The 42726-nt window shown below is 46.8% G+C and carries 50 protein-coding genes; 48 read left to right on the top strand and 2 right to left on the bottom strand.

All coding sequences use genetic code 11. The features are described from left to right. Window positions 1-228: 228 nt before the first annotated feature. Complete coding sequence (locus V8Q34_RS25975) at window positions 229-975, bottom strand: GNAT family N-acetyltransferase (protein ID WP_033143900.1); 747 nt, start codon at window positions 973-975, stop codon at window positions 229-231. 221 nt (window positions 976-1196) lie between these two features. On the opposite strand from V8Q34_RS25975, the gene V8Q34_RS25970 reads away from it, so the two are divergent. The 37 genes from V8Q34_RS25970 (at window position 1197) to infA (ending at window position 30295) form a co-directional block, all read left to right on the top strand. Further along, the gene (locus V8Q34_RS25970; protein ID WP_118593782.1) at window positions 1197-3002 is read left to right on the top strand and encodes a cache domain-containing sensor histidine kinase; all 1806 of its coding nucleotides are present in this window, start codon (window positions 1197-1199) and stop codon (window positions 3000-3002) included. Window positions 3003-3012: 10 nt separating this feature from the next. Further along, on the top strand, window positions 3013-4530 hold the full coding sequence (locus V8Q34_RS25965) for a response regulator transcription factor (protein WP_033143892.1): 1518 nt from the start codon (window positions 3013-3015) through the stop codon (window positions 4528-4530). After that, the gene (locus tag V8Q34_RS25960) at window positions 4527-5783 is read left to right on the top strand and encodes an ABC transporter substrate-binding protein (RefSeq protein WP_054351894.1); all 1257 of its coding nucleotides are present in this window, start codon (window positions 4527-4529) and stop codon (window positions 5781-5783) included. Before V8Q34_RS25965 ends, V8Q34_RS25960 begins: the two co-directional genes overlap by 4 nt. A gap of 106 nt (window positions 5784-5889) precedes the next feature. After that, window positions 5890-7287, top strand: coding sequence for an extracellular solute-binding protein (locus V8Q34_RS25955; RefSeq protein ID WP_335836578.1), 1398 nt, complete (start codon window positions 5890-5892; stop codon window positions 7285-7287). Window positions 7288-7391: 104 nt separating this feature from the next. Beyond that, window positions 7392-8276 (top strand): carbohydrate ABC transporter permease, encoded by an 885-nt coding sequence (locus V8Q34_RS25950; protein ID WP_148392893.1) that lies wholly within the window; start codon window positions 7392-7394, stop codon window positions 8274-8276. Between the two features lie 13 nt (window positions 8277-8289). Further along, window positions 8290-9111, top strand: a complete 822-nt coding sequence (locus V8Q34_RS25945) for a carbohydrate ABC transporter permease (RefSeq protein ID WP_052099733.1) — start codon at window positions 8290-8292, stop codon at window positions 9109-9111. A gap of 24 nt (window positions 9112-9135) precedes the next feature. After that, window positions 9136-12279, top strand: coding sequence for an alpha-mannosidase (locus V8Q34_RS25940; RefSeq protein ID WP_103731986.1), 3144 nt, complete (start codon window positions 9136-9138; stop codon window positions 12277-12279). Between the two features lie 187 nt (window positions 12280-12466). After that, window positions 12467-13837 carry an aminopeptidase gene (locus V8Q34_RS25935; protein ID WP_033143888.1) on the top strand — a complete coding sequence of 457 codons (1371 nt, stop codon included), beginning with the start codon at window positions 12467-12469 and terminating at the stop codon, window positions 13835-13837. Window positions 13838-13947: 110 nt separating this feature from the next. Further along, window positions 13948-15126: a hypothetical protein gene (locus tag V8Q34_RS25930; protein WP_033143887.1), complete on the top strand. Its 1179-nt coding sequence runs from the start codon at window positions 13948-13950 to the stop codon at window positions 15124-15126. Window positions 15127-15546: 420 nt separating this feature from the next. Then, on the top strand, window positions 15547-15924 hold the full coding sequence (locus tag V8Q34_RS25925) for a hypothetical protein (RefSeq protein ID WP_335836577.1): 378 nt from the start codon (window positions 15547-15549) through the stop codon (window positions 15922-15924). Between the two features lie 59 nt (window positions 15925-15983). Continuing rightward, window positions 15984-16931, top strand: coding sequence for an L-lactate dehydrogenase (locus V8Q34_RS25920; RefSeq protein ID WP_033143885.1), 948 nt, complete (start codon window positions 15984-15986; stop codon window positions 16929-16931). Between the two features lie 467 nt (window positions 16932-17398). After that, the gene (rpsJ, locus tag V8Q34_RS25915) at window positions 17399-17716 is read left to right on the top strand and encodes a 30S ribosomal protein S10 (RefSeq protein ID WP_018597892.1); all 318 of its coding nucleotides are present in this window, start codon (window positions 17399-17401) and stop codon (window positions 17714-17716) included. Between the two features lie 138 nt (window positions 17717-17854). After that, window positions 17855-18490: a 50S ribosomal protein L3 gene (rplC, locus tag V8Q34_RS25910; RefSeq protein ID WP_033143884.1), complete on the top strand. Its 636-nt coding sequence runs from the start codon at window positions 17855-17857 to the stop codon at window positions 18488-18490. A 29-nt stretch (window positions 18491-18519) separates the two neighbouring features. Then, the gene (gene rplD, locus V8Q34_RS25905; RefSeq protein ID WP_033143883.1) at window positions 18520-19140 is read left to right on the top strand and encodes a 50S ribosomal protein L4; all 621 of its coding nucleotides are present in this window, start codon (window positions 18520-18522) and stop codon (window positions 19138-19140) included. Beyond that, window positions 19140-19439, top strand: a complete 300-nt coding sequence (gene rplW, locus V8Q34_RS25900) for a 50S ribosomal protein L23 (RefSeq protein WP_033143882.1) — start codon at window positions 19140-19142, stop codon at window positions 19437-19439. The genes rplD and rplW overlap by 1 nt, the downstream gene beginning before the upstream one ends. A gap of 132 nt (window positions 19440-19571) precedes the next feature. After that, window positions 19572-20417 carry a 50S ribosomal protein L2 gene (gene rplB / locus V8Q34_RS25895; protein WP_033143881.1) on the top strand — a complete coding sequence of 282 codons (846 nt, stop codon included), beginning with the start codon at window positions 19572-19574 and terminating at the stop codon, window positions 20415-20417. Between the two features lie 14 nt (window positions 20418-20431). Then, window positions 20432-20713, top strand: coding sequence for a 30S ribosomal protein S19 (rpsS, locus tag V8Q34_RS25890; protein WP_018597897.1), 282 nt, complete (start codon window positions 20432-20434; stop codon window positions 20711-20713). A gap of 23 nt (window positions 20714-20736) precedes the next feature. Beyond that, window positions 20737-21123, top strand: a complete 387-nt coding sequence (rplV, locus tag V8Q34_RS25885) for a 50S ribosomal protein L22 (RefSeq protein WP_018597898.1) — start codon at window positions 20737-20739, stop codon at window positions 21121-21123. 11 nt (window positions 21124-21134) lie between these two features. After that, window positions 21135-21791, top strand: a complete 657-nt coding sequence (gene rpsC / locus V8Q34_RS25880; RefSeq protein ID WP_033143880.1) for a 30S ribosomal protein S3 — start codon at window positions 21135-21137, stop codon at window positions 21789-21791. Window positions 21792-21793: 2 nt separating this feature from the next. Next, a complete protein-coding gene (gene rplP, locus V8Q34_RS25875; protein ID WP_103731980.1) occupies window positions 21794-22231 on the top strand; it encodes a 50S ribosomal protein L16 in 438 nt (145 codons plus the stop codon). After that, window positions 22221-22433, top strand: coding sequence for a 50S ribosomal protein L29 (rpmC, locus tag V8Q34_RS25870; protein ID WP_033143878.1), 213 nt, complete (start codon window positions 22221-22223; stop codon window positions 22431-22433). The genes rplP and rpmC overlap by 11 nt, the downstream gene beginning before the upstream one ends. Before the next feature lie 16 nt (window positions 22434-22449). Beyond that, window positions 22450-22704, top strand: a complete 255-nt coding sequence (gene rpsQ, locus V8Q34_RS25865) for a 30S ribosomal protein S17 (protein ID WP_033143877.1) — start codon at window positions 22450-22452, stop codon at window positions 22702-22704. A 21-nt stretch (window positions 22705-22725) separates the two neighbouring features. Continuing rightward, window positions 22726-23094, top strand: coding sequence for a 50S ribosomal protein L14 (gene rplN / locus V8Q34_RS25860; RefSeq protein ID WP_033143876.1), 369 nt, complete (start codon window positions 22726-22728; stop codon window positions 23092-23094). Window positions 23095-23105: 11 nt separating this feature from the next. Next, the gene (gene rplX / locus V8Q34_RS25855) at window positions 23106-23417 is read left to right on the top strand and encodes a 50S ribosomal protein L24 (RefSeq protein WP_018597904.1); all 312 of its coding nucleotides are present in this window, start codon (window positions 23106-23108) and stop codon (window positions 23415-23417) included. 22 nt (window positions 23418-23439) lie between these two features. Further along, window positions 23440-23979 (top strand): 50S ribosomal protein L5, encoded by a 540-nt coding sequence (gene rplE, locus V8Q34_RS25850; protein ID WP_033143875.1) that lies wholly within the window; start codon window positions 23440-23442, stop codon window positions 23977-23979. Between the two features lie 18 nt (window positions 23980-23997). Continuing rightward, window positions 23998-24183 carry a type Z 30S ribosomal protein S14 gene (locus tag V8Q34_RS25845; protein WP_018597906.1) on the top strand — a complete coding sequence of 62 codons (186 nt, stop codon included), beginning with the start codon at window positions 23998-24000 and terminating at the stop codon, window positions 24181-24183. Between the two features lie 100 nt (window positions 24184-24283). Next, complete coding sequence (gene rpsH, locus V8Q34_RS25840) at window positions 24284-24685, top strand: 30S ribosomal protein S8 (RefSeq protein WP_033143874.1); 402 nt, start codon at window positions 24284-24286, stop codon at window positions 24683-24685. Between the two features lie 111 nt (window positions 24686-24796). Next, on the top strand, window positions 24797-25336 hold the full coding sequence (rplF, locus tag V8Q34_RS25835) for a 50S ribosomal protein L6 (RefSeq protein ID WP_033143873.1): 540 nt from the start codon (window positions 24797-24799) through the stop codon (window positions 25334-25336). Between the two features lie 17 nt (window positions 25337-25353). Then, the gene (rplR, locus tag V8Q34_RS25830; protein WP_033143872.1) at window positions 25354-25722 is read left to right on the top strand and encodes a 50S ribosomal protein L18; all 369 of its coding nucleotides are present in this window, start codon (window positions 25354-25356) and stop codon (window positions 25720-25722) included. A gap of 19 nt (window positions 25723-25741) precedes the next feature. Further along, a complete protein-coding gene (gene rpsE / locus V8Q34_RS25825) occupies window positions 25742-26251 on the top strand; it encodes a 30S ribosomal protein S5 (protein WP_033143871.1) in 510 nt (169 codons plus the stop codon). A gap of 12 nt (window positions 26252-26263) precedes the next feature. Then, on the top strand, window positions 26264-26446 hold the full coding sequence (rpmD, locus tag V8Q34_RS25820) for a 50S ribosomal protein L30 (RefSeq protein WP_033143870.1): 183 nt from the start codon (window positions 26264-26266) through the stop codon (window positions 26444-26446). 23 nt (window positions 26447-26469) lie between these two features. Further along, the gene (gene rplO, locus V8Q34_RS25815) at window positions 26470-26910 is read left to right on the top strand and encodes a 50S ribosomal protein L15 (RefSeq protein WP_033143869.1); all 441 of its coding nucleotides are present in this window, start codon (window positions 26470-26472) and stop codon (window positions 26908-26910) included. Then, on the top strand, window positions 26910-28226 hold the full coding sequence (gene secY / locus V8Q34_RS25810) for a preprotein translocase subunit SecY (RefSeq protein WP_033143868.1): 1317 nt from the start codon (window positions 26910-26912) through the stop codon (window positions 28224-28226). Before rplO ends, secY begins: the two co-directional genes overlap by 1 nt. Window positions 28227-28385: 159 nt before the next feature. Continuing rightward, the gene (locus V8Q34_RS25805; RefSeq protein WP_033143867.1) at window positions 28386-29030 is read left to right on the top strand and encodes an adenylate kinase; all 645 of its coding nucleotides are present in this window, start codon (window positions 28386-28388) and stop codon (window positions 29028-29030) included. Window positions 29031-29033: 3 nt separating this feature from the next. Then, window positions 29034-29789: a type I methionyl aminopeptidase gene (gene map, locus V8Q34_RS25800; RefSeq protein ID WP_033143866.1), complete on the top strand. Its 756-nt coding sequence runs from the start codon at window positions 29034-29036 to the stop codon at window positions 29787-29789. Between the two features lie 8 nt (window positions 29790-29797). Next, window positions 29798-30073: a KOW domain-containing RNA-binding protein gene (locus tag V8Q34_RS25795; protein ID WP_033143865.1), complete on the top strand. Its 276-nt coding sequence runs from the start codon at window positions 29798-29800 to the stop codon at window positions 30071-30073. Between the two features lie 3 nt (window positions 30074-30076). Continuing rightward, window positions 30077-30295 (top strand): translation initiation factor IF-1, encoded by a 219-nt coding sequence (gene infA, locus V8Q34_RS25790; RefSeq protein ID WP_003022750.1) that lies wholly within the window; start codon window positions 30077-30079, stop codon window positions 30293-30295. An 82-nt stretch (window positions 30296-30377) separates the two neighbouring features. Here the strand turns inward: infA and V8Q34_RS25785 are convergent, their stop codons facing one another. Continuing rightward, on the bottom strand, window positions 30378-30611 hold the full coding sequence (locus V8Q34_RS25785) for a hypothetical protein (protein WP_335836576.1): 234 nt from the start codon (window positions 30609-30611) through the stop codon (window positions 30378-30380). 1248 nt (window positions 30612-31859) lie between these two features. Between V8Q34_RS25785 and rpmJ the strand changes: the two genes are divergently transcribed. From rpmJ to V8Q34_RS25730, 11 genes are all read left to right on the top strand, one after another. Then, a complete protein-coding gene (gene rpmJ, locus V8Q34_RS25780) occupies window positions 31860-31973 on the top strand; it encodes a 50S ribosomal protein L36 (RefSeq protein ID WP_003022746.1) in 114 nt (37 codons plus the stop codon). 321 nt (window positions 31974-32294) lie between these two features. Further along, window positions 32295-32666: a 30S ribosomal protein S13 gene (rpsM, locus tag V8Q34_RS25775; protein WP_018595060.1), complete on the top strand. Its 372-nt coding sequence runs from the start codon at window positions 32295-32297 to the stop codon at window positions 32664-32666. A 96-nt stretch (window positions 32667-32762) separates the two neighbouring features. Beyond that, on the top strand, window positions 32763-33155 hold the full coding sequence (gene rpsK / locus V8Q34_RS25770; RefSeq protein ID WP_018595061.1) for a 30S ribosomal protein S11: 393 nt from the start codon (window positions 32763-32765) through the stop codon (window positions 33153-33155). A gap of 18 nt (window positions 33156-33173) precedes the next feature. Next, window positions 33174-33767, top strand: a complete 594-nt coding sequence (rpsD, locus tag V8Q34_RS25765; RefSeq protein ID WP_335836575.1) for a 30S ribosomal protein S4 — start codon at window positions 33174-33176, stop codon at window positions 33765-33767. Between the two features lie 26 nt (window positions 33768-33793). Beyond that, the gene (locus V8Q34_RS25760; RefSeq protein WP_335836574.1) at window positions 33794-34753 is read left to right on the top strand and encodes a DNA-directed RNA polymerase subunit alpha; all 960 of its coding nucleotides are present in this window, start codon (window positions 33794-33796) and stop codon (window positions 34751-34753) included. A gap of 91 nt (window positions 34754-34844) precedes the next feature. After that, window positions 34845-35381: a bL17 family ribosomal protein gene (locus V8Q34_RS25755; RefSeq protein ID WP_033143863.1), complete on the top strand. Its 537-nt coding sequence runs from the start codon at window positions 34845-34847 to the stop codon at window positions 35379-35381. A 371-nt stretch (window positions 35382-35752) separates the two neighbouring features. Continuing rightward, the gene (locus tag V8Q34_RS25750) at window positions 35753-36673 is read left to right on the top strand and encodes a diacylglycerol/lipid kinase family protein (protein WP_033143862.1); all 921 of its coding nucleotides are present in this window, start codon (window positions 35753-35755) and stop codon (window positions 36671-36673) included. A 61-nt stretch (window positions 36674-36734) separates the two neighbouring features. Further along, entirely contained in the window at window positions 36735-37289 is a 555-nt protein-coding gene (locus V8Q34_RS25745) for a manganese efflux pump (RefSeq protein ID WP_227212154.1), read from the top strand. Window positions 37290-37461: 172 nt separating this feature from the next. Further along, entirely contained in the window at window positions 37462-39576 is a 2115-nt protein-coding gene (locus tag V8Q34_RS25740; protein WP_033143860.1) for a glutamine synthetase III family protein, read from the top strand. Window positions 39577-39804: 228 nt separating this feature from the next. Continuing rightward, window positions 39805-40725 carry an AAA family ATPase gene (locus V8Q34_RS25735; RefSeq protein ID WP_033143859.1) on the top strand — a complete coding sequence of 307 codons (921 nt, stop codon included), beginning with the start codon at window positions 39805-39807 and terminating at the stop codon, window positions 40723-40725. Further along, on the top strand, window positions 40722-42503 hold the full coding sequence (locus tag V8Q34_RS25730) for a cobaltochelatase CobT-related protein (RefSeq protein WP_227242401.1): 1782 nt from the start codon (window positions 40722-40724) through the stop codon (window positions 42501-42503). Before V8Q34_RS25735 ends, V8Q34_RS25730 begins: the two co-directional genes overlap by 4 nt. Window positions 42504-42726 lie beyond the last annotated feature (223 nt).

Below are 42726 nucleotides of genomic sequence, written 5' to 3'. Positions count from 1 at the left end.
TGCCGTGGGAGCGAGGGCGGGTGTGGGTATGGGACAGACGATGTCTCAGTGGAGCGCGCAGAAGATCCACCTGCCTCAGTCACTTAGCGAGGAGGCCATTGCCGACGAGCTTAGTGAATGAGAGCAGGTTAGCTTCTGTGCAGCGGAACGCTTCGTCTGTCCCATACCCACACCCGCCCTCGCTCCCACGGCACGCTTCTCCGTCCCCTTTGAATCCCCCTGTCCGCCCTAATACTCCTGCCGAAACCAATACGTATAAAAATACCCAAACCCCAACCCCTCATACAACTTCCGTGCCCCCTCATTCCCTTCCACCACCTGAAGATACCCCTCCGTAGCCCCTTCATCAATCGCCGAATTCAATATAGACCTGCAAATAGACTCCCCCAAATGCTGCCTCCGATACCTTTCATCCACATGAATTGCATAAATCCCCACATAATCCCTGTCCAAAATCCCCAGCCCGGTCCCGATGATCCTCCCCCCATCATAAATAGACGCAAAGATAGTATCCTTAGGAATCGCCCGGTACATAGACGGCACAATCCTTCTGTGCACCTCATTCACAGTCCCCTTCAGTGAAAAAAGCCCATTCAGCCAATCCGGAGAAATCTCCCGGCTGAGAAACACCGGTCTTGCCGGCTTCTGCACCTTATACTTTTCCAGATCCATTGTCATCACTTCTGTGGTATGGGCAGTATGGTACCCCCGTTCCATAAGCTTCTGGTCAAAAGAGCTGTCCATCAGAGGATTGATCTTAAAGATGGTGGGAGTCCCCCATTTGGCATAAACCTCCTCACAGTACGCAATCTTATCCCTTAGTGGAATGGAAGAGAGACCAATCTGCTCCACACAGTTCGTCCTGTGGGTATAAAAATAAGAAAATCTGAGAATCCATCCGTCATAAATCTGCATCTGATGTGAGGGCCATGCATTCAGGGAAAGGTCCTCAATAATTTTAATCTTACTGTTCATCTGCGTTTCCGCCTTATCATAAAAGTTTTCTGTAGACAGCAGCCTGTATATCGCTTCATTTATTATATATAGAATACACCCCAAAAGTCAAATATCTCCACCTTGGCACGGAAGAAAACATACTGTAAAATGAAGAAGTATCTCATAATGGGAAAATATCCCTAAAATCCGTACGGACATAAAACCACACATAAAAGCCAAAGGAGGAGAAGAGACCTATTTTGAATAAAAGACTGCAGAGACTGGGGATTGGGAGGCGTATGCTTGTGCTTCTTTTAGGTGTTTCCCTGGTCCCTATCATATTCGTCCTGCTGATTTCCTACAGACAGAGCGCCTCAACCATAACCAGGCAGACCGGGGAACTGATCGAAGCCAATCTGGAACAGTCATCCGGAAATGTGCAGAACTTTCTGGATACCTTTGAGAATCTCATACAGGACATCTACACAGACCAGACCTATGTGGACAATTTAAAGCCCATCAACATTTGGGACAGCAGCGGATTTTACCTGGCAAAACATAAGATAGAGGAAAATCTGCAGAACATTGTATACATAAACAAAAATATACTGGGCATTGCAGTCACCGGCATTTACGGTGATGTATGCTTCTACGACAGCATGACCCTGTCCGGCGCGGAGAGCTTCTGCTTTGACCTGGACAACATCAGAAACAATGAGATGGTAAAACAGGCCTATGCGGAGAAGCAGACCGTCTATTCCAGAACCTACCACAAGCTGGACACCAGATACGGGGAGAAAGACTATTTCTATGTGGCGCATCAGCTCACAGACTTCAACGATTATAAGGAGGGGCCTGTTGGGTGCATTTTATTGTGTGTGGATGAAAAAGCACTGTGTGATGTATATAAACAGGGCAGCACAAAATCCAATATTACATTTGTGGTGAACCGGTATGGTGATATTATCTCTTATCCGGAAGGCAATTACGGGGAAAGAAACATATTTGCCGGGGAGGAGAAAAAAGAGAGAAGCAAAGAAGAGATAGAGCAGGCAGCCCAGAAATTTGTGGAGAACAACCGGTACCCTCAGGGCGCAAGCCTGTCCGCCCGCAGCAAAGGGGTCCAGAACCAGACCTTTTATGTGGTAAATGTGCGGGACTTGAATTACGTGCTGAAGGACCTGCATAACCTGACCTTCCTGATTGTGCTGGTGGGGCTTTTGGCAGGGGTTATCTGCGTGCTTATTGCCGTCTCCTTCTCGAAAGACATGGACCGCTCTGTAAAGCCCATCTTAAATGCCATGGACAAGGCCAATGAGGGGAACATGGAGGTGCGCGTCCCGGAGGAGGGTATGGACGAGTTTGCCAGGATCGGCAGACACTTTAACAGTATGCTCAGCCAGATACGCACATCCAATGAGCAGGAAAAGGAGGCCCTGGTACGGGAAAAATACGCGGAGATAAAATCCCTGGAAGCCCAGATAAACCCACATTTTCTGTACAATACCCTGGATGCCATCAACTGGGTCGCCATCGACAGAAAAGAGTACAGCATCAGCAAAATGCTCACCAGCCTGGCACTGATCTTAAGATACAGCATTCACAAAAGCAATGAGATCGTGGAGATTCGGGATGAACTGGAATATCTGAAGCGGTATGTATACCTCCAGCAGCAGAGATTTGAATATTCCTTTATCTGTACTGTGGAGGCCGATGAGAATCTGATGAAGTGCAGAATCCACAAGCTGCTCATACAGCCTCTTCTGGAAAATACGCTGGTCCATGGTTTTCCGGGAAATACAGGTATGGATGAGATCAATATCCGCCTGACAAAGGCAGGAGAGCATAAAATATCCATAGTGGTGAAAGACAACGGAAAAGGCATGGAGGAGGGGCAGGCAGAATATTTCAATCATTTTGATTATAAGAAAGAGCGCATAGAATCCAGCATCGGTGTGCGCAATGTGATAACAAGGATCAAGCTTTATTACGGGGAGCAGGGGAGCTTTCACGTGGAGTCGAGCCAGGAAGGGACTGTTATAACCATTCTGATTCCCTATGAGTAGGAGGAACAATATGAAGATAATCGTAGTAGAGGATGAACCGAAGTCAAGAGAAGGGATCTTAAACATACTCGCCCGGGATACAGAGTATGAGGTGGCAGCAGTCTGCGGAAACGGAAAAGAAGGGCTGGAGGCAGTGAGAAAATACAGGCCGGACCTGGTCATCTCAGACATAAAGATGCCGGTCATGGGCGGTCTTGAGATGCTGGAAAAGATTCTGGAGGAAGGGATCGCGGTACAGGCTGTCCTTTTGACCGGATATTCGGAGTTTGAATACGCCAGGAGAGCACTGAAGCTGCAGGTGGTGGAGTATGTGCTGAAACCTCTGGAGGTGGATGATTTTCTGGAAGTGCTGCACAAGGCGGAGGGAAACATTGAGAAAAACCGGGTGGAAAAGGTCTCTGCGGAACAGCTTCTGTGGACCTATTTTACCGGAACGGATATAGACAGGCAGCAGGCAGAACCGATTCTCAGGGAAACCCTGCAGGTGGATGACCGAACACAGATTTCACTTTTTCTGATCTATCCGTGCAGTCTGGCAAATGAGACGGGGAGTGAACTCCAGAAACACACCACAGAGCTTTTGGATTCCTTCTGCATGGAAAACTATTATGTAATGCCTCTGCCGAGACAGCAGGGGTTTTTAGTGATGCTGACAGATACGGAGAGAAATAAAAACCTGTTCAAGATCTTTAAGACCAGAATCTATCATTCTCTCTGCCAGATCACGGAATGCCACTGCAGCTACGGGACCCTTTACGGGCTTACCGGACTGAATGAGAAGCTTGAGGAGCTGAAAGACATGATGCAGTACGCATTTTCCCTGCCGGATGAAACCATACTGAGCAGGGAACTGGTGGAGTCCGCTGTGTACAGGGAACTGGAATATCCGGATTATCTGGAGCAGAGCATTTACCGGGAGATCCGCAGCGGGCGGTATGACAAGGTGCGCATGATCGGGGAGCAGTTCGCCAGGTATGTAATTGACAGCGAGGGAAGGCCTGCCTGCATCCGGGAGTATGTCCTCAGGTTTGCAGCCGGAATCCTCAGGGTGGCAGGGGAGACCAGAGGCAGCCTGGAAGCAGTGGATGATACCTCCTATATCATGGAGAATATAGCCAGGAGCACTTCAAAAAGAGAGGTGAGATATCAGTTTGAGAAGATCATGAACGCGGTTGCCAGCAGCAGGGACACCCTTGATATTACAGAGAATGGCATGATACTCAATGTGATTGACTTTATCCGCAGCAATTACCAGAGGGATATTACACTGTCCGAGGCAGCGGAGGGATGCTGTGTCACACCGGAATATTTAAGCCGCATTTTCTGCAGGGAGACCGGGGTGAATTTCACCTCCTTTCTGCAGAATTTCAGGGTCAGCACAGCCAAGCGCCTGCTTCTGTCCGGCAACTATAAGGTTTATGAGGTGGCTGAGATGGTGGGATTCCATGACCAGAAATATTTCGTGAAAGTCTTTAAAAAGCTCTGCGGTGTCACGCCCTCGGAATACAAAAGGGAGAATGCAAAATGAAGAAAAAAGGGTATTTTGCTGCCTTCCTTCTGTGTGTGTTGGCTGTGTCCGCCTTTCTCTTTTGGCCGGAGAAGGGAGAAAAAGAGGAATCGGAGGCGGAAGAGGTGCAGAAAAAGCAGATTTACGTGCTCTGCGCCTATGAGACAAAACTGCACCAGCAGATTTTGAAGGAAGTGGCAGAAAATTATTCTAGCCGCTCCGGCTGTGCCAAGGTGAACATGGAGTTCATCCCAAAGGAGAACTTTAAGAAAGAAATCTGTCTCCGCATGGATAACGGCAGAACGGCGGACCTGATCATATGTGATAACGGGATGATGCCTGCTCTCATTGATATGGGAGTGTTTGCCGATATTTCCGCGTATGTGGAAACATGCTGCCAGGACAGTATGAACTTCCAGAAGCTGTGGAACACCACCATGGATGACGGAAAATATTATGGCATTCCCTTTACCTGTGATCCTTATGTACTTTTTTACAACAGCGATGTGTTCAGGGAGAACGGGCTGTCAGCCCCGGAAGACTGGGACGGGCTTCTGGATACCTGCAGTGCACTGCAGGACAGCGTTGGGGACAAGTTCGGATTCGCGGCAAAGCGTCCTGAGGAGATCTACGCTTTCTACAGAGCACTGCTTTATGCCTGCGGAGGCAGTTTAAACACCATAGACCAGGAAGGCGGAATCAGGGCGGCCGGTATTCTGGAGGAGCTGAAGAGGAGCCGGTATGTAGGAAAGCAGACCATTAATCTCACGGAGGCGGATGTAGCCCGCTCTTTCGCTGAGGGGAAGGTGCTGATGATGGCAAACAGGCTCAGCGCCTCCACGATTCTCAGAAGCTCCAGAATGGAATTTTCAGCGGGTATCATACCGCTGCCGGGAGACGTGAGGGAATCTTTGATGCTCTCAGGGGAAAATATAGGGGTGACGGGTTATGCGGACCGGGAGGCTTACCGTTTTCTCACCTATCTCTATCGAGATGAGATTCAGGAGAGAATCTGCAATGTCATGGATACTCTGCCCGTAAAGGCTGCGGTGCCGTACCAGGCAAAGCGCGTGGGGCCGGATGAGGGGACAGAGTTTCTGGACCGTTACATTAACGAAGGATGGTGTGCAGAGACCAACAATTCCTGGTTTGAGATCGCGCAGCAGGTGTCAGAGAGTCTCTATGAACTGATGGAGGTCAGAGGCACCCCGCCGGAGGACACAGCACGGGAACTGCAGAACGCTGTGAAACTCATTATTATTAAAAAACGTTAAGGGTGGTCAAAAATGACCCCCTTTTTTAAATAAGTGGAATATACTGTACCGGAAAAAAATGGTATTCTTGTTTCATCAAAAAAACACGGAAAAGGAGAGAACGAGTATGAAGATGAAAAAAGTGATGGGCCTGTCTTTGGCAGTCGTGATGGCAGCAGGGCTTGCCGCCTGCGGCGGAGGAAGTGACAAGGAAGCCTCCACCGGAGGAAATGAGAAGAAAGAGGCAGACAGCGGTAAGAAGACCATTACCTTCTGCTTCAGGGATGACGGCCAGGGTGAGGACGGCGCTCTCTGGAAATGGATACAGAACGGGTATGACACCTGGGATAAAAAAGATACGGTGGAGTTAAATATAGCCCCTATCGTGGCACAGGAGGGAGATTACTTTACAAAAGTAGCTCTTCAGCTTGCAGATAAGAAAACATGTCCGGACCTGGTTTGTGAGGACACCTTCCAGCTTCCCAATGACGTGAGCGCAGGCTATCTGACAAAATTAGATGATTACGTGAAAGATTACGAGGATTGGAACACCGCCTACTATGAATCCATGAAAAAGGGCGTGACCGGAGCGGACGGTTCTGTATACGGTGTTCCGTACTGTACAGATACAAGAGGGCTGTGGTACAACAGGGACATTCTGGCACAGGCCGGTGTGATCAGCGAAGGACAGGACTGGGAGCCAAAGAACTGGAACGATATCCTGGATGCCTGCAAAGCGGTGAAGGAAAAATGCCCTGATGTAGTGCCCTTCTGGTGCAACTCCGGCGTGGCAACCGGTGAGGCGACTTCCATGCAGACCTATGAGATGCTGCTCTACGGAACCGGAGAGAGACTGCTCTCCGATGATGATAAATGGATCGTGAAGAGCCAGGGTATTCTGGATTCCCTGAACTTCCTGCAGGATATCTATACCAACGGATACGGACCGGACCTCTCCCTTGTACTAAACGGACAGGCTTCCAATACATCTGCAAGAGAGTACCTGCCGGAGGGCAAGCTGGCAATCTCCCTTGACGGAAGCTGGATCACAGGAAACTGGACTGACACAGGGGCAGCACCGTGGCCGGAGGCTAAGGATGTACTGGGATTCGCATCCATGCCCACATCTGAGGGACAGGACCCGAAAACCATTACACTGGCAGGCGGCTGGGCATTATCTATTCCGGAAAATGCAGATGCCAAGGATGAGACCTTTGAATTCATCAAACATCTTATGGACCCGGAGGTTTACACCGATGCTGTTATTGCACAGGGAAATATTGCCACCAGACAGGATGTAGCCGGTGACGAGACCTATTCCGCACAGCCCTTCAAACAGATTGCTACAGAGTTTCTGGAGAGCGCTGATTTCAGGCCGCAGAATGACAAATACTCCACTGTCACCACCAGCATCCAGACCATGGTGGAATCTGTGGTATCCGGTACCTCTCCGGAAGATGCCATGACACAGTACGCTACGGATGTGGCACGTGCCGTGGGCGATGACAATGTAACCGAGAAATAAAAGGCTGTCCGGAAAGATATTCCGGCAGGTTCAGCAACTGGGCGGCTTCGGCACCGTAAAGTGCCGCCGCCCATATTTTTTCACGATTGAAGGGAGGGCGCTTTATGGCAAGACCAAGCCGTGCGGCTGTCATAAAAGATGAGGCGAAGAAATCTATCCTGCTGCTTCCGGCAGTGCTGCTGCTTTTATGCTTTTTTATCATACCGATCGTACTGACGGTATATTATTCCTTTACCAACCTGGCTCTCAGCGGAGCCAATGCAAAAAATGTGGAATTTATCGGATTTGAGAACTATAAGAGAATGCTCACAGACCCCAGCACCATGACCAGTATCAAAAACACACTGCTCTTTTTAGTGGGCAGCCTTCTGGGACAGAGTATCCTGGGATTTCTGATCGCATATTTCATGAAGGGAAAACCCAAGGGACTGCGAAGTGTTGTGGGACCCTGCATCCTGGCCGGATGGGTAATGCCGGAGATCGTGGTTGCCCTGTGCTGTATGGCATTTTTCAAGGACAACGGAACCATGAACATGATCCTGGGCGCTGTACACATACCGGCAGTATCCTGGCTGTTCAAGCATCCCATGATGACTGTTGTGATTGCCAATGTATGGCACGGCACCGCATTTTCTATGCTGAACTTCCAGTCAGCCCTTGACAATGTATCCGGAGATATTGAGGAGGCAGCCAGAGTGGACGGGGCCAACCGGTTCCAGACACTGATCCGCATTATTGTGCCCTGCATCAAGGATACCATTGCCACCAATACCATGCTGAATACCCTGTCCACCCTGGGCGTTTTCGGTCTGATCTATGCCATGACAGGAGGAGGTCCCGGTTCATCCACCACGACCCTTCCCATATTCATGTACAACCAGGGCTTAAAGGGGCTGCAGCTTGGATACGGTACCGCGATCGGTATGCTGATCTTGATCGTAGGCGCTGTGTGCAGTGTGATCTATACAAGAATTCTGAAGGACCAGTAAGGGAGGGAACGTAATGAGTGAAAAGATGGTAAAAACCCTGCATTGTGCATTTCTGGTGATCGTGGGGATTGTGTTTATCCTTCCGCTTCTGTGGGTAGTGATCGCGTCTCTGGATACCAATGCAGGTGAGGCTTTAAAATGGCCCGCGCAGTGGACTTTCAGCAATTACAGTGATGTGCTGACCAACTCGGATAACCTGCGGGGATTCGGCGTAGGTCTTGTTATTTCCTTTGCCCAGTCCCTGATCGTGGTGCTGATCTCAGGGCTTGCGGCTTATCCTTTATCCAGATATCATTTGAGCTACAAAAAAGGCTTTATGTATGTTATTCTGTTTATGACAGCACTTCCCATGATCGCGGTCACTGTGCCTGTATATAAAATTTTTCTGAGCGTAGGACTCCTGGACAGCATTCCGGGGCTGGTATTGTTTTTGTCAGCGTCATCTCTGCCCTACGGTATCTGGCTTATGAAGAATTTTATGGACGGAGTGCCGGTGGAGCTGGAGGAGGCTGCCTGGGTGGATGGTGCCACTACCATGAAGTCTATCCGTAAGATTGTGGCGCCGCTGATGTTTCCGGGAATCTGTGTGGTATTTATCTACACCTTCTCCGGAAGCTGGGGGAATTTCTTTATTCCCTACATATTGTTAAGTTCACCGGAGAAGATGCCGGCATCTGTTATGCTGTACCAGTTTTTCGGACAGCACGGTACCATCCAGTATGGTCCTCTTGCCGCATACTCCGCGATTTACGCACTGCCTTCCATCCTTCTGTACATTCTCTCACAGAACTATATGTCAAAAGGATTTACCATGGCGGGTGCAGCAAAAGGATAATGTGAAAACGGGAGGAATTTTTACATGGTGTTGATGAGAGAACGAATCGGCAAACTGCTGGAATACCTGCAGGAGCAGATCTATCCCAGATCCTGCGAGATTCAGGATTACAGAATGAAGAAGACGGAGGATACGTTCACGGATCTTGAGAACCTTGACACCTCCGACTGGGAGAGGCTTACAAGGGAGCAGCTCTGGGGAGGTCACAGGGAGTATTATTGGTTTGAGACAAAGGTGGTCATCCCTTCGGAGTTTGACGGGGAATGTGTGGTCTACGAACTGATGACAGGAAGAGAAGGGGAGTGGGATGCCACCAACCCGCAGTTTTCCATTTTCGTAGACGGAAAAAGGATCCAGGGTCTGGATGTGAACCACAGGGAGATCATCCTTACGGAAAATGCCTGTGCAGGACAGGAATACCGCATTATCCTGTCAGCCTTCACAGGTGACCAGAACTTTTCCCTCAGGCTCTGTTCAGCCATTAAGGTACTGGACAGAAAAACGGAGAAATATTTTTATGATTTATCTGTACCTTATGAGGTGGCAAGACTTCTGCCGGAGGATGACAGGGCATATCTGACCATCCTTAACTGCCTGAATGAATCCCTGAATCTGCTGGACTTCAGAAAAGAAGGCTCCGGGGAATACTATGAGAGTCTGGAAAAGGCACAGGAGTATATTACCAGGGAATTTTACGGCAAACACTGCGGGGACAGTGATGCTTATATCTACTGCGTGGGACATACCCACATAGACTGTGCATGGCTGTGGACACTTAAGGTGACAGAGGATAAAGCTGTGAGAAGCTTTTCCACGGTACTGGAGCTTATGCGCAGATATCCGGAATACATCTTCATGTCCAGCCAGCCCCAGCTCTACAAATATGTAAAGAAAAACGCGCCGGAAGTCTATGAGGAGATTAAGGAGCGGGTGAAGGAAGGCCGCTGGGAAGTGGAGGGCGGTATGTTCGTGGAAGCTGACTGCAATATTGCCTCCGGTGAGGCGCTGGTTCGTCAGTTCGTACACGGCAAACGCTTCTTCAGGGATGAGTTCGGAAAGGACAATGAGATCCTGTGGCTGCCTGATGTGTTCGGCTATTCCGCGGCTCTGCCTCAGATCATGGAAAAATGCGGTATCCGCTATTTCATGACCACAAAGATAAGCTGGAATGAATTCAATAAAATGCCCTGTGACACCTTTGAGTGGGAGGGCATTGACGGCACCAGGATACTGACGCATTTCGTGCCCACCAGGGACTACAACAAAGGCGCTGTGGAGGGCGGCTTTGAGACGGAGCACTTCACCACCTACAACGGATATATCAATCCGTCCCAGATGAAAGGGGCATGGAAGCGCTACAGCCAGAAATACTTAAACGACGAAGTTCTGTGCAGCTTCGGATACGGAGACGGAGGCGGCGGCCCCACAAAGGATATGCTGGAAAACCAGAGGCGTCTGGCAAAAGGGATCCCGGGCTGCCCGAAGACGGTCATGAGCACCTCACAGCAGTTCTTCCATGTGCTGGACAAAAAGGTGAGAGACCGAAAATATCTGCCCTCCTGGGTAGGGGAACTCTATCTGGAGTATCACAGAGGAACTTACACCTCCATGGCAAGGAATAAAAAATATAACCGCAGATCAGAATTTGCTTACCAGAATATGGAGCTGTACGGTATTTTGGGCGAGTACCTGCTGAAAGAAGCGTATCCGGACAAAGAGATCCATGAGGGCTGGGAGGTGATCCTGAGAAACCAGTTCCATGATATCCTTCCCGGATCTTCCATCAAAGAGGTTTACGATGACTCCAAAGAGGAGTACGAAGCAATCTTAAGCGCCAACCGGGAGTACACTGACAGAAGGCTGGGCAGTCTGGCAGAGCACGTGAATGCGCCGAAACACTCTGTCGTGGTTTACAACCCCAACAGCATGAACGCTGAGGAAGCGGTGTGCTTCCCGTGTCCGGAAGATATCTCATATCCTGCAGTGAAGACAGGGGAGGAATGCCTTCCCGTACAGAAGATGGCAGACGGCACCTGGATGTTTACCGCAAAGGATGTTCCAGCAAAAGGGTATAAAACCTTCCTGATAGAAGAGAAAGAGGAAGAATACGAATCAGAGATTCAGGTAACGGAAACCCATATGGAGAACGCGTTTTTCTCCATTGATCTGAACGAGAAGGGGCAGTTCATCAGCATCTATGACAAGAGAGCAGACCGGGAGCTTTTACCGGAAGGGAAAGCCGCCAATGTGCTCATGAGCTATGAGGACAGGCCCCACAATTATGACGCCTGGGATCTGAACAATTACTACACGGAAAAATCCTGGGAGATCGATGACGTGGCCGGGATAGAGGCAGCAGAGTGCGGCCCAGTTCGCGGGTGCCTGAAAATAACCAGGAATTATCTGGATTCCGTAATCAGTCAGTACATCTGCATTTATAAAGATACAGCCCGCATTGATATCAAAAATGAGATAGACTGGAGAGAACACCAGATTTTTGTGAAGGCTCTGTTCCCGGTGGATATCCACACCAGCGAGGCATCCTTTGAGATCCAGTACGGCAATGTGAAACGTCCTACCCATGCCAACACCTCATGGGATTTCGCAAAGTTCGAGGTTTGTGTACACAAGTGGATGGATGTGTCTGAGGACGGTTACGGCGTCAGCGTGTTAAATGACTGCAAGTACGGATGTAGCGTCCGGGACGGCGTGATCGGCATTTCCATGCTGAAGTCCGCCATATATCCCAATCCGGAGGCAGATAAAGAACACCATACCTTCACCTATTCCATCTACCCGCACCGGGGAAGCTGGAAGGAGGCGGGAACCGTAAACCAGGCATATCTGCTGAACAATCCTCTTGAGGCTGCCGTAAAGGCCAATGAGGGCGGCACACTGCCGGATGTCTATTCCTTTGTAACCTGCAGCCGTGAGAATGTGGTGGTTGAGGTTGTGAAAAAGGCGGAGGAAGAGGAGGCAGTCATTGTCAGACTCTACGAATGCTTTAACAGAAGGACAGAGGTTTCTCTGACCTTTGCGGAGGACATCAAGACAGTCTGCGAATGCGATATGCTGGAAGCGGATATGGAAGAACTGCAGCCTGACGGAAGAAAGGTATCCTTCAGGATGAAACCTTATGAGATCAAGACCCTGAAGCTTAAATTTTGATCCTATATAATTAAGAAGAAATACACCCAGGCCGGAATCCTGGCAGACGGCGCCGCAGCAGGCGCCGCGCCGGATTTCCGGCCTGACTGCCTTTGGGTTACTGTTCACGCTTGCATTTCCATTCTCTGTGTAGTAAGCTTTAAAATAAGAAAAAGGCAGATGCCCGATAGGAAAGGTGGTTCATCAATTGACAGAAAATGCTTGGAAAAAATACGGAGACAAAAGTGAAATTTTTGCTTTCTGCGAAGCTTACAGGAAGTTTATATCTGACTGCAAGACAGAACGTGAATGTGTTGCGGAGATGGTAAAGAGAGCGAAGCAGGCCGGATTTCAGGATCTGAATGCTGTAGTGGATGCAGGAACAGAACTGAAGGCCGGGGATAAGGTCTATGCAGACAATATGGGAAAGGCACTGGCGCTCTTTGTAATAGGAGAGGAACCCATGGAAAAAGGAATGCGCATTCTGGGCGCCCACGTGGATTCCCCCAGACTTGACCTGAAACAGAATCCGCTCTATGAGGAGGGAGAACAGGCCCTACTTGACACACATTATTACGGCGGCGTGAAGAAATACCAGTGGGTGACACTGCCCATGGCCCTGCACGGGGTGATCGTGAAAAAGGACGGCACAGTGCTCCCCATCGTCATCGGCGAGGATGCAGACGACCCGGTTGTGGGAATCTCAGACCTGCTGATCCACCTCTCAGGAAAACAGATGGAGAAGAACGCCAAGGAAGTGGTGGAAGGTGAGAACCTGAACGTGCTTGTAGGCAGCATTCCGCTGGAAGGCGCGGAGACAGAGGCAGTAAAAGCACAGATTCTTTCTATATTAAAGGAGAAGTATCAGGTGGAGGAAGAGGATTTCATTTCCGCTGAGCTGGAAGTTGTCCCTGCGGGAGCTGCCAGGGATTTTGGCCTGGACCGAAGTATGCTTATGGCATACGGCCATGATGACAGGGTGTGTGCATACCCCTCATTTGAGGCCATTGCCGCTGTGGATGAGGTGAAGTATACCTCCGTATGCCTCCTGGTAGATAAAGAGGAGATCGGCAGTGTGGGCGCCACGGGCATGCAGTCACGCTTTTTTGAGAATACCGTGGCAGAAGTGATGAATGCCTGCGGACAGTACAGCGAACTGCTGGTGCGCAGGGCTTTGAAAAACTCAAAAATGCTCTCCTCAGATGTAAGCGCGGCCTTTGATCCCAATTATCCGGAGGTGATGGAAAAGAAGAACTCCGCCTATCTGGGACATGGGATCACCTTCAACAAATATACCGGTTCCAGAGGAAAAAGCGGCTCCAACGATGCCAACCCTGAGTACATTGCTGAGCTTCGCCGTGTTATGGATGAGAACAAGGTATCCTTCCAGACAGCGGAACTGGGCAAGGTGGACGCAGGCGGAGGCGGCACCATTGCCTACATTCTGGCCAATTATAATATGGAAGTCATTGACTGCGGTGTGCCTGTACTGAATATGCACTCTCCCTGGGAGATTGCCAGTAAAGTGGATATCTATGAGGCTTATCAGGGATATCTTGCGTTCCTCAGGAACTGCTGAGAAAATTTTTGCGATTTCCTATGTACATCTCTGCCGGAAAATGTTAATATAAAATATGCATGGACTTCAGCAAAAAATAAGCACGAGATTACGAAATGAGGAATACACACATGTCTAAGTTTTTGAAATTTATTGTGAATCTGGTTGTGATCTGCGCAATTCTTGTGGCAGCCGCCCTGCTCGTTCCTCCCTTTGCAGGGGTCAACACAGTCATGAATGACAACAGCAGTAAAGATACCAATCTCCCGGTGGGTTCTGTTGCCTACGGAAGAGAGATAGATGCCGCAAGCTTGAAAAAGGGCGATAAGATCATCTATACCAATAACAATAAGGCATATGTCTATAAAGTTACGGATATGGATTCCTCCGCAGGTTCATACAAGGTAAAAAGTGTGTATGACAAGAATGCGAAGGAGGAAACGGTCCAGTTAATCAATAATGCAGTGAAAGTCGTTGTGGTAGTTCCCTACATTGCGTATGCGGCCATTGCTCTGCAGAGCAAGGAAGGTCTGATCGTTGTGGGACTCGGCGTGATCTTTTTAATTATCCTCTTTATCCTGGCTGAGTTATGGCGTAAGGACGAGGCTGACGATGAGGACGACGAAGATGAGGATGAAGAGGCTTCGGATGAGGAGGACAGTGAGGACGACGAGGACGAAGATGACGACGAAGAAGAGAAGCTGAGCCGCAGGGAACGCAAGCGCCTCAAAAAAGAGGAGAAGCGCCGCAAAAAGCTTGCCAAGAAGGGTCTTCTGGATGAGGAAGAAACAGAAGATGAGGAAGAGGAAGCTCCTGTTTTGGAAGCTGCCCCCATACCGGAAAAGCAGCCTGATGAATATGACAGTGCTATGAAAGATGCCATGGCATCTATTGCAGAGAGTATCGCCAAGGTACAGAACGGAGAGATAGAAGCGCCTGATAAGGTACAGGAAACAATCGTGCCGCAGGAGACTGCAGAGATCATTCTCGGTATGGAGGATGCAGAGGAAACAGAGAGTTCCGATGCGTCTGCAGTGGAGATGGTTTCTGATGACAGCGCTGTTCAGGAGACAGCAGAGAAAGAAGCTGCGCAGCCACAGGAAGAGACGGCTGCACAGGAAGAGGTACAGCAGGAAGAGGAGATGGAATCTGAACCTGAGGAGGTGCCTGTAGTGGACAAGGAAGCTGTGCTGCCTGCTCCGTCTGTGACGGAACTGCTTTCTAAGGCGGAAGCGGCGGGGGAATCACCGGAAGTGATTGAGGATAAGGATAATGAGGTGACACTTCTGGATTATTCTAAGCTTATATAGGTGGAAAAAAGGGATGACGTTTTGGGGCGTTGTCCTTTTTTTTGTGTGTTGGCGGGAGGGGGACGGGATGGAGGGGGAGGGTGCAGTTTGCTTTTGGCAGCCAGCTTCGTTCCCCTTCAGCTAAGTACCAACTGCGACTAAGACGCTCCGGAAGAGCCGTCGCGCCTAAGTCTTAGTAGGTACTGGATCTTCAGGCTCTCTGTCGCAATGTCTGCCAAAAGCAAACTGCACCCTCCCCCTCCATCCCTGTTCTTCGCTCCGGGAGATAAAAAAACAGTGTCTCTTTCGCAGCATTCGTAACTCTACACCTAGCAGCCTTTATATTCCTCTACTCTGTTGAAATAAAGTGTTGAAAAAAGAGGTTGTCTGTATTATGATGGAAGTGTATTTTTGAAAAATTTGGGCGGAGAAAATATAGACGTGAAAAAAATAAAACGGAGAATAGGGACTGTTCTGAAGAGTCTTCTGGTTCTGGGGGTAGTTCTTTCGGGGGTTTTTGGGGCGTATGCAGAGACCGAAGGGCAGTGGGATAGCCGGGAGGGAAGTACAGAGGTTTCTTTTGAACGTAGAAGCTTTCATTATAATAATGACTGTGTGATAAAAGAACGTTCCCAGGACAAGTTTCACAGGCAGGAGAAAAAAAGGGGACAGCTATTGTCCTGGGGGATTGCGGTGGGGGCAGTGTGTGCAGGGGAATGGCTGTGCACTAGGAAGGCAGGTATCTGCAGTGCGGCTGCGGAGGAACGTGAGAGGAGATATGATCGCTGGAAGAGGCGGGGGCCGCCGGTGTTTGTCTGAAATTGCAGGAGGATATAAAAACTTATATAGAAAATAATATTTCAGACAGGAGAATATAAATGAAAGAATCCCATAGAGACAAAATTGTAGTGATAGGTGCAGGTAATGTAGGTGAGGCGATTGCCTATACTTTGATGGTAAGGGTACAGGCAAATGATATTGTGTTGGTGGATTTAAATGAGGACAGGGCAGAAGGGGCAGCGCTGGATATTGCTCATGGCACAAGTTTTTTTAAACAGGTGTGGGTGAGAAAGGGCGGATATGAAGAGTGCGCCAATGCGCAGATCATAATCATTACAGCGGGGATTGCCAGAAAACCGGGACAGACACGGCTGGATCTTGCAAAGACAAATGTTTCCATTGTAAAAAGTATCACCCGGAATATTATGAAGTTTGCTGAAAATCCTCTGATCCTTGTGGTATCCAATCCTGCGGATGTGACAACTGCGGCAGTGTATAAAGAGTCGGGGCTGCCGTCAGGACGTGTTATCGGCAGCGGAACATCTCTGGATACAGCGCGTTTCCGATATATTTTGAGTGAGAAGCTGCATGTTAACGTGGAGGATATCAATGCCTATATTTTAGGAGAGCACGGTGACAGCCAGGTACCTATCTTCAGCTCCGCCAATATCGGGGGATTTCCGCTCTATGATTATGCACAGCAGGTGGGAATCACGCTGGATGAGGAGGAGATCGCACACAGGACAAAAGACGGCGGTGCAGAGGTGATCAAGCTGAAGGGAGCTACCTTCTATGGAATTGCCATGGCGGTTTCCAATATTGTAGAGACAATCATGAAAGATGATGATGCCATACTTCCGGTGGCACATGTGCTGGATGAGAGCTTTGAGGAGTGGGCAGGCGTTGCGGTTTCCCTGCCCTGCAGAATCGGATGGGACGGAATCGAACAGACCCTGCGCATTCCCATGAATGAGAAAGAAAAGGCAGACATGGATAAATCCGTGGATATTCTGAGAGCGTTTACAGAACAGGTCATCGGATCGTAATGACAGGTTGATAATCCCGCCTGCGGAGGCTGCCGGACAGTCAGGAGCAGCCGAGAAGCAACATATATCGGTAAGGATGGACGGCAGTATAGCGGCGCATCCCTTAAAAAAGGCAGAGATGTGCCGCTGTTTTTGTGGTTTTTATCGGAAAAGTGCTGTGTACGGGAAAAAATGCAAACTTTTTTTAATAAAAAGAAAAAAATACCTTGCATTCTGGAAAAACATCCTGTATACTAACTAGTGCTGTGACATTGATAGCTGTGAAGCGTGAGGTTGCTGCCCAAGTGGCAGGTTTTCCGTGGAGCGAATGTCAAGTTAGGAAACTGACGACAAGTCACTGTACAAAATCTTGAAGACTTACCACGGGAATGTGGGAGTGTGTGAAACGTTAGATGACACACACGGGAATGTGTACAGTCGCCGCTTGTCGTACTACTTATAAGTGCGAAAAGGAGGAGACTTTTTTTATGGCAAGTCAGGTAATGAGAATCACATTAAAAGCTTACGATCATCAGTTAGTAGATGCATCCGCAAGCAAGATCATCGAGACTGTAAAGAAGAATGGAGCAACTGTTAGCGGACCGGTGCCGCTTCCCACTAAGAAGGAAGTAGTAACTATCCTGCGTGCGGTACACAAATACAAAGACTCCAGAGAGCAGTTCGAGCAGAGAACTCATAAGAGACTGATCGATATCATCACACCAACTCAGAAAACAGTTGATGCCCTGTCTCGTTTAGAGATGCCGGCTGGTGTTTACATTGATATCAAAATGAAACAGAAATAAGTCATGCTTAACGGGGCAGCCCGGTAAGATATGAGATTGTCCTTACAAGGTTGATATATAGTCTATATTGACTGTTTGTCTAGGATGATTGCACAACACAGTGTAATCCGCTGTAGATTCACAGGAGGTAAAGAAAAAATGAAGAAAGCGATTTTAGCTACCAAAGTCGGAATGACTCAAATCTTCAATGAAGACGGAGTTTTAACTCCCGTAACAGTGCTGCAGGCTGGTCCTTGTGTAGTAACACAGGTTAAGACACAGGATAACGACGGATACAGCGCAGTTCAGGTTGGTTTCGCAGACAAGAGAGAAAACCTTGTCAACAAACCGATGAAAGGACACTTTGACAAAGCTGGTGTTTCCTGCAAGAGATTTGTAAGAGAATTCAAATTAGACGGTGCTGAGGAGATGGCACTGGGCCAGGAAATCAAATGCGATGTTTTTGAAGCTGGCGATAAGATCGACGCTACTGCAATCAGCAAAGGTAAAGGATTCCAGGGCGCTATCAAGAGACACGGACAGTCCAGAGGACCTATGGCTCACGGTTCTAAATATCATCGTCATGCAGGTTCCAACGGTGCAGCATCAGATCCGAGTAAAGTATTCAAGGGCAAAAAGATGCCGGGCCAGATGGGAAATGTAAAAGTTACAGTTCAGAACCTGGAAGTTGTGAAAGTAGATACTGAGAACAACCTGCTTTTAGTTAAAGGAAGCGTTCCAGGACCGAAGAAATCCTTAGTAACAATCAAAGAATCTGTTAAAACCGTGAAATAAAGTTTTTCTGGGAAAGGAGGACCACACAGATGGCAAACGTATCTGTTTATAATATGGAAGGCAAAGAAGTTGGAACAATGGAATTAAACGATGCAGTGTTTGGCGTTGAGATCAACGACCATTTAGTGCATTTAGCTGTTGTTCGTCAGCTTGCAAATAAACGTCAGGGAACTCAGAAGGCGAAAACACGTTCTGAAGTGAGCGGCGGCGGAAGAAAACCGTGGAGACAGAAAGGAACCGGTCATGCTAGACAGGGTTCAACAAGATCTCCGCAGTGGACAGGCGGCGGTGTTGTATTCGCTCCGGTTCCGAGAGATTATGAAATCAAAATGAACAAGAAAGAAAGAAGAGCAGCTCTTAAATCCGCTCTGACAAGCAGAGTACAGGAGAACAAGCTCATCGTTCTTGATGACCTGAAATTAGATGAAGTAAAGACCAAGGCAATGCAGGCAGTTTTAAATAACCTGAATGTTTCCAAAGCAATGGTAGTACTGGCTGACAATGATCAGAACGTAGTATTATCCGCAAGAAACATCCCGGATGTGATCACAGCATTACCGAACACCATTAACGTATATGATGTTCTGAAATACAATACGGTAATCCTGACAAAATCTGCTGTAGCTTCAATTGAGGAGGTATACGCATAATGGCAAACGTACAGTATTATGATGTAATCCTGAAACCGGTTATTACCGAAAAGAGCATGGCTGCTATGGGCGAGAAGAAATATACTTTCTTAGTTCATCCGGAAGCAAACAAGACCATGATCAAAGAAGCTGTTGAGAAAATGTTCGAGGGAGCAAAAGTAAAAACTGTCAACACCATGAACTTAGATGGCAAGACAAAAAGACGCGGAATGACCTTCGGCAAAACAGCAAAAACCAAAAAAGCTGTTGTTACTTTAACAGAGGACAGCAAGGATATCGAAATCTTCGAGGGACTTTAATCAGCCCTTAACCAATAGTAACTAAGCGCAGTCAAGAAAAATTAATCCGATATTTGACTGCCGGCATGAAAACGCCAGGATGCGTTGTGAATAACAATGCTTGCGGCGTGGAGAATGAAAGGAGAGACAGAAATGGGAATTAAATCCTATAGTCCATATACACCTTCCAGAAGACACATGACAGGTTCTGATTTCTCTGAAATCACAACAGCAACACCTGAGAAGTCTCTGGTAGTGTCCTTAAATAAAAACGCTGGACGAAATAATCAAGGTAAAATTACAGTTAGGCACCGTGGTGGCGGCAGCAGAAGAAAATACAGAATCATCGACTTCAAGAGAAGAAAAGATGATATTCCCGGAACAGTAAAAACAATCGAGTACGATCCGAACAGAACTGCAAACATTGCATTAGTTGCATATGCAGATGGTGAGAAAGCATACATCCTTGCTCCGGAAGGATTAAAGGTTGGTATGAAGATCCAGAACGGTGCAAATGCCGAGGTTCGTGTAGGTAACTGCCTGCCTCTGTCTGAGATTCCGGTTGGTACTATGATCCACAACATTGAGCTGTATCCTGGAAAAGGCGGTCAGTTAGTTCGTTCCGCTGGAAACGGTGCACAGTTAATGGCAAAAGAAGGCAAATACGCAACCCTTCGTCTGCCGTCAGGTGAAATGAGAATGGTTCCGATTAACTGCCGCGCTTCTATCGGCGTAGTAGGTAACGGCGAGCACAGCCTTATCAATATTGGTAAAGCAGGACGTAAACGTCACATGGGTATCAGACCTACAGTTCGTGGTTCTGTTATGAACCCGAATGACCATCCGCACGGTGGTGGTGAAGGTAAGACCGGTATCGGCCGTCCGGGTCCGTGTACACCATGGGGCAAACCGGCTCTTGGCTTGAAGACAAGAAAGAAAAACAAACAGTCTAACAAGTATATCGTAAGAAGAAGAGATGGTAAAACATTAGCGAAATAAGGAGGTAAGGCTAAATGGCTCGTTCATTAAAAAAAGGACCGTTCGCAGATGAAAGCTTACTGAAAAAAGTAGACGCTCTGAATGCGGCTGGAAATAAAACAGTTATCAAAACCTGGTCACGTCGTTCTACAATCTTCCCGTCCTTCGTTGGACACACATTCGCTGTCCATGACGGAAGAAAACATGTGCCGGTATATGTAACAGAGGATATGGTTGGTCACAAACTCGGTGAGTTCGTTGCTACCAGAACCTACAGAGGACATGGCAAAGACGAGAAAAAATCAGGTGTTCGTTAATATTTTAGAAGGAGGCTTTTATCATGGCTAAAGGACATAGAAGTCAGATTAAAAGAGCAAGAAATGCTAATAAAGATACAAGACCGTCTGCGAAGATATCCTACGCTAGAATGTCCGTACAGAAAGCATGCTATGTACTGGATGTAATCCGTGGGAAAGACGTTCAGACTGCCCTTGGTATCCTGACATATAACCCAAGATACGCGTCAAGCGTAATCAAGAAATTACTGGAATCAGCAATCGCAAATGCTGAAAACAACAATGGTATGAACCCGGAAAACCTTTATATCGCTGAGTGCTACGCTAACAAAGCTCCGACTATGAAGAGAATCAAACCGAGAGCACAGGGCAGAGCTTACAGGATCGAAAAGAGAAACTGCCACGTTACCGTTGTGTTGGATGAGAGATAAGGAGGACAATCATGGGACAGAAAGTTAACCCACATGGACTGAGAGTCGGCGTTATCAAAGATTGGGATTCCAAATGGTACGCTGAAGGCGACTTCGCTGATAACTTAGTGGAAGATTATAACATCAGGACATTCCTGAAAAAGAAATTATACAGCGCAGGTGTTTCTAAGATTGAAATCGAGAGAGCATCTGACAGAGTAAAAGTGATCATCTATACTGCAAAACCGGGCGTTGTTATCGGTAAAGGCGGTTCTGAGATCGAAAAAGTGAAAGCTGAATTACAGAACTACACAAGCAAAAAACTGATCGTTGATATCAAAGAAGTAAAGAGACCGGACAAAGATGCTCAGTTAGTAGCTGAGAACATTGCGTTACAGTTAGAGAACCGTATTTCCTTCCGTCGTGCCATGAAATCTACTATGCAGAGAACCATGAGAGCCGGAGCAAAAGGAATCAAGACTGCTGTATCAGGACGTCTTGGCGGTGCAGATATGGCACGTACAGAGTTCTACAGCGAGGGAAATATTCCGCTGCAGACACTTAGAGCAGATATCGATTACGGTTTCGCTGAAGCAGATACCACCTACGGCAAAGTTGGCGTTAAGGCATGGATCTACAATGGCGAGGTACTTCCAACTAAAGGAACTAAGGAAGGGAGCGATAAATAATTATGTTAATGCCTAAAAGAGTTAAACGTCGTAAACAATTCCGCGGATCCATGAAAGGAAAAGCATTAAGAGGAAATAAAATCAACTACGGTGAGTTCGGCTTAGTATCAACTGAGCCGTGCTGGATCAAATCCAACCAGATTGAGGCAGCCCGTGTTGCTATGACCCGTTACATCAAACGTGGTGGTAAAGTTTGGATCAAGATTTTCCCGGATAAACCAGTAACAGCAAAACCAGCAGAAACACGTATGGGTTCCGGTAAAGGTGCCTTAGAATACTGGGTAGCAGTTGTAAAGCCAGGCAGAGTAATGTTTGAAATCGCAGGTGTGCCGGAAGAGACAGCACGCGAAGCGCTGCGTCTTGCTATGCACAAGTTACCATGTAAATGTAAAATCGTTTCTCGTGCAGACTTAGAAGGCGGTGATAACAGTGAAAATTAAAAATTATGTAGAAGATTTAAAAACAAAATCAGCTGCAGAATTACAGGAAGAATTAGTAGCTGCTAAAAAGGAACTCTTCAATTTGAGATTTCAGAATGCAACCAATCAATTGGACAATACAAGCAGAATCAAAGAGGTTCGCAAAAATATTGCCAGAATTCAGACACTGATTGCCCAGAACAAGGCAAAAGCAGCAGAGTAATAAGGGAGGCATAACCGTGGAAAGAAATCTTAGAAAAACACGTGTTGGTAAAGTTACAAGCAATAAGATGGATAAAACCATCGTTGTAGCGATTGAAGACCACGTTAAACATCCTCTTTACAAAAAAATTGTGAAGAGAACATATAAATTAAAAGCGCATGATGAAGAAAACACATGCAATATCGGTGACACTGTAAAAGTTATGGAAACAAGACCTCTGTCCAAAGACAAGAGATGGAGACTTGTTGAAGTAGTTGAAAGAGCCAAATAATTCGTAAGGAGGAATCCAAGCATGATTCAACAGGAAAGTAGACTTAGAGTCGCTGACAATACAGGTGCAAAAGAAATCCTCTGCATCCGTGTTATGGGTGGTTCTACGAGAAGATATGCTAACATCGGTGATGTGATCGTTGCTACTGTCAAAGATGCAACACCAGGTGGTGTTGTTAAAAAAGGTGATGTTGTGAAAGCCGTTGTTGTTCGTACTAAAAAAGGCGCTCGTCGTAAAGACGGATCCTACATCAAATTCGATGAGAACGCTGCAGTCATCATCAAGGATGACAAGACTCCGAGAGGAACCCGTATTTTTGGACCAGTAGCCAGAGAGCTTCGTGAGAAACAGTTTATGAAAATTGTTTCCTTAGCTCCCGAAGTATTATAGGAGGTAACCTGATGTCAACATTTAAGATTAAAAAAGGTGATACTGTTAAAGTGATCGCCGGTAAAGATAAAGACAAAGAAGGAAAAGTAATCTCTGTTAATCCGAAAAAAGGTGCTGTTCTGGTTGAAGGCGCAAACATGGTAACAAAGCACACAAAACCTTCCATGGCTAATCAGCAGGGCGGTATTGTTGAGAAGGAAGCTTGGCTGGATGTATCTAACGTTATGTTAGTACACGAAGGCAAAGCTACCAGAGTCGGCTTCAAGATGGAAGGCGACAAGAAAGTGCGTTTCGCCAAAGCTACAGGCAAAGTAATCGATTAATTAGAGAGGAGGCCATTTTAAAGTGAGCAGACTGAGAGAAGTATACAAAAATGAGATCGTAGACGCTATGGTCAAAAAGTTTGGTTATAAAAATATCATGGAAGTGCCGAAACTCGACAAAATCGTTGTGAACATGGGTGTAGGCGAAGCAAAGGAAAACGCAAAACTGTTAGATGCAGCCGTAGCTGACATGGAACTGATCACAGGTCAGAAAGCTGTAACAACAAAAGCAAAAAACTCCATTGCTAACTTCAAACTCCGTGAAGGCATGCCGATCGGTTGTAAAGTAACTCTGAGAGGCGAAAAAATGTATGAATTTGCTGATCGCCTTATCAACTTAGCACTGCCTCGAGTACGTGACTTCCGCGGCGTTAACCCTAACGCATTTGATGGAAGAGGTAACTATGCACTCGGTATCAAAGAGCAGTTAATTTTCCCGGAAGTGGAATACGATAAAGTCGATAAAGTAAGAGGTATGGACATCATTTTCGTTACAACTGCTAAAACAGACGAAGAAGCCCGCGAATTATTGACATTATTTAACATGCCATTTGCAAAGTAATTATAGGAGGGAAAATTCATGGCTAAAACAGCAATGAAATTAAAACAGCAGCGTAAACAGAAATTCTCTTCAAGAGAATACAATCGTTGCAGAATTTGTGGCCGTCCACATGCTTACTTGAGAAAATACGGAATCTGCAGAATCTGCTTCCGTGAATTAGCATACAAAGGCCAGATTCCGGGAGTGAAAAAAGCTTCCTGGTAGGCATTGAATATTTAGCGAGCGCAAGCCGCGGACTAAAAGTATCTAATCAGTTCATCCGCCTGGGCGGATATGGGATAAAGAATAGAAGGAGGAAACTCTAATGACAATGAGCGATCCAATTGCAGATATGCTTACAAGAATCCGTAATGCAAATACTGCAAAACATGATACAGTAGATGTTCCGGCATCTAAAATGAAACTTGCTATTGCCGATATCCTGGTAAAAGAGGGATATATCGCAAAATACGACGTTCTGGAAGACGGCGCATTCAAGACCATCCGTATCACCTTAAAATACGGTGCAGACAAGAATGAAAAGATCATTACAGGCCTGAAAAGAATTTCCAAACCGGGCTTACGTGTATACGCAGGCAGCCAGGAGATTCCGAGAGTTCTGGGCGGACTGGGTATTGCAATCCTGTCCACAAACCAGGGTGTTATCACAGATAAAGAAGCAAGAAAGCTGCACGTTGGCGGCGAGGTATTAGCATTCGTATGGTAATTGCCTCCCGGCTTTGGCCGGAAATATGCAATTTTCATAGATAGAGATACTGAAAACAGAAGGGAACCATAATAGGCCCTTCCGAAAATTTAAGTAAGGAGGACAACAGGTATGTCACGTATTGGAAGACAGCCAGTAGCTGTTCCGGCAGGCGTAGAAGTTAAAATTGCTGAGAACAATTTTGTGACCGTAAAAGGCGCAAAGGGAACACTTGAGAAAGCGTTACCGACAGAGATGTCAATCAAATTAGAGGATGGTCAGGTAGTTGTTACAAGACCAAATGATTTAAAGAAAATGAAATCTTTACACGGTTTAACAAGAACACTGATCCAGAACATGGTGATCGGTGTAAGCCAGGGATATGAAAAAACTCTGGAAGTTAACGGTGTAGGTTATAAAGCTGCAAAACAGGGTAAGAAACTGGTTCTCTCCTTAGGATACTCACATCCGGTAGAGATGGAAGACCCAGAAGGACTGGAATCTTCTGTAGATGGTAATAAAATCATCGTAAAAGGAATCGATAAAGAAAAAGTTGGCCAGTACGCTGCTGAAATCAGAGATAAGAGAAGACCGGAGCCATACAAAGGTAAAGGTATTAAGTATGCTGATGAAGTTATCAGACGTAAAGTTGGTAAAACTGGTAAGAAATAATTAAGGAGAGTGTAAAAATGGTTAGTAAAGTATCAAGAGCGAAAGTTCGCGCAAAAAAACATAGAAGATTACGTAATCATCTGAGCGGCACCGCTACAACTCCACGTTTAGCAGTTTTCCGCAGCAATAATCATATGTATGCTCAAATTATTGACGATACCGTTGGAAAAACTCTGGTTTCCGCTTCTACCACTCAGAAAGAGGTAAAAGCTGAATTGGAAAAAACCAATAACGTTGATGCTGCAGCATATTTAGGAACTGTGATCGGTAAGAAAGCTATCGAAGCAGGCATCAAAGAGGTTGTCTTTGACAGAGGCGGCTTTATATATCACGGAAAAATTCAGGCATTAGCAGACGCAGCACGTGAAGCTGGGTTAGAATTCTAATAAGGGAGGAAATGAACACATGAAACGTTCTATCATTGATGCTAGTCAGTTAGAATTAGAAGAAAAAGTAGTGTCAATCAAGCGTGTAACAAAGGTTGTTAAAGGTGGTCGTAACTTCCGTTTCACAGCTTTAGTTGTTGTAGGTGACGGCAATGGTCACGTAGGCGCTGGATTAGGAAAGGCAGCCGAGATTCCCGAAGCTATCCGCAAGGGAAAAGAGGATGCTATGAAGAAACTTGTTACAGTAGCAAGAGACGAAAACGGAAGTATTACCCATGACTTCATCGGAAAATTCGGAAGCGCTGAGATGCTGCTGAAGAAAGCTCCGGAAGGTACCGGTGTTATCGCCGGCGGCCCGGCCCGTGCGGTAATCGAGCTTGCAGGTATCAAAAACATCCGTACAAAATGTATGGGTTCCCGTAACAAACAGAACGTAGTTCTGGCTACCATCGCAGGTTTAAGTCAGTTAAAGACTCCGGAAGAAGTAGCAAAACTTCGTGGAAAATCTGTTGACGAGATTTTTGCGTAGGAGGATTGAAAAATGGCAGATAAATTAAGAATCACTCTGGTGAAATCTACAATCGGTGCTGTTCCGAAAAACAGAAAAACAGTAGAAGCTTTAGGTTTAAGAAAACTGAACAAGACAGTGGAAATGCCTGACAATGCAGCCGTTCGCGGTATGATCCAGCAGGTAAGACACTTAGTGAAAGTAGAAGAAATCTAATCATTGAAGAAGGAGGTGCAGTCATGGATTTATCAAATTTAAAACCAGCTGAAGGCTCCAGACAGAGCGATAACTTCAGAAGAGGCCGTGGCCACGGTTCAGGAAACGGTAAGACCGCAGGTAAAGGCCATAAAGGACAGAAAGCCCGTTCCGGAGCTAAGAGACCGGGATTTGAAGGTGGACAGATGCCTTTATACAGAAGACTTCCTAAGAGAGGCTTCAAATGCAGAAACTCTAAAGACATCGTAGCGATCAATGTCAGCGAGTTAAACAGATTCGAGGATGGAGCAGAGGTAACACCGGCAGCTTTACTGGCATCCGGAGCTATTTCCCGTCTTGGCGACGGCGTTAAAATCCTCGGAAGTGGTGAAATCACAAAGAAGGTTAACTTAAAGGTTAACGCTGTAAGCGAAACCGCTAAAACTAAAATCGAAGCTGCAGGTGGAACAGTCGAGGTGATTTAATGCTTGAGACTCTTAGGAACGCTTTTAAAATAAAAGATGTAAGACGTCGAATTTACTATGTATTGTTAATGCTGGTTGTTGTCCGGATTGGCTCTCAGCTGCCAATTCCGGGCGTAGACAGGGACTTTTTTAAGAACCTGTTTGCAAGCCAGTCTAATGATGCGTTCAATTTCTTCAATGCATTTACAGGCGGTTCATTTGAACAGATGTCTATCTTTGCGTTGAGTATTACGCCATATATCACATCATCTATCATCATTCAGCTTCTGACAATTGCAATTCCCAAATTGGAAGAAATGCAGCGTGACGGTGAGGAGGGCAGGAAGAAAATGACTGCCATCACCCGTTATCTGACTGTAGGTCTGGCTCTGTTCCAGTCTGTAGCCATGGTGATCGGCTTCGGTAACCGCGGCTGGCTGACAGAGATGAACTTCACCAGCATTGTTGTTGCAGTAGTGACCTTAACCGGCGGTTCTGCAATGCTGATGTGGATCGGTGAACAGATCACTGAAAAAGGTGTGGGAAATGGTATCTCTATCGTCCTGATGATCAACATTGTATCCAGGATCCCAAGCGACCTGGCTTCCCTGTTCGAGAAATTCGTAAAAGGGAAAACCATCGCAAGAGGCGGCCTGGCAGCTATCATTATCATGGCAATCATTATAGTGGTAGTGGTACTTGTACTTATCCTGAACGGTGGAGAGCGGAAGATTCCGGTCCAGTATTCCAAGAAGATGGTAGGAAGAAAAATGATGGGCGGACAGTCCAGTGCGATTCCTCTGAAGGTGAACACTGCAGGTGTTATTCCCATTATCTTCGCATCCTCCCTTATGTCTTTCCCGGTAGTCATCGCGAGCTTCCTGGGTAAAGGCGGCGGTACAGGAATCGGAAGCAAGATTTTAAAAGGTCTGACTTCAAGCAACTGGTTCAACCCGAATGAGCCTCTTTATTCCATTGGTCTGGTTGTTTACATCGTACTTGTTATTTTCTTTGCTTATTTCTATACATCCATCACATTCAATCCGATGGAAGTTGCGGATAATATGAAAAAACAGGGCGGTTTCATTCCGGGTATCCGTCCGGGTAAACCGACACAGGAATATCTGGAGAAAATCTTAAGTTACATTATCTTCATCGGTGCCACAGGTCTGGTCATTGTTGCCGTTATCCCATTCTTCTTTAATGGTGTGTTCGGTGCAAATGTTTCTTTCGGCGGTACATCCATCATCATCGTGGTGGGCGTTGTCCTGGAGACGATCAAGCAGGTTGAGTCCCGTATGCTGGTTCGTAACTACAAGGGATTTTTAAGTGAATAAGCTTATATGATTTAAGTGTACCCACTTTTGTGGGTGCACTAAAATGCTATATAAGGACACACACCCTGATTGGGGTCTGGGCAGCAATCCGTGGGCTATGATTCCGCGCTTATACTTTAAGGCGGAATGCGGATTGAAATACGAAAGGGGAAGAGAAGTATGAAGATTATTATGTTAGGCGCACCGGGGGCAGGAAAAGGAACACAGGCGAAGAAAATTGCGGAGAAGTATCAGATTCCGCATATCTCCACTGGTGATATTTTCCGTGCCAACATCAAGAACGGAACAGAGCTGGGTAAAAAGGCTAAGACCTATATGGATCAGGGCCTGCTGGTTCCGGATGAATTAGTAGTGGACCTGGTAGTGGACAGAGTGGCACAGGATGACTGTGAAAATGGTTATGTGCTGGATGGATTCCCCAGAACAATTCCCCAGGCAGAGAGCCTGGACGCAGCGCTGGCTAAAATGGGTCAGAAGGTGGATTATGCCATTGACGTGGATGTTCCGGATGAGAATATTGTAAACCGTATGTCCGGCAGAAGAGCGTGTGTAGGATGCGGCGCTACTTACCATATCAAGTACAATCCTCCGAAAACAGAGGATGTATGTGATATCTGCGGTGAGAAACTGATTCTGAGAGATGATGATCAGCCGGAGACTGTTTTAAAACGTCTCACAGTATATCATGACCAGACACAGCCCCTGATTGACTACTATACCAAGTCCGGTATATTAAAACAGGTTGACGGAACCGTCGATATGGAAGATGTGTTCCAGGCGATCGTCAAAATATTAGGAGCGTAAAAAATGTCAGTATCGATAAAAACTGCCAATGAAATTGAACTTATGAGGGAGGCCGGAAGGCTTCTGGAGAAGGTACACGACGAGCTGAGGGATTTTATCCGTCCGGGTATTTCCACCCTCGACATTGACCAGTATGGAGAAAAGCTTATCCGTCAGATGGGCTGTATACCGAATTTCCTGAACTATAATGGATATCCGGCATCTATCTGTGTCTCTGTCAACGATGAGGTGGTACACGGAATTCCGCGTAAGGACCACATTCTCCAGGATGGGGATATTGTGAGTCTGGACGCCGGGCTGATCTACAAAGGATATCATTCAGACGCGGCACGTACCCATGCGGTGGGCGAGATCGCGCCGGAGGCGCAGAAACTCATTGATGTGACCAGACAGAGTTTCTTTGAAGGAATCAAGTATGCCAGGGCAGGACAGCATTTATATGAAATCTCCGCAGCCATCGGCGCATATGCAGAGAAGTTCGGATACGGTGTAGTCAGGGATTTGGTCGGACATGGAATCGGCACAAGCCTGCACGAAGACCCGCAGATACCGAATTTCCGTCAGAAGCGCAGAGGGCTGAGACTTCAGGCAGGTATGACTCTTGCGATTGAACCGATGATTAATGAAGGCAGAGCCGATGTGGTTTGGCTGGATGATGACTGGACCGTGGTGACAGAAGATGGTTCTCTGTCAGCCCACTATGAAAATACCATTCTCATCACAGACGGCGATCCTGAAATACTGACCTTGAGTGAGTAGGTGGACCTATGAGCGAGGTGAGAGCAGGAATGGCAGCGGTTTCCATGGCTGGCCATGATACCGGCAGATATTATATCATCGTCAGAGCGGAGGACGGATATGTCTATCTGGCTGACGGAACGCTTAGGACTTGTGAGCATCCCAAGAAGAAGAAAATGAGGCATGTCCAGATCAACCGCAGGATTTCCCCGGAGATTGAGAGTATTCTCAGTGAAGGCGGGGAATGGAAGAATGAAACTATCAAGAGAGTTGTAAAAGAATATAGAAGGAAACAGGAGGTTTGATATATGTCAAAGGCAGATGTTATTGAAGTAGAAGGAACGGTACTGGAGAAGTTGCCGAACGCTATGTTTAAGGTGGAACTGGAGAATAAACATGTGATTCTGGCGCACATCAGCGGGAAACTGAGGATGAATTTCATCAGGATTCTTCCGGGAGATAAGGTGACGATTGAGATGTCACCGTATGATCTGAGTAAGGGCAGGATTATCTGGAGAGACAAATAAGAGTTTTGGTTGATATTGGTTGTTGGTTTTATGAAGGGGATGCGGGCTGCTTTGCGGAGTGGGAGGCATCTCCTTTTTTGGTTTAAGGCGGGGGATGGATAGAGGGCGGACGTGAAACAGGGATGCGGCGGGGGCGGAGGTGGGAATGGGGTGAGCGGCGCACTGCGCCTGTCAGGGAGCTAACCTGCTCCCATACACTAAATTCGTCAGCAAGGGCTTCCTCATTAAGTGTCTGGGGCAGGTGGATCTCCCAGACGCTCCGTGAAACGCCGCTCACCCCATTCCCACCTCCGCCCCCGCCGCATCCCTGTTTCACTGGTGTTCTCTTTCCGCGGATATGTTTTTATCTATGGAGGAGCCTTATTGCTGTACAGACTGGTGGAAAAGGTTTTCTATCCGGTATGTCTATAGGATTCGATGAAATTTGCCATTTAGTAGGTAAATAAGTGAGGTAAAATCTGGTTTTGACGGTAAAATACCTATAGGATTCAATGAAATTTGCCATTTAGTAGGTAAATAGGTGAGGTAAAATCTGGTTTTGGCGGTAAAATACCTATAGGATTCAATGAAATTTGCCGTTTAGTAGGTAAATAAGTGAGGTAAAATCTGGTTTTGGCGGTAAAATACCTATAGGATTCAATGAAATTTGCCATTTAGTAGGTAAGTGGGTGAGGTAAGACTTGATTTTGGTGCCAAAGTACCTATAGGGTTCGATGATCCTTGTATTTTAGTAGGTAAATGGTAGGGTTCAACCTTGTTTTGGCGGTAGAATACCTATAGGATTCACTGAATCTTGTATTTTAGTAGGTAAATGAGTGGGGTAAGCCTGTTTTTGGAGCAAAATACCTATAGGATTCACTGAAACTTGCCTTTAAGTAGGTAAATAGGTGAGGTAAGACCTTGCTTTTGGTGCCAAAATATCTATAGGATTCATTGAATCTTGTATTTTAGTAGGTAAATGGGTGAGGGACGCCCCGGTTTTGGTGTTAAATTACCTATAGGTTTCAATGAATCATTGAATTTAGTAGGTAGTTCGGGGAGATACGCCTTTTTTCTCAAAGATATCCTATAATTTTTGGAGATATAGTTGAGGTTATTTCTATTATGGTGGATGTGCTCTGATAGGCAGCCTCAATACATTCTTCCCTGTTTTCATACAAATCTGCTATTGAGAATAAAAATGAGCATTCATTGAGCCTTTCGGTGTCTAAAAACAGCCGGAGGCGGTCCTGGGGTTCCCCGGGCGGGCGTTTAAGAGCGGGTAGAGAAGCTTACAAGATCCACACGTTAGCAAGCACTTAGTGAAGAGCCCTAAGGCGATGAACTTAGTGCGGGTTACGTGTTAGCTTGGAAGTTCTCTGCTCTCGTTCGCCCGGGGAACCCCAGGACCGCCTCCGGCGTCCGTTTTGCCAACAAATATGCCATTTCAATCAATAAGTGGAAATTTTTTAAAAAAGTGCTTGCATTCTTGCAACGACAGTGTTATCATTAAAAACGTACTTTTGTGCTCGTACGTGGACTTTTTATGCCCATGTGCAGAGAAATTCAGAAAGGAGGGTTATCCGTGAAGGTAAGATCATCTGTAAAACCGATTTGCGAAAAATGCAAAGTTATCAAGAGAAAAGGCAGTATCAGAATTATCTGTGAAAACCCGAAACACAAACAGCGTCAGGGTTAAGCATGGAACTCTAAAAGAATGCTGTTTTTTGGCATGAAATTTGAGATGCGTGTTTAAACGATGTGATTTGTGTGAATTATTTTAGTGCGGCTGCAGTATGAAACGCGCGGTTGCGTTGTTCGTACTGATTAAATATAGTAATATATCACGTTTGTCGTCCTGCCGAGAGGGCGATTACAGAATATTGCTTAATACCGTCGCTCTGCCGTGACGGAAAGGCTGCGTAAAATTTTATTTTGCGGCTGGATGCATAGAGACCCGTCATTTTTATGTATCCCAATTAGGAACAATATTTTTTAAGAACAATGGAGGAACAAATACATGGCTCGTATAGCTGGTGTAGACTTACCAAGAGAAAAACGTGTTGAAATTGGTCTGACTTATATCTACGGAATTGGTAGAACAAGTGCTGACCGTATCTTAGTAGAGGCAGGAGTAAACCCTGACACTCGCTGCAGGGATTTAACTGACGAAGAAGTAGGAAAGATTCGTGATGCAATCGATGAACTGAATATCGCTGTAGAGGGTGATCTGAGAAGAGAAATCGCTCTGAACATCAAGAGATTACAGGAAATCGGATGCTACAGAGGAATCCGCCACAGAAAAGGACTTCCGGTTCGCGGACAGAAGACTAAGACAAATGCAAGAACCAGAAAAGGCCCGAAGAGAACTGTTGCTAACAAGAAGAAATAATTTATGACAAGAGAGAGTTCGCAGTGCGTACTTTCTGCAGTCAATATAAGAAACATGATAATTTTTGATTAAGTGAGAAAGTAGGTTAGTTTAAAAATGGCTAAAGTTACAAAAAAAGTGACAAAAAAGCGTATTAAGAAAAACGTTGAACGCGGACAGGCACATATCCAGTCATCTTTCAACAATACAATCGTAACATTGACAGATGCTGAAGGAAATGCTTTATCATGGGCAAGTGCCGGTGGTCTGGGATTTAAAGGTTCAAGGAAATCTACTCCGTATGCAGCACAGATGGCTGCAGAGACTGCTACAAAAGCAGCGTTAGTTCATGGTCTGAAGACTGTTGACGTTTTTGTAAAAGGACCGGGATCAGGAAGAGAAGCAGCAATCCGTGCGCTCTCAGCTTGTGGTCTGGAAGTTACAAGCATTCGCGACGTAACACCGGTTCCCCACAACGGATGCCGTCCACCAAAACGTAGAAGAGTCTAATTAGGAGGTTAAGAAATCATGGCAGTAAATAGAGTACCGGTTCTGAAAAGATGTAGATCCCTGGGTCTGGATTCTGTATATTTAGGAATTGACAAGAAATCCACCAGACAGTTAAGAAGAGCAAACAGAAAAATGTCTGAGTACGGACTTCAGTTAAGAGAAAAACAGAAAGCTAAATTCATCTACGGCGTTCTGGAGAAACCTTTCCGTAACTACTACGTAAAGGCTGACCAGAAACAGGGTCAGACAGGTGAAAACCTGATGATCATGCTGGAGACACGTCTGGACAATGTTATCTTCCGTATGGGATTCGCAAGAACCAGAAGAGAAGCAAGACAGATCGTTGACCATAAACATGTAATGGTAAACGGCAAACAGGTAAACATTCCGTCTTACCTGGTAAAAGCCGGAGACACAATCGAAATCAAAGAAAAATGCAAATCTTCTCAGAGATATAAAGACGTTCTGGAAGCAACAGGCGGACGTCTTGTACCGGCTTGGTTAGATGTTGACCAGGAAAATCTGAAAGGTGAAGTAAAAGCACTTCCGACAAGAGAGGAAATCGACGTTCCTGTTGACGAGATGTTAATCGTCGAGTTGTATTCTAAGTAATATGCACGTAGCAAGGAGGGCTTTGCATGTTCGATTTTAACAAACCCAAAATTCAAATCACAGAAATGTCTGATGATAAGAGATATGGGAAATTCGTGGTGGAACCACTGGAGCGAGGATATGGTATCACTCTCGGCAACTCTTTAAGAAGAATCATGCTTTCTTCTTTACCGGGTGCTGCAGTGAGCCAGGTCAAGATTGACGGTGTTCTGCACGAATTCAGTTCGATTCCGGGTGTGAAAGAGGATGTGACACAAATCATCATGAATCTGAAAAACCTGGCAATCAAGAACACAAGCGACAGCACAGAACCCAAGACAGCTTATATCGAGTTTGAAGGCGAAGGTGTTGTCACAGGCGCAGATATCCCGGTTGACCAGGATATCGAAGTCCTGAACCCAGAACAGGTAATTGCCACCTTAAACGGCGGCACAGGATGCAAATTCAATGCAGAACTGACAATTACCAAGGGTCGCGGATATGTCAGCGCTGACAAAGGAAAAACAGACGATATGCCGATTGGTGTGATTGCTGTTGATGCAATTTATACTCCGGTAGAGTGTGTGAACATGACTGTTGAAAATACCCGTGTCGGTCAGGTTACTGACTTTGACAAACTGACACTGGATATTTACACCAATGGTACCCTGGACGCCGATGAGGCAGTCAGCCTTGCGGCTAAAGTACTGAGCGAGCATTTAAGCCTCTTTATTGATCTTTCTGAAAGTGCAAAGACTGCAGAAGTCATGATTGAGAAGGAAGATGACGAGAAGGAAAAAGTTCTGGAGATGAACATCGATGAACTTGAGTTATCCGTTCGTTCCTACAACTGCTTAAAACGTGCTGGTATCAATACAGTAGAAGAACTTTGCAACCGTACTTCTGAAGATATGATGAAAGTCCGTAACCTGGGACGCAAATCTCTGGAAGAAGTGCTTGCGAAGCTGAAAGAATTGGGCTTACAGTTAAATCCCAGCGAGGAGTAAGCCTCTGATAAGAATTTATGGGCAAAAAGCTATATGTCAGTAAGACCGAAGAAGCATGGCATATGGTTCCACAAATGGAGGAAATATTGAGATGGCAAAATATAGAAAATTAGGCAGAACATCTGACCAGAGAAAAGCATTACTGAGAAGCCAGGTGACAAACCTGTTATATCACGGTAAAATCGTTACCACTGAGACCAGAGCAAAAGAAGTTCGCAAAATTGCTGACGGACTGATCGCTATGGCAGTGAAAGAAAAAGACAACTTTGAGACAGTTAAAGTTATGGCAAAAGTTCCGCGCAAAGATGCTGACGGAAAGAGAGTAAAAGAAGTTGTTGATGGTAAGAAAGTTACCGTATATGACGAAGTGGAAAAGGAGATCAAAAAAGATGCTCCTTCCAGATTACATGCAAGAAGACAGATGCTGAAGGTTTTCTATCCGATTAAGGAAGTTCCGGCTGCAGCTGCTGGTAAGAAGAAAAATACCAAAGAAGTGGACATGGTAGACAAAATGTTTACTGAGATCGCTCCGAAATATGTTGACCGTAATGGTGGTTATACTCGTATCATCAAGATCGGACCGCGTAAGGGCGATGCTGCTATGGAAGTGGTATTGGAGTTAGTTTAATATGAGTGTTGGGCCTCTGGGGGAACCTGGGGGCCTTTTTTTTGTATGAAGGGGGACGGGGAACCCGCGGCAGGGAGCAGCCCTGTGGTATCCTGTGAACGGTGCACTGCGCTTGCCAGGGAGCTAACCTGCTCTCAGTCGCTAAATTCGTCAGCAGAGGCTTCCTCATTAAGCGTCTGAGGCAGGTGGATCTCCCGGGCGCTCCGTGAACACCGTTCACAGGATACCACAGGGCTGCTCCCTGCCGCGGGTTCCCCTGAGAGCGTCATGCGGGAAAAAAAGAGAATAAAAAAGAGGATGCGGGGGATGAGGGTTGTATAATTGGGGGTTCGGTAGTAAAATAAGCTGGAGATGAAAAGGGAGGATTGGTTATGGGTAAGAGGATGTTGTTTATTTTTAATCCCAGGGCTGGGAAGGGGAGTATTAAGAACAGGCTGGTGGATATTCTTGATATATTTGTGAAGGCTGGGTATGAGGTGACTGTGCATCCTACGCAGGCTTATAGGGATGGGCAGAGAGTGGCAAGACGTAAGGGGGGAGAGTATGACCTGCTGGTTACCAGCGGGGGGGATGGGACCTTGGATGAGATCGTGACGGGGATCATGGAAGGGGGACATTCGACTCCGGTGGGGTATATTCCTGCGGGGAGTACCAATGATTTTGCCAATAGTCTGCATGTGTCTAAGAATATGCTGGAGGCGGCTGTGGATATTGTGGAGGGAAGGGCGCACGCTTTTGATGTGGGAAAGTTTAATGATGACTTTTTTGTTTATATTGCGGCGTTCGGGCTGTTTACGGATGTTTCTTATGAGACGAACCAGGATCTGAAGAATATTCTGGGGCATGCGGCTTATATATTAGAGGGAACACAGAGGCTTTTTAATATCAGGTCCTATAATATGGCGGTGGAGAGCGCGGAATGTAACATGGAAGGGGAATTTATCTTTGGGATGGTGAGTAATGCCACTTCTGTGGGAGGATTTCGGAAGCTGACAGGGCCGGATGTGATGCTGGATGACGGGGTGTTTGAGGTTATGCTGGTGCACAGGCCTAAAAATATACTGGAGCTGAATGAGATCATTGCGTCTCTGCTGGGTGGGGCGGATACGAAGCTGATCGAGTCATTTAAGACGTCTTCGCTGAAGATTTCCTGTGACGGGCCTGTTTCCTGGACTTTGGACGGGGAATTCGGGGGTGAGCACAGGGATGTGGAAATTACGAATATGAAGCATGCAGTACAGATTATGATCAAAGAGGATGAGACGGTGCCTCTGATCAATACGCTGGAATAGGGATACCACTTCTGCACACATCAGAATACTATAATAGAAACAGAAACTAATCAGGTGTGCAATGAATTCTCTGGCTGTTTTAAAGGGTATATTGTTGATTCTTGCACTGACCATGGATTCTTTCGTGGTCAGTTTTGCTTATGGGGTGAGTAAGACTAAGATGCCTTTTGGTATTGTGGTTTGTATGAACCTGCTGATGAGTACAATTTTGGGTACCGCTATTTTTATGGGAAGTCGGCTGGCAGCGCTGCTTCCGGAAGGAGTTACGGGGAGACTGGGGTTTCTTCTGCTGTTTGGGATTGGATGTTACAGGCTTTTTTCTTATTTTTTGAAGAAGGGGGAAGCGGATACAGATAAGGTGAAGGCGCTGAATCTGCTGGAAGGACTGGGGCTTGCTTTTATTTTGTCTCTCGACAGTATTGCGGTGGGCATCGGGACCGGGCTGGTGCAGTCCGGGCAGGTGATGCTGGTCATCGGCTCTTTTTTGGCAGGTATCGCTGTGATGGAGGCTGGATGGATGCTGGGACATGGGACCAGGCATATACTGAACCGGGACCTGTCCTGGCTCAGCGGAGTGTGTCTTCTTCTGCTGGCAATTGGCTCCCTGCGGGGATGAATTGTAAATTTTTTCTTGATTTTTAGCGGTTTTTGAGGTATCTTAGAAACAGTTTCAATGACCAGGTGTCTCTGCGGGTCTCAGGTGCGGGGACATATGACTTGTTAAGGGGTAGGTATGGGGCCTGGGAGAGATGTAGTATGGGGCAGCACAGTAAGGAAAGGAAAAACATATGAGCGAGTATACAAACGTAGCTGAAATTTTTGGAGAGGACGTGTTTAATGACACTGTCATGCAGCAGCGTCTGCCGAAAAAGGTTTACAAGGATTTGAAACAGGCGATCCTGGAGGGGAAAGAACTGTCTCCTGAGATGGCTGATGTGATTGCCCATGAAATGAAGGAATGGGCTATAGAAAAAGGGGCAACACATTATACACACTGGTTTCAGCCGCTGACAGGCGTGACTGCTGAGAAACATGATTCTTTTATCACAGCACCGCTTCCAAGTGGAAAAGTCCTGATGAGTTTTTCCGGAAAAGAGTTGATCAAGGGTGAACCGGATGCGTCTTCCTTCCCGTCCGGCGGGCTACGCGCCACTTTTGAGGCCAGGGGTTATACGGTCTGGGACTGTACCTCTCCGGCATTTGTAAGGCATGATGCGGCAGGTGCCACACTCTGTATTCCTACAGCCTTTTGCTCCTATACCGGGGAAGCTCTTGACCAGAAGACCCCGCTGCTGCGTTCCATGCAGGCTGTCAATAAACAGGCACTGCGCCTGATCCGCCTTTTTGGCGATACAACAGCCAAGAAAGTTACCCCCTCCGTGGGAGCGGAGCAGGAGTATTTCCTGGTAAGTGATAAGAATTTTATGCAGAGAAAGGATCTGACTTTTACAGGGCGTACGCTTTTCGGAGCCATGCCTCCCAAGGGTCAGGAGATGGATGACCATTATCTGGGAACCATCCGCCAGAAAATATCTGCATATATGAAGCACGTAAATGAGGAACTGTGGAGACTGGGCGTTACCTCCAAGACACAGCATAATGAAGCGGCTCCGGCACAGCATGAGCTGGCTCCCATCTATGCGGAAGTCAATGTGGAGGTTGACCATAATCAGATCATAATGCAGACGCTGAAGCGTATCGCCTCCCAGCACGGGATGAAATGTCTGCTTCATGAGAAGCCGTTTGCAGGCGTAAATGGTTCCGGTAAGCACAACAACTGGTCCCTGACAACGGACACAGGTGTAAATCTGCTGGATCCGGGTATTACACCTCATCAGAATATCCAGTTCCTGCTTGTTTTAAGCTGTGTACTGAAGGCCGTGGACAGACACGCGGCACTGCTTCGGGAATCCGCCGCAGATGTGGGAAATGACCATCGTCTGGGCGCAAATGAAGCTCCTCCGGCCATCATCTCTGTATTCCTGGGAGACCAGCTTACAGATGTTATGAACCAGTTGATCACAACAGGAATGGCTGACCACAGTATTGAGAGCGAGAAGCTGGAGACCGGTGTAAAATCCATTCCGGAGTTTATGCGTGATACCACAGACAGGAACAGGACCTCACCTTTTGCCTTCACAGGCAATAAGTTTGAATTCCGTATGGTTGGTTCCAGGGATTCTATAGCGCCGGCCAATATGGTATTGAACACCATTGTTGCCCAGTCCTTCAAGGAAGCCTGTGATGTGCTGGAGAAGGCAGAGGACTTCGATATGGCAGTCCATGACCTGATCAAGAAGAATTTTACAGAGCATCAGAGGATTGTATTCAACGGAAACGGATATTCCGAGGAGTGGGTGGAAGAGGCTGCTAAGAGAGGCCTTCCCAACATCGGATGCATGGTGGAAGCTGTGGAAGCCCTGACTTATGAGGAATCCGTGAGCCTGTTTGAGGAGTTCGGCGTATTTACAAAGGCTGAGCTGGAATCCAGAAAAGAGATCAAATACGAGACATATTCCAAGGCCATCAATATTGAGGCAAGGACTATGATAGATATTGCCAGCAAACAGATCATTCCGGCAGTGATCAAATACACGAAGAATCTGGCGGACTCCATCAATGCAGTGGTGTCAGCAGGCATTCTGGATGTAGATGTGCAGACAGAACTGCTCAGGGACACATCCGGCCTTCTGAAGGATACCAGGAATGCGCTGAACCATTTAAAAGAAGTGGCAAAGACAGCAGCGGACATGGAGGAGGGAAGAGACCGTGCCTTCTATTACCGTGAAAAGGTAATGCCGGCAATGGAAGCCCTGCGCCGTCCTGTGGATGAACTGGAAATGATCGTGGATAAGGATATCTGGCCCATGCCGTCTTATGGGGATCTGTTGTTTGATGTATAAAACGGCTGCCGGGAATCATTATAAATAATACAGGAAAAGGTGTTCCGGATACAGATTCGGAACACCTTTTGTGTTATAATAATAAAAGCGGTGTTGCATCTGCAACAGACTGGAATCCATATGGGATGATATAATCGGATAAAAGTTAGAGATTCATATGTGAAGAAGTATTTTGTAATTACCCTGACGCAGGGTAGGAGTAGAATAAATAGGTGAGAGGAATCAGACATGGAGAAAGAATTGGAATTTTTACGGGAACAGGGCGTGGACAGCGGACTCATTGACGGCGTGGAGGAATTTCGGGCAAAATATGATGTGGCAGAGGAGGCAAAGGGGCGTGTGATCTGCCCGGATATGCCCTTTTACGGCAGGGAAGTTCTGGAAATGGGAATCGCTGCTCTTTTGGAAGGGGAGAACCTGCTTTTGACAGGCCCCAAAGCTACAGGAAAAAATATGCTGGCGGAAAATCTGGCCTGGATTTTCGGACGTCCGGTGTACAATGTTTCTTTCCATGTAAATACCAACAGCGGTGACTTAATAGGAACAGATACATTTGTCAATAATGAGGTGGAGCTGAGAAAGGGAAGCATCTACCGGTGTGCCGAGTTCGGCGGTTTCGGAGTCCTGGATGAGATCAATATGGCAAAAAATGATGCGGTTTCCGTTCTTCACGCCTCCCTGGATTACAGGCGTTGCATTGATGTGCCCGGATATGACAAGATTGACCTGCACGACGCAGCACGCTTTATCGGAACCATGAATTATGGATATGCGGGAACAAAAGAACTGAATGAGGCCCTGGTCTCCCGTTTTCTTGTGATCGATATGCCGCCTCAGAATGAGGAAACCCTGGAATATATATTCCGGAGAAAATTCCCCAGTATCAAAGAAAACGCCCTGAAGCAGTGGATTGGGCTGTTCATGGACCTGCAGACAAAGGCAGGCAACAGTGAGATCACCACAAAGTCCCTTGATCTGCGGGGAATGCTGGGGGCGCTGAAGGCGGTTTCCTGCGGCCTTGGCCCGGCGCTTGCTGTCCGTATGGGGGTAGTCAACAAATGCTTTGACGTGTTTGAAAAAGAGATCGTCCAGGATGTGGTTATGACAAGAATACCGGAATCCTGGACCACAGAGGATGTGTTTCAATGAGAGAAGAATTTGAGCTGGAGCTGGAAAACAGAATCCGCAACCTCATGTGGACGGTGAGCGGGGATTATACCCTGGATGTGAAGCCGGATCTTGACAGTTTCCGGCGTTCCAGGTATATTGCCCTCTATGACGGTATCAAACAGGGGGCATTTGCCCGCTATTTTGACCGGGAGGAGCTATCTCTTTATCTGGTCAAGAAAATATACCTCCATGCTTCGGAAGGGGAGCTTATAAGCCTTGCGCAGCTCTGTATTGAGTGGGCCGTCTGTGATCGGATCATGGAGGAGAGAGAAGGCGTAGGGGAGATCAGAAGAAGAGCTTTTGAGGACACCCTGGAGCTGGATTTTTCCCAATTGGTAGGATATGAGGCAGGGCGGTTAAAAATCTCTCTTTTTAAGGAGGCTCTGAACGGAAAGGAACCAGCCACGGACAGACTCCGGGGCTTCATGGAGAGAGTCTATGAGCTGAAAAATGCCGCAGATACTATGGAAGTCATACGGACAGTGGATTTTCTTTATAATGAGATTGTGGATCCCCGGTTTGAAAAGCAGCATGGTTCCCTGGAGCGGGTGCTGGCGGTCACCCTGGAGGAACTGACAGAGTTTTCCTGGAAGGATTATCTGGAGGAGGAAGCCCTGGAGGAGACATTTTCCGCTTACCTGGACAAAGTGACGGAGAGCATGACCAACCTGGATATGATGGAGCAGGAAAAGCAGCAGGAGAAGGAAGAGGACGGGGAAGAGGAGAACACCAACAGGAAAAAGGTGCTGGTGGTGGATGAAAAGGCCCTGGAGCGCATGTACAGCTATGTACAGAGAAATTACGGGAAGACTTTTCTGACAGAAGCGGAGGAAAAACGCCTGAACTATTTACTGTGCAGGGGAATCCATGCAGACTGCAGCCTGTATTTTACGGAGGGAGTTCTAAAGAATCCGGTGCTCCGCAATTATCAGTATGAATATGCGAAAAAGCAGAAGGATAAGAACCTTTATGCCTATCACAATAATCACAGAATGGTGAAAAATAATATCTGGACGCTTACAGACATGCTGAAAAAAGCGTTTACCATGCGGGATGAGACAGATGAAGTGCTGTCGGACAGGGGCAGAATCATTCCCTCCCGGCTGTGGAGGATCGGCAGGACAGATGACGCCAAGTTCTTTGTACGGGAACTGAAGCAGGACAACAGTGATTTTGTGGTGGATGTGCTCATTGATGCCAGCGGCTCCCAGAGGAGCCGGCAGGGTCAGGTTGCCATGCAGGCGTATATTCTGAGTGAAGCCCTGAGCAATGTGAATATTCCCCACAGGGTGATGAGTTTCTGCACTTTCTGGGATTATACGATCATGCACCGTTTCCGCGGTTATGAGGATGACAGGAGTGCAAACAGTAATATTTTTGAATATATCACATCCTCTAATAACAGAGACGGACTTGCCCTGAAGGCAGCAGGCCACGAACTGCTGAACCGGGACGAGGAACATAAAGTCCTTATCGTGTTAAGCGACGGTCGTCCCTATGATGTGATATTGAACCGTCCAAATGCCAGAAACCCGCAGCCGTACCAGGGAAAATACGCCATCTCGGATACGGCCTTCGAGGTGCGGAGACTGCGGAATCAGGGTGTGTGTGTCCTGGGGGTATTTGCAGGGGAGGAGAAGGATCTTCCGGCGGAGAAGAAAATCTTCGGGAAGGATTTTGCCTATATCCACAATGTAAATGGATTTTCCAAAGTGGTGGGGAGATATCTGATTCGGCAATTGGAAAAAGAGGAATAGTACAGACGGCAGAGGCCTTCGGTGATATGCCCCCTGTCAAGTAGACAGGTTAAATATCTAAAATGAAATGCAGATGAGAGACTATGAAGAAAAGTCTGTAAATAAGATTCTTCTATGATAATGAGTGGTGAAAAGTCTTAAGAATAGGCTTTTCACCCTTACTTTATATATAACAGTTACAAAAAGGCATGTCAACAGCAGGCGGTAAATCCGCCTGTTATTT

This window comes from Blautia sp. JLR.GB0024, assembly GCF_037000545.1.
Lineage (GTDB): Bacteria > Bacillota > Clostridia > Lachnospirales > Lachnospiraceae > Blautia > Blautia celeris.
Note: the sequence above shows the minus strand (reverse complement) of the source record. Positions and strands in the feature narration are given on the sequence as shown.

Bases quoted from the DNA above. Each gene is read 5' to 3' on its own strand.
- rplC (WP_033143884.1), top strand. From the start codon at position 17,855: ATGAAGAAAGCGATTTTAGCTACCAAAGTCGGAATGACTCAAATCTTC.
- rplN (WP_033143876.1), top strand. From the start codon at position 22,726: ATGATTCAACAGGAAAGTAGACTTAGAGTCGCTGACAATACAGGTGCA.
- rplX (WP_018597904.1), top strand. From the start codon at position 23,106: ATGTCAACATTTAAGATTAAAAAAGGTGATACTGTTAAAGTGATCGCC.
- V8Q34_RS25975 (WP_033143900.1), bottom strand. From the start codon at position 975: ATGAACAGTAAGATTAAAATTATTGAGGACCTTTCCCTGAATGCATGG.
- rplP (WP_103731980.1), top strand. From the start codon at position 21,794: ATGTTAATGCCTAAAAGAGTTAAACGTCGTAAACAATTCCGCGGATCC.
- rplO (WP_033143869.1), top strand. From the start codon at position 26,470: ATGGATTTATCAAATTTAAAACCAGCTGAAGGCTCCAGACAGAGCGAT.
- rplR (WP_033143872.1), top strand. From the start codon at position 25,354: ATGGTTAGTAAAGTATCAAGAGCGAAAGTTCGCGCAAAAAAACATAGA.
- V8Q34_RS25740 (WP_033143860.1), top strand. From the start codon at position 37,462: ATGAGCGAGTATACAAACGTAGCTGAAATTTTTGGAGAGGACGTGTTT.
- rpsC (WP_033143880.1), top strand. From the start codon at position 21,135: ATGGGACAGAAAGTTAACCCACATGGACTGAGAGTCGGCGTTATCAAA.
- V8Q34_RS25795 (WP_033143865.1), top strand. From the start codon at position 29,798: ATGAGCGAGGTGAGAGCAGGAATGGCAGCGGTTTCCATGGCTGGCCAT.
- rpsH (WP_033143874.1), top strand. From the start codon at position 24,284: ATGACAATGAGCGATCCAATTGCAGATATGCTTACAAGAATCCGTAAT.
- rplW (WP_033143882.1), top strand. From the start codon at position 19,140: ATGGCAAACGTACAGTATTATGATGTAATCCTGAAACCGGTTATTACC.
- V8Q34_RS25940 (WP_103731986.1), top strand. From the start codon at position 9,136: ATGGTGTTGATGAGAGAACGAATCGGCAAACTGCTGGAATACCTGCAG.
- V8Q34_RS25955 (WP_335836578.1), top strand. From the start codon at position 5,890: ATGAAGATGAAAAAAGTGATGGGCCTGTCTTTGGCAGTCGTGATGGCA.
- V8Q34_RS25805 (WP_033143867.1), top strand. From the start codon at position 28,386: ATGAAGATTATTATGTTAGGCGCACCGGGGGCAGGAAAAGGAACACAG.
- V8Q34_RS25755 (WP_033143863.1), top strand. From the start codon at position 34,845: ATGGCAAAATATAGAAAATTAGGCAGAACATCTGACCAGAGAAAAGCA.
- rpmD (WP_033143870.1), top strand. From the start codon at position 26,264: ATGGCAGATAAATTAAGAATCACTCTGGTGAAATCTACAATCGGTGCT.
- rpsD (WP_335836575.1), top strand. From the start codon at position 33,174: ATGGCAGTAAATAGAGTACCGGTTCTGAAAAGATGTAGATCCCTGGGT.
- rpsS (WP_018597897.1), top strand. From the start codon at position 20,432: ATGGCTCGTTCATTAAAAAAAGGACCGTTCGCAGATGAAAGCTTACTG.
- rplF (WP_033143873.1), top strand. From the start codon at position 24,797: ATGTCACGTATTGGAAGACAGCCAGTAGCTGTTCCGGCAGGCGTAGAA.
- V8Q34_RS25945 (WP_052099733.1), top strand. From the start codon at position 8,290: ATGAGTGAAAAGATGGTAAAAACCCTGCATTGTGCATTTCTGGTGATC.
- V8Q34_RS25965 (WP_033143892.1), top strand. From the start codon at position 3,013: ATGAAGATAATCGTAGTAGAGGATGAACCGAAGTCAAGAGAAGGGATC.
- V8Q34_RS25735 (WP_033143859.1), top strand. From the start codon at position 39,805: ATGGAGAAAGAATTGGAATTTTTACGGGAACAGGGCGTGGACAGCGGA.
- V8Q34_RS25760 (WP_335836574.1), top strand. From the start codon at position 33,794: ATGTTCGATTTTAACAAACCCAAAATTCAAATCACAGAAATGTCTGAT.
- V8Q34_RS25845 (WP_018597906.1), top strand. From the start codon at position 23,998: ATGGCTAAAACAGCAATGAAATTAAAACAGCAGCGTAAACAGAAATTC.
- rplV (WP_018597898.1), top strand. From the start codon at position 20,737: ATGGCTAAAGGACATAGAAGTCAGATTAAAAGAGCAAGAAATGCTAAT.
- V8Q34_RS25950 (WP_148392893.1), top strand. From the start codon at position 7,392: ATGGCAAGACCAAGCCGTGCGGCTGTCATAAAAGATGAGGCGAAGAAA.
- V8Q34_RS25730 (WP_227242401.1), top strand. From the start codon at position 40,722: ATGAGAGAAGAATTTGAGCTGGAGCTGGAAAACAGAATCCGCAACCTC.
- V8Q34_RS25750 (WP_033143862.1), top strand. From the start codon at position 35,753: ATGGGTAAGAGGATGTTGTTTATTTTTAATCCCAGGGCTGGGAAGGGG.
- rplB (WP_033143881.1), top strand. From the start codon at position 19,572: ATGGGAATTAAATCCTATAGTCCATATACACCTTCCAGAAGACACATG.
- infA (WP_003022750.1), top strand. From the start codon at position 30,077: ATGTCAAAGGCAGATGTTATTGAAGTAGAAGGAACGGTACTGGAGAAG.
- V8Q34_RS25920 (WP_033143885.1), top strand. From the start codon at position 15,984: ATGAAAGAATCCCATAGAGACAAAATTGTAGTGATAGGTGCAGGTAAT.
- rpsM (WP_018595060.1), top strand. From the start codon at position 32,295: ATGGCTCGTATAGCTGGTGTAGACTTACCAAGAGAAAAACGTGTTGAA.
- V8Q34_RS25960 (WP_054351894.1), top strand. From the start codon at position 4,527: ATGAAGAAAAAAGGGTATTTTGCTGCCTTCCTTCTGTGTGTGTTGGCT.
- rpsE (WP_033143871.1), top strand. From the start codon at position 25,742: ATGAAACGTTCTATCATTGATGCTAGTCAGTTAGAATTAGAAGAAAAA.
- rpsK (WP_018595061.1), top strand. From the start codon at position 32,763: ATGGCTAAAGTTACAAAAAAAGTGACAAAAAAGCGTATTAAGAAAAAC.
- map (WP_033143866.1), top strand. From the start codon at position 29,034: ATGTCAGTATCGATAAAAACTGCCAATGAAATTGAACTTATGAGGGAG.
- rpsJ (WP_018597892.1), top strand. From the start codon at position 17,399: ATGGCAAGTCAGGTAATGAGAATCACATTAAAAGCTTACGATCATCAG.
- V8Q34_RS25930 (WP_033143887.1), top strand. From the start codon at position 13,948: ATGTCTAAGTTTTTGAAATTTATTGTGAATCTGGTTGTGATCTGCGCA.
- V8Q34_RS25745 (WP_227212154.1), top strand. From the start codon at position 36,735: ATGAATTCTCTGGCTGTTTTAAAGGGTATATTGTTGATTCTTGCACTG.
- secY (WP_033143868.1), top strand. From the start codon at position 26,910: ATGCTTGAGACTCTTAGGAACGCTTTTAAAATAAAAGATGTAAGACGT.
- rplD (WP_033143883.1), top strand. From the start codon at position 18,520: ATGGCAAACGTATCTGTTTATAATATGGAAGGCAAAGAAGTTGGAACA.